The 42167-nt window shown below is 61.6% G+C and carries 40 protein-coding genes, 2 pseudogenes and 1 riboswitch; of the genes and pseudogenes, 27 read left to right on the top strand and 15 right to left on the bottom strand.

All coding sequences use genetic code 11. From position 1 onward, the window contains the following. On the top strand, nucleotides 1–916 hold a 916-nt coding region (locus NKJ32_RS27935; RefSeq protein WP_352829514.1), incomplete at its 5' end, for an S-adenosylmethionine:tRNA ribosyltransferase-isomerase. A 288-nt stretch (nucleotides 917–1204) separates the two neighbouring features. On the opposite strand, the gene NKJ32_RS27930 is transcribed toward NKJ32_RS27935, so the two are convergent. Beyond that, nucleotides 1205–1711, bottom strand: a complete 507-nt coding sequence (locus NKJ32_RS27930) for an alpha/beta fold hydrolase (protein WP_352568991.1) — start codon at nucleotides 1709–1711, stop codon at nucleotides 1205–1207. 615 nt (nucleotides 1712–2326) lie between these two features. Here NKJ32_RS27930 and NKJ32_RS27925 point away from each other — a divergent pair. Together NKJ32_RS27925 and NKJ32_RS27920 are read left to right on the top strand one after the other, a co-directional pair. After that, nucleotides 2327–2860, top strand: coding sequence for a hypothetical protein (locus tag NKJ32_RS27925; RefSeq protein ID WP_352617480.1), 534 nt, complete (start codon nucleotides 2327–2329; stop codon nucleotides 2858–2860). Nucleotides 2861–3175: 315 nt separating this feature from the next. Continuing rightward, nucleotides 3176–3508, top strand: coding sequence for a hypothetical protein (locus tag NKJ32_RS27920; RefSeq protein ID WP_352829512.1), 333 nt, complete (start codon nucleotides 3176–3178; stop codon nucleotides 3506–3508). A 352-nt stretch (nucleotides 3509–3860) separates the two neighbouring features. Here the strand turns inward: NKJ32_RS27920 and NKJ32_RS35580 are convergent, their stop codons facing one another. Further along, nucleotides 3861–4220: a DUF5996 family protein gene (locus NKJ32_RS35580; RefSeq protein ID WP_502899070.1), complete on the bottom strand. Its 360-nt coding sequence runs from the start codon at nucleotides 4218–4220 to the stop codon at nucleotides 3861–3863. A 163-nt stretch (nucleotides 4221–4383) separates the two neighbouring features. Between NKJ32_RS35580 and NKJ32_RS27910 the strand changes: the two genes are divergently transcribed. After that, entirely contained in the window at nucleotides 4384–5259 is an 876-nt protein-coding gene (locus NKJ32_RS27910) for a MurR/RpiR family transcriptional regulator (protein WP_245274693.1), read from the top strand. Between the two features lie 61 nt (nucleotides 5260–5320). Here NKJ32_RS27910 and NKJ32_RS27905 read toward each other — a convergent pair whose 3' ends face one another. The 3 genes from NKJ32_RS27905 to iolD all read right to left on the bottom strand — a co-directional run bounded on the left by NKJ32_RS27905 (nucleotide 5321) and on the right by iolD (nucleotide 9030). Next, nucleotides 5321–6154: an SDR family oxidoreductase gene (locus NKJ32_RS27905; RefSeq protein ID WP_023676598.1), complete on the bottom strand. Its 834-nt coding sequence runs from the start codon at nucleotides 6152–6154 to the stop codon at nucleotides 5321–5323. A gap of 3 nt (nucleotides 6155–6157) precedes the next feature. After that, nucleotides 6158–7057, bottom strand: a complete 900-nt coding sequence (iolE, locus tag NKJ32_RS27900) for a myo-inosose-2 dehydratase (protein ID WP_352568990.1) — start codon at nucleotides 7055–7057, stop codon at nucleotides 6158–6160. Nucleotides 7058–7182: 125 nt separating this feature from the next. After that, nucleotides 7183–9030, bottom strand: a complete 1848-nt coding sequence (iolD, locus tag NKJ32_RS27895) for a 3D-(3,5/4)-trihydroxycyclohexane-1,2-dione acylhydrolase (decyclizing) (RefSeq protein ID WP_352568989.1) — start codon at nucleotides 9028–9030, stop codon at nucleotides 7183–7185. Nucleotides 9031–9137: 107 nt separating this feature from the next. Here iolD and iolG point away from each other — a divergent pair, with 107 nt between their 5' ends. From iolG to NKJ32_RS35570, 11 genes and pseudogenes are all read left to right on the top strand, one after another. Next, nucleotides 9138–10145 (top strand): inositol 2-dehydrogenase, encoded by a 1008-nt coding sequence (gene iolG, locus NKJ32_RS27890; protein WP_352568988.1) that lies wholly within the window; start codon nucleotides 9138–9140, stop codon nucleotides 10143–10145. Between the two features lie 3 nt (nucleotides 10146–10148). Continuing rightward, nucleotides 10149–11585: an NAD-dependent succinate-semialdehyde dehydrogenase gene (locus tag NKJ32_RS27885; protein ID WP_352568987.1), complete on the top strand. Its 1437-nt coding sequence runs from the start codon at nucleotides 10149–10151 to the stop codon at nucleotides 11583–11585. A gap of 10 nt (nucleotides 11586–11595) precedes the next feature. Continuing rightward, complete coding sequence (locus tag NKJ32_RS27880; protein WP_023676593.1) at nucleotides 11596–12411, top strand: HpcH/HpaI aldolase family protein; 816 nt, start codon at nucleotides 11596–11598, stop codon at nucleotides 12409–12411. After that, nucleotides 12411–13376, top strand: a complete 966-nt coding sequence (locus tag NKJ32_RS27875) for a hydroxyacid dehydrogenase (protein ID WP_352568986.1) — start codon at nucleotides 12411–12413, stop codon at nucleotides 13374–13376. Before NKJ32_RS27880 ends, NKJ32_RS27875 begins: the two co-directional genes overlap by 1 nt. Beyond that, nucleotides 13366–14490, top strand: a complete 1125-nt coding sequence (locus NKJ32_RS27870; RefSeq protein WP_352568985.1) for a Gfo/Idh/MocA family protein — start codon at nucleotides 13366–13368, stop codon at nucleotides 14488–14490. Before NKJ32_RS27875 ends, NKJ32_RS27870 begins: the two co-directional genes overlap by 11 nt. A gap of 137 nt (nucleotides 14491–14627) precedes the next feature. Continuing rightward, the gene (locus NKJ32_RS27865; RefSeq protein ID WP_352449986.1) at nucleotides 14628–15368 is read left to right on the top strand and encodes an ATP-binding cassette domain-containing protein; all 741 of its coding nucleotides are present in this window, start codon (nucleotides 14628–14630) and stop codon (nucleotides 15366–15368) included. Further along, the gene (locus tag NKJ32_RS27860; RefSeq protein WP_156937342.1) at nucleotides 15361–16461 is read left to right on the top strand and encodes an ABC transporter permease; all 1101 of its coding nucleotides are present in this window, start codon (nucleotides 15361–15363) and stop codon (nucleotides 16459–16461) included. Before NKJ32_RS27865 ends, NKJ32_RS27860 begins: the two co-directional genes overlap by 8 nt. A gap of 58 nt (nucleotides 16462–16519) precedes the next feature. Next, the gene (locus NKJ32_RS27855) at nucleotides 16520–17524 is read left to right on the top strand and encodes a substrate-binding domain-containing protein (RefSeq protein ID WP_023676588.1); all 1005 of its coding nucleotides are present in this window, start codon (nucleotides 16520–16522) and stop codon (nucleotides 17522–17524) included. Nucleotides 17525–17734: 210 nt separating this feature from the next. After that, nucleotides 17735–18784, top strand: a complete 1050-nt coding sequence (locus tag NKJ32_RS27850; protein ID WP_245274692.1) for a Gfo/Idh/MocA family protein — start codon at nucleotides 17735–17737, stop codon at nucleotides 18782–18784. 306 nt (nucleotides 18785–19090) lie between these two features. Beyond that, nucleotides 19091–19586: pseudogene (locus NKJ32_RS35575) on the top strand (IS66 family transposase); the annotation flags it as partial. Between the two features lie 649 nt (nucleotides 19587–20235). Further along, nucleotides 20236–20577, top strand: a complete 342-nt coding sequence (locus NKJ32_RS35570; RefSeq protein WP_502894573.1) for a transposase domain-containing protein — start codon at nucleotides 20236–20238, stop codon at nucleotides 20575–20577. 682 nt (nucleotides 20578–21259) lie between these two features. Here the strand turns inward: NKJ32_RS35570 and NKJ32_RS27830 are convergent. The 6 genes from NKJ32_RS27830 to NKJ32_RS27805 form a co-directional block, all read right to left on the bottom strand. Continuing rightward, on the bottom strand, nucleotides 21260–21520 hold the full coding sequence (locus NKJ32_RS27830; RefSeq protein ID WP_023676583.1) for a pyocin activator PrtN family protein: 261 nt from the start codon (nucleotides 21518–21520) through the stop codon (nucleotides 21260–21262). 1079 nt (nucleotides 21521–22599) lie between these two features. Further along, on the bottom strand, nucleotides 22600–23655 hold the full coding sequence (locus NKJ32_RS27825) for a lipocalin-like domain-containing protein (protein WP_023676582.1): 1056 nt from the start codon (nucleotides 23653–23655) through the stop codon (nucleotides 22600–22602). Next, nucleotides 23645–26053, bottom strand: coding sequence for an ABC transporter permease (locus tag NKJ32_RS27820; RefSeq protein WP_023676581.1), 2409 nt, complete (start codon nucleotides 26051–26053; stop codon nucleotides 23645–23647). Before NKJ32_RS27820 ends, NKJ32_RS27825 begins: the two co-directional genes overlap by 11 nt. After that, nucleotides 26053–26709 carry an ABC transporter ATP-binding protein gene (locus NKJ32_RS27815; protein ID WP_031211739.1) on the bottom strand — a complete coding sequence of 219 codons (657 nt, stop codon included), beginning with the start codon at nucleotides 26707–26709 and terminating at the stop codon, nucleotides 26053–26055. Before NKJ32_RS27815 ends, NKJ32_RS27820 begins: the two co-directional genes overlap by 1 nt. 371 nt (nucleotides 26710–27080) lie before the next feature. After that, nucleotides 27081–27266, bottom strand: coding sequence for a DUF3606 domain-containing protein (locus NKJ32_RS27810; protein ID WP_023676578.1), 186 nt, complete (start codon nucleotides 27264–27266; stop codon nucleotides 27081–27083). A 50-nt stretch (nucleotides 27267–27316) separates the two neighbouring features. After that, nucleotides 27317–27691 (bottom strand): DUF1488 family protein, encoded by a 375-nt coding sequence (locus NKJ32_RS27805; RefSeq protein WP_023676577.1) that lies wholly within the window; start codon nucleotides 27689–27691, stop codon nucleotides 27317–27319. Between the two features lie 412 nt (nucleotides 27692–28103). On the opposite strand from NKJ32_RS27805, the gene NKJ32_RS27800 reads away from it, so the two are divergent. The 6 genes and pseudogenes from NKJ32_RS27800 (at nucleotide 28104) to NKJ32_RS27775 (ending at nucleotide 32979) form a co-directional block, all read left to right on the top strand. Then, a complete protein-coding gene (locus NKJ32_RS27800; protein ID WP_352458344.1) occupies nucleotides 28104–28541 on the top strand; it encodes a hypothetical protein in 438 nt (145 codons plus the stop codon). Between the two features lie 640 nt (nucleotides 28542–29181). Continuing rightward, a complete protein-coding gene (locus NKJ32_RS27795) occupies nucleotides 29182–29496 on the top strand; it encodes a co-chaperone GroES (RefSeq protein WP_023676575.1) in 315 nt (104 codons plus the stop codon). Between the two features lie 50 nt (nucleotides 29497–29546). Further along, on the top strand, nucleotides 29547–31190 hold the full coding sequence (gene groL / locus NKJ32_RS27790) for a chaperonin GroEL (RefSeq protein WP_352458343.1): 1644 nt from the start codon (nucleotides 29547–29549) through the stop codon (nucleotides 31188–31190). 42 nt (nucleotides 31191–31232) lie between these two features. Continuing rightward, nucleotides 31233–31307: pseudogene (locus tag NKJ32_RS27785) on the top strand (NADH-quinone oxidoreductase subunit D-related protein); the annotation flags it as partial. Between the two features lie 49 nt (nucleotides 31308–31356). Then, entirely contained in the window at nucleotides 31357–31722 is a 366-nt protein-coding gene (locus NKJ32_RS27780; RefSeq protein ID WP_352798296.1) for a 4a-hydroxytetrahydrobiopterin dehydratase, read from the top strand. A 189-nt stretch (nucleotides 31723–31911) separates the two neighbouring features. Beyond that, a complete protein-coding gene (locus tag NKJ32_RS27775; protein WP_352757428.1) occupies nucleotides 31912–32979 on the top strand; it encodes a cyclic nucleotide-gated potassium channel in 1068 nt (355 codons plus the stop codon). 405 nt (nucleotides 32980–33384) lie between these two features. On the opposite strand, the gene NKJ32_RS27770 is transcribed toward NKJ32_RS27775, so the two are convergent. After that, nucleotides 33385–34296 carry a phosphatase PAP2 family protein gene (locus tag NKJ32_RS27770; RefSeq protein ID WP_352757432.1) on the bottom strand — a complete coding sequence of 304 codons (912 nt, stop codon included), beginning with the start codon at nucleotides 34294–34296 and terminating at the stop codon, nucleotides 33385–33387. A 340-nt stretch (nucleotides 34297–34636) separates the two neighbouring features. Here NKJ32_RS27770 and NKJ32_RS27765 point away from each other — a divergent pair, with 340 nt between their 5' ends. The 4 genes from NKJ32_RS27765 (at nucleotide 34637) to NKJ32_RS27750 (ending at nucleotide 37705) form a co-directional block, all read left to right on the top strand. Beyond that, nucleotides 34637–34954, top strand: coding sequence for an ArsR/SmtB family transcription factor (locus NKJ32_RS27765; RefSeq protein WP_352757429.1), 318 nt, complete (start codon nucleotides 34637–34639; stop codon nucleotides 34952–34954). Further along, nucleotides 34951–35433, top strand: a complete 483-nt coding sequence (locus NKJ32_RS27760; protein WP_254818127.1) for an SRPBCC family protein — start codon at nucleotides 34951–34953, stop codon at nucleotides 35431–35433. Before NKJ32_RS27765 ends, NKJ32_RS27760 begins: the two co-directional genes overlap by 4 nt. A gap of 349 nt (nucleotides 35434–35782) precedes the next feature. Next, entirely contained in the window at nucleotides 35783–37180 is a 1398-nt protein-coding gene (gene mgtE, locus NKJ32_RS27755) for a magnesium transporter (protein ID WP_502894205.1), read from the top strand. A 138-nt stretch (nucleotides 37181–37318) separates the two neighbouring features. Beyond that, on the top strand, nucleotides 37319–37705 hold the full coding sequence (locus NKJ32_RS27750) for a MerR family transcriptional regulator (RefSeq protein WP_023676566.1): 387 nt from the start codon (nucleotides 37319–37321) through the stop codon (nucleotides 37703–37705). 19 nt (nucleotides 37706–37724) lie between these two features. On the opposite strand, the gene NKJ32_RS27745 is transcribed toward NKJ32_RS27750, so the two are convergent. The 3 genes from NKJ32_RS27745 to NKJ32_RS27735 all read right to left on the bottom strand — a co-directional run bounded on the left by NKJ32_RS27745 (nucleotide 37725) and on the right by NKJ32_RS27735 (nucleotide 40658). Continuing rightward, nucleotides 37725–38231 carry a methyltransferase family protein gene (locus tag NKJ32_RS27745; RefSeq protein WP_352587579.1) on the bottom strand — a complete coding sequence of 169 codons (507 nt, stop codon included), beginning with the start codon at nucleotides 38229–38231 and terminating at the stop codon, nucleotides 37725–37727. A gap of 16 nt (nucleotides 38232–38247) precedes the next feature. Next, nucleotides 38248–39246, bottom strand: coding sequence for a heparan-alpha-glucosaminide N-acetyltransferase (locus tag NKJ32_RS27740; protein ID WP_352724947.1), 999 nt, complete (start codon nucleotides 39244–39246; stop codon nucleotides 38248–38250). 218 nt (nucleotides 39247–39464) lie between these two features. Further along, the gene (locus tag NKJ32_RS27735) at nucleotides 39465–40658 is read right to left on the bottom strand and encodes an aromatic ring-hydroxylating oxygenase subunit alpha (protein ID WP_352798301.1); all 1194 of its coding nucleotides are present in this window, start codon (nucleotides 40656–40658) and stop codon (nucleotides 39465–39467) included. A 141-nt stretch (nucleotides 40659–40799) separates the two neighbouring features. Further along, nucleotides 40800–40996: riboswitch (cobalamin riboswitch) on the top strand. 36 nt (nucleotides 40997–41032) lie between these two features. Between NKJ32_RS27735 and NKJ32_RS27730 the strand changes: the two genes are divergently transcribed. Together NKJ32_RS27730 and NKJ32_RS27725 are read left to right on the top strand one after the other, a co-directional pair. Beyond that, nucleotides 41033–41212: a CbtB domain-containing protein gene (locus NKJ32_RS27730; RefSeq protein ID WP_023676561.1), complete on the top strand. Its 180-nt coding sequence runs from the start codon at nucleotides 41033–41035 to the stop codon at nucleotides 41210–41212. Between the two features lie 15 nt (nucleotides 41213–41227). Next, complete coding sequence (locus NKJ32_RS27725; RefSeq protein WP_023676560.1) at nucleotides 41228–42010, top strand: CbtA family protein; 783 nt, start codon at nucleotides 41228–41230, stop codon at nucleotides 42008–42010. Nucleotides 42011–42167 lie beyond the last annotated feature (157 nt).

The raw sequence follows: 42167 nt of genomic DNA, 5'->3' as shown, positions 1-42167 counted from the left end.
GGGCGATCACCGCACGCGCACGGAAGACCGGCTGCCTCCACCTCCGCTGTCACCAGGCGATCGCCTCCGGCTCGGCTCGCTTGACGCCGTCGTCGAGCGCCTTCTCGACCATCCACGCCTTCTCGAGTTGCACTTCCCAGGCAACCGCGCAGCGGTGCTTGCAGGACTGGCGCACTACGGCCGGCCGATCCAATACGCGCATGTTCCCGAGCCGTTGGCACTGTGGGATGTTTGGACGAAGATTGCCGCCGGGCCGGTCGCGTTCGAGGCGCCGTCGGCAGGCTTCGCGCTCGACTGGCGCACGCTCCAAGCCTGGCGTCGGCACGACGTTGGCTTTGCAACCCTCACGCATGCTGCGGGCGTCTCTTCCACCGGCGATCCCGCGCTCGACTCGCGCCTTCCCTTCGACGAGCCATACCGCATCCCTGGGCGCACCGCGGCGCAGGTCGCGCGGGCGAAGCTCCGCGGCAGCCGCATCATTGCGATCGGCACGAGCGTAGTGCGCGCACTTGAGGCAGCCGCCAATCCCGGCGGCAATGTGCGTGCCGGAAATGGCATTGCGACAGGGCGCATCGCGCGGGGCACGCGGCTTCGCGTGGTCGATGCGATTCTCACAGGCGTCCACCAGCCCGGCGAAAGCCATTTCGAGCTCCTGCGCGCCTTTGCCGACGATGCTCTGCTCGCCAAGGCCTCCACAGCCTTTGCCGCCTACCGCTACCGCGCGCATGAATTCGGCGATTCCATGCTGCTTAATCGCCAACCGCCGCTTCTATCGCGCGAACAAAATCGGGGCGAGGGGCTCGAGACGAAGGCTTTACTCGAGGTGTGCCATGATGTCGGCAGGATCGGTGGTATTTCGTGCTCGGCGCGCAAGGAAGTCGGAGCTATGTTACAGCGGACCAAATTCGGCATTTGACCCAAAGTCGAAGTTCCGAAGCCCTCACATTGGGTCCGCATTGCGGGCGAAGCGGACAACATGGCTTGCCGGGCGTCAATGCTTCGATACGTGCCACGGCAGGCAGAGCCTAGCAGGGTCCCAAGAATCGCAGGATTTCGGCCGCGAGCGCATCCGGTGCTTCCTCAGCCATGTGGTGACCACAGTCCAGGGCCTTCCCCTGCTGTCTCGCCGCCGTCCACGGTCGCCAAACTTCGAGAACATCGCCGTAAAGCTGCTCAAGGTCATCACGCAGCGACCACAGAACCATCATTCAATACGGCGGCCCGCCTCTCGGTCTTCCGCGTCGTGCAGACGGTCTATCGTGATACCTGCCCTATAATCTTCTATCATTCCGTGAATGACCCGCGGATCGTGAACGGCCGCGCTGTAATCGGCATAGGCCTCTGGGCCCATCTGTTCGGCGGAGCCACCATGCCAAGCATCGGGATCGGCATTGATAGCGCGCTCCGGCTTCTCTTGCTGGGCGAAGAAGAACCAATGCCACCACGCGGTTGCAAAGCGTGTATCACATCGTTCAAGCGCTTCGAGGATAGGAACGCCATCGAGCACGATGAGATGTGTCACCGCGGAGGGATGATCCATAGCAGTCCGAAAGGCGGTGTGGCTTCCCCGATCGTGCCCGGCGATTGCGAAGCGATCAAATCCAAGGTGCTGCATCAGGGCGATGTCAACGTTAGCATTGCTAATTGCCGTTGGTTCGGCGCATTTATCAAATGCACTGTCAATCGCCAATTGGCCTAATTGGTCAATCAAGTGTCTGCGCTAACCATATGACAGTTCGCGGTGCTTAGCGTCGTTCGACGCATTGAGTTCGTCATTGCGGACAATGCAGTGTTCGTTCGCTAGTGCGGCTAGCGCCATCGGCTAGTGTTTGTTCGTACGCGTCGTATTGGCCTGTCTAGCGTCAATGAAATTGGCGCGTAGTGTTTCTCGTATTCGCCGTTCAGTTGCCGCACGTACTGCGCGCCTGTGTTTGCGCTTGCCGTCGAATGACAGGAGCGTGTCACCATAAAACGCAACACGGTTTGCGGAGCGCTATAGAGTAAGCAGCAACAAAGGATGCCGCTTATGACACTTCTCCAGATCGCTTATCTCTGCCTCGCCGCGGGCGCGTTCATTGCCTTCGTTGGCTACCCCATCGCGTTCTTCGGTATGGGAGGGCACTGAACCGCAGCGCGATCTTTCCGGATTTCGGAAAAAGATTTGTCGTGCGTGACAAAGGATTTGTCACCCATGACAAAAAATCTTCGATAAATGGCTAGGTCATCGTCCAACGGAGCGACCTCGATGACCCTGCTTCAAATCGCTTACGCAATGCTCGCCGTCTTGTATATTGTGCCGTGGTGGCGTTGGCGGTAGGACATTCAGATGTCGCAAGATAACGAAGACGAAGCAATTCCCAAGTCTTCGTCGGCTACTGCCGCGATCGTGCAGTTCATTGAACGGGTAGGAAGGCCCTTCGTACCCGACGTCGTGAAGAGCTGGGCGTCGCGCCCGACTATCACCGAACGACCGAAAGAGAACAGGTGGCATCTGGCGAGACAGTCGGATGGTACATTCCTCCTTCAACTGCAAAACGATTGGTGGCTGACTAACAACAGCGACCGTCCTCTGCGTATGGTGGGGGTGGAAATCGACCGACCACGTGTCAAGGGCGATCTCATTGTGGATGGGCCGAGGGCGCACGATGGCGAACCTGTCATCCCGCCAAAGGCGACGGTCCCGATTTCCACGCACTTCATGGTCCCCACTAGGAAGCATCACCTGAAGGCCACGAAACGCTACGATTTCACATTCGTCGATCACAACGGGCATCGGACGCGAAAACGGGGCATCGAATACAAGCCCGAGCGCCAACGCGTCAAGACGACGAAACTCAACTCCGATTGCAGAGATCGCTGACCAAGACGAGAAGGCTCTGGCGTCGCTCCTGAAAGAGGAGATTGGGCGCTATGCGCGGCACGGTCGCCAGCATGGCGGGCTGGGGACCATTTCGGCAGTAAAGGGGAACGCGAAGATAAAGTCGATCTACCAGGATTGGTGGGCGTCCGACCGCGCTTCCGAGCGGCAGGACATCGTGGTCGAGAGCGGGCCGAAGATCGTCTCTGAGATTGGCGATGCGATCGTTGAGTACGCCTCAAAGCTTCCCGAAGATCGCTTGGCGAAGTTCCGTCACTTTTGCTGGACCGCCTCGATAGGGATCGCGAGTATTACGGCGTGTCTTACCTCATCGTATACGCGTTGTGGCGGCTCAACCGGCTCGAAGACGCGCTCCAAACGGTATACGAGCGCTATGAATTCAAGCCTGCTCTCGTCGACAACATATTCCGGCGCTCGTACATGAACCGGGTGCTCGAAAGGAACCAGCAGTACGGCTACAGCGACGTACTCGGGCTGCTGAATGGCATGCTGAGATACGAGCATCTGCATCTAGTAGAACGCGAGCTGGAGAAGATCGAATGGCTTGCTATGAATACGAGCGAGCACCCATTCCAGATCGCGCAAAAAATCACCTCGATTCGGGCGCTGCGAATAGCAAACCGTGAATGAAGGCTATGCGCGGTGAGCTCATTACGGTGGCGCTGTGGGGGCATTGAGCGATGACTGACGAGAGAGTTTTGCTGACCAAATGGTTCGGCTCTTTGAAGAGCCTGTTGCGGCGATTGGGATGCTGCTCTACGGCGCCTATCTTTACATGAGCAGGAGCAGTTTCCGCCAAGAGATGAACGCGGGCGTATCGAAACCGGACTAGGCTGCTACAACCATTCAAGTGGAAGCGAAGCGGATCGAGGGACAGAGAGAAGTCGCACGCTGGTGTGCAAAATCGCGCCTTAGCGTAGAAAAGGCTTTGGCCCCGGGCTGAGCGAAACTGCGAAGCATGAGCTGCCGATCCCTTTCCAATCTACAAATCTACGCCACAGCCTACCATCAAGATCCGCAAGCGTGACCGCGAGCGCGCGGAGCGCGTCCTCTTGGCCGGTGGGCCGAAACCGTCACATTCGAGACCGGCTGAATCCCAGTCCGCGAGGTCTGCGGCGGCGCGATATGTGCTCTCCAGGACGACCATGAGGCTTGGTTCCGGATCGGTAACTCTGCGGATCGCATACGGCAGCAGGAATTCTCCAAGTCGTAGTGGGCGGCGTCGGCAAAGATCTTCGCCGCCGCGAAGCCTTTTGGTCGGGCGGTGGAGCGGTCGACTTTCCGGCCTTCTATTCCTACGCCTGTCCGAAACCGCTGCTCCTCTGACGCTTCTCCTTCGCACGGAGCTGTCGCAGCCCTCTTGGTGCGCGGACGCGCGGTGCGCACACAACTTGTGGCCCGATAACAGACCCGATAACAGACCCGATAACAGAGTTGACAACTCTCTGCTGGTCAAAAACCTTCAAAGACGCCATCATGCAACAAAAATTGCAAGGATGTGCATCGTGGACGAGAAGGTCGAGGCTCCCAAGGACTATGAGGATCTCATCCGCGTGATACACGACCGGTATGATGGGATGAGCAAGTCGTACCAGAAGATTGCGTTGTACCTCACCCAAAATCCGAATGACGTCGCGGTGCGATCGGTGAACTCGATCGGGGAAGGCAGCGGCGTTCACGCGTCCAGCTTCGTCCGATTTGCCCAAGCATTGGGGTATGAAGGGTTCAAGGACCTGCAGAGCCTCTTCCAGAAACGATTGTCCACCGCGGCTCCCGGCTTCGAAGCCCGCGTCAAGGCGTTGGAGAAGGAACTGGGGGAGCGGACAGATCGCAGCGAGATGGGATTGATGCACGACCTGGTCGTCCGTGACATCGCGTCCCTGAAAGAGATGCTCACCGATCTTCAACCCGAGGATCTGGCAGAAGCCGTTAGCCTGCTCGAGAAGGCCGACGTCATCTATCTGATGGGACAACTTCGCTCGGCACCGGTCGTCGAACTCCTTCGCTATATACTGACCATGCTAGGTAAGCGCTGCGTGCTCCTGGATCCGGGCGGCGGACTGGCCACGCATATGGCCCGCGCGATGCGGAAGACGGACCTGCTGTTTGCGGTGTCGTTCCGCTTCTATGCGAACGAGGTCGTCAATGTTGTGGAAGAAGCCGTGGGGAGAGGTGTACCCATCGTGGCGATCTCGGACAGCACGCTGTCTCCATTGGCCAAGAGCGCGCGCGTTCTGTTCGCCGTACCGGAGCACGAATACACTTTCTCGCGCTCGCTGGCAGCTCCTATGTGTCTTGCGCAGGCTTTGACCGTGGCCTTGGCGGCCAGGCTTCAGAACAACGCAGTCGATCCCCGCATTCCAACGGTTACCGAGCGGTAGGGACTGCGAACCGCGAAACCTGGCCTCATTGTAGCAATTTCGGACCGCCGGCCGTCGATTCTCAATCAGTGTCGGAAGGCGAGAGCGCCATCGCCTTTTCAGGCACGGCCATGGGGCCGGATGCGGCACCGAGGACTGTCTGGTCGTAATCCACCACCGCACCTGTCATGAGCCCGGCATCGTCCGAAACGAGGAAGTTGACGGTGCGGGCGGCCTCGGCCGGATCGACCAGCCGGCCGAAGGGCAGGTTCGCAACGGCTTTCGCTTCCCAATTGGGATCGCCCGTCTCACTCGCCTGCAATTCTCGCTCGTTATCAGACGCCATCCAGCCGACATCCAGCTGGTTGACGCGGATGCGGTTCTTCATGACGGAAAACGCCGTGTTGCGGGTCAGCGTCGCCAGCGCCGCCTTAGTGGCACAGTAAACGTTGATGAAAGGCTGGCCGGCATGTTCCGAGATCGAGCCGATGTTGCAGATGGCGCCTTCAATGCCGTCGCGGATCATGCGGCGGATGGCCTCCTGCATCAGGAAGTAGGGTCCGCGCACGTTGACGGCGAACAGGGCGTCGAAAAGTTCGGGCGAGGTATCGAGGATGGTGCCACGGTCCGTGCGGGCACCGGCGTTCACCAGCACATGTATCTTGCCATAAACGCGCTCGGCCTCCGCCATCACGCTTCGGCAATCCTCGACTTTGCCGAGATCGGCCTTGACAAAGTGGACAGGCACGCCGGTGTCGTGCGTGATCGCCTCGGCCGCGGCACGGCCCTTCGCCTCGTTGCGGCCGAGAGTGACAAGACCGGCAGCGCCGGCTTCCGCCAGCCGGCGCGCAATGGCCGCTCCCAACCCCTGCGTTGAACCCGTGACAACGCAGACCTTTCCATCCATGCGATTCATACTTCAGCTCTCCACAGTGTAGCCAGCCGCGGCCATGACGCGCCGCAATTCCTTATGCCCGATCTTCGCCATTTCGAGTGGCGGACTTTTGACGGGATCCTGCTCGGCTTCAACGACGAACCAGCCTTCGTAACCGTAGGAGGCCAGCCGCTTCACGATCGCCTCGAAGTCGAGCGAGCCGTCACCGGGTACGGTGAAGGCCCCCTTTACCACTGCGTCGAGAAAACTTTCCCGGCTGCGGTCGAGCCCGTCCACGACCGCTTGGCGGATGTCCTTGGTGTGTACATGCGAAATCCGGGCGTGGTGCTTGTCCACCACCCGCAGCACGTCGCCGCCGGCAAAGGCCATATGGCCGGCATCGTAGAGCAGGGGCAGACCCTCGCCGGAATGCTTCATCAGCAGATCGACGTCCTGTTCGCTTTCGATCGGCGCGGCCATGTGGTGGTGGTAGCAAATCGGCATGCCCTGACCCGCGCACCATTCGCCGAAAGTGGTGAGCTTACGGCCGTAGGCCTTGATCTGATCGTCGTCGAGACGCGGGCGCATAGCCAGCGGCGTTCCGCGGTCGCCCTGAATGGTGCGACCCGTCTCGCCATAGACGATGCAGGGCGCGTTGGTCGCCTTGAACAACTCCATCTGCGCGGCGATGCGGTCCTTCTCTTCATCGATATTGCCGACCAGCAAGCGGCCGGAGAACCAGCCGCCACAGACGCTCATGGCATGCTGCCTCAGGATGGGCTCAAGCACCGCCGCGTCCATCGGGAAGCGGCGGCCAGTCTCCATGCCGGTGAAGCCGGCCTGACGGGCCTGCCGCAGGCACTCCTCCAGCGAGACGTCGTCGCTCAGTTCGGGAAGGTCGTCGTTCCACCAGGCGATCGGCGCGATGCCAAGCTTGGCTCTCATCGTCATCTCCAATCATGATTTTCGAATGCTGCTGGCTGCCTGCGCAGCGACAAAAAACTGCCGGAACAATGCTCAGGGAGTTTTGCATCGTTCCGGCAGGGGACGCCCCCGCGCGCCCGAACGGTTCAGACACCCACGCGCTGCTTCTTGCGACCTTCGGTTTGCGCGGCATGCGCGTCGCGGACCTGCTGGCGCCCGCTGATCTCGGGCACGCCGACGTCCCACCATGCATCCCCGGGCGTCCAGCTGAAGGCGTCGGAGACGATGGTAATGACGGTGGTTCGGTCGGTGGTCTTCGCCCATTCGATCGCTTGGCCGAGATCGGCAAGGCTTTCGACACGCCGCGCCAGCGCGCCCATGGCTTCCGCGTGCTTGGCGAAGTCGACCGAGAACGGCTCCTTGACCCGGCAGTCCTTGATAAGGTTATTGAAGGAGGCGCCGCCCTTGGCGTTCTGCAGCCGATTGATCACCGCATAGCCGCCATTGTCGCATACCACGAGAATCATCTTGTGGCCGGCGAGCACCGACGAATAGATGTCGGAGTTCATCATCATGTAGGTGCCGTCGCCGATCATGACGATCGGCGTGCGGGTAGGGTCGGCCATGGCCGCGCCCCAGCCGGCAGAGATTTCATAACCCATGCAGGAGAAGCCGAACTCGCAGTCGAAAGTGTTGGGTTCCTTCACCCGCCAGTTCTTCATCACCTCGCCGGGCAGTCCGCCGGCCGCGGTGATCAGCAGGTCACGCTCGCCCGCCTTGGCGTTCACCACGCCTACGACCTGCGCATAGGTCGGGACCGGCTCGTTGGTCGGCTTCTGGAAGCCGTCAAGCATCGTGTTCCACTTGGCGAACTCGATGCGACCCTTGTCTGTCCAGGCCCTCTCCGCTTTCCAGTCGCCGAGGGCACCTTCGAGTTCGCTCACCGTCTCCAGCGCGTCGCCGACGACGGCGAGCGCCCGGTGCTTGGTGGCATCCCAGCGTGCGGCATTGATCGAGACGAACTTTGCGTCGGCCGAGAAGGCGCTCCAGGATCCGGTGGTGAAGTCCATGAGCCGTGTGCCGACGGCGATGATCACGTCGGCTTCCGCCGCCAGCGCGTTGGCGGAGGTTGAGCCGACGATGCCGATCGGTCCGACATGCGCGGGGTGGTCGTGCGTAACCGTGCCTTTGCCGGCAATCGTCTCCGCGAGCGGGATCCCATGCCTTTTGGCGAAATCGCCAAGAACCTTCTCGGCACCCGAATAACGCACGCCACCACCCGAGATGATCAGCGGCCGCTTTGCGCCTTTGAGGAGGCGCGTCGCTTCGGCGAGCCGGCTGCGATCGGGCCGGGGGCGTGGCACCTCATTCACCGTCTGTTCGAAGAAGGCTTCGGGATAATCCCAGGCGATCTCCTGCACATCCTGCGGCAAAGCGATGAAGGCAGGCCCGCAATCGGCCGGATCAAGCAGCACCGCAACCGCCTGCGGCAACGACGAGATGATCTGCTCGGGATGGACGATGCGGTCCCAGTAGCGCGTGACCGCCTTAAAGGCGTCATTGACGTTGATGGTCGGGTCGCCGAAGTGCTCGACCTGCTGCATGACCGGATCGGGCCGGCGACTGACGAAGGTGTCGCCTGAGAGCATCAGCACCGGCAGCCGGTTCGAATGGGCGACACCCGCCGCCGTCACCATGTTCAGCGCACCCGGACCGATCGAGGTCGCCGCAACCATGATCTGGCGCCGGCGCTTCGCCTTTGCAAAGCCGATCGCTGCAAGCGCCATCGACTGCTCATTCTGGCCGCGCCAGGTCGGCAGCACGTGCTTCACCGCCTCGAGTGCTTCAGAAAGGCACGTCACGTTGCCGTGCCCGAAGATGGCGAAGACTCCCGGAAAAAGCGGAACTTTCTCGCCGTCGACGACCGTGAACTGGTTGCACAGATAGCGCACGAGCGCCTGTGCCATGGTCAGACGGACGGTGGCCCTGGTCATCTTTGTCTCCTCCCTAACGACGGTCTTTCCAAATCTATATGGAATGCCCATTGACAAATCAATATGTTTGCAACGATCATTGCAAAAATTCAAACCGGGAGGACTTCTTGCTCAGGATAGCTGTGCTCGGCTGCGGTCGGATTGGCAGGATGCATGCGGCAAACATCGCCGCACATCCTCGTGCGGAACTAGCCACCGTCTATGACATCGACGAATCGTCCGCGGAGACTGTCGCGGCGCGGCACGGCGTTCGCGCTTCGGGATCCGCGGACGAGGTATTTGCCTCGGCAGATGTAGATGCGGTCCTTGTCGCGACGGTGACTGACACGCATGCCGACTACATCGAAAAGGCGGTGGCCGCTGGCAAACCCGTGCTCTGCGAGAAGCCGATCGATCTCAGCCTGGAAAGGGTGAACCGTTGCGCCGAAGCAATTTTGTCCAAGGGCGTGCCGGTCCAGATCGGTTTCAACCGGCGTTTCGATCCCGGTCATCGTGCGGCGTGGAACGCCGTACGATCCGGCGAGATCGGCGAATTGCACCAGGTTATTATCACCTCGCGTGATCCTGGCATGCCGCCCCGTTCCTACTACGAGGTCGCGGGCGGGCTTTTTCGCGACATGACGATCCACGATTTCGACCTCGCCCGCTTCATGCTGGGAGAGGAGCCGGAGGAGGTGTTCGCCATCGGTGGCCGGCTGATCGACCCGGCCATGATGGCGGAGCTGAACGACTACGACAGCGTCATGGTCGTGATGCGGACCAAAAGCGGCAAGCAGTGCCACATCAACAACTCCCGAACCTCCACTTATGGCTACGACCAGCGCGTCGAGTTGCTGGGCAGCACCGGCATGGTGATCAGCGGCAACAGGAAGCCTCACGAACTGCGCCGCTACTCGGTCGCGCAAACCGAAGCCGCCGCGCCTTATCTCGACTTCTTCATCGAGCGATACCGCGAAGCGTTCGATGCCGAGATCGACGCCTTCGTCACCTGCGTCGAGAAGGCCGAGCCGCCGCTGGTCGGTTTCGAGGACGGGCGCCGCGCTCTGGTCTTGGCCGAAGCGGCGATGAAATCGGCGGTCGAAGGCCGCTTCGTGAAGGTCAGCGAGATCGGATAAGCCATGTACGCGAACTACGGACTGTTCATCGACGGGAAGTGGCGCAAGGCATCCGACGGCGGGACGGCGCCGGTGACGAGCCCGGTGACGGAAAAGCCGCTGGGCGAGGCTCCGGTCGCCACCCGCGCGGACACGGAAGAGGCGCTGGTTAGCGCCGCCCGTGGGTTTCCCGCATGGAAATCCAAGGGTGGTTTTGAGCGCGCGTCCGCCCTGCATGCTATCGCGGACGAGATGATCCGCCGCAAGGACGAAGCCGCGCGGATGATCTCCAGCGAGACCGGCAAACCTATTGCCCAGTCCGAGCGCGAATGGGGGCTGGCGGTCGATCAGTTCCGCTGGTACGCCGAGGAGGCCCGCCGGATCTATGGGCGCGTCATCGAATCGCGCGTGCCCGGCGGTCGTTTCGAAGTTCTGCACGAGCCTGTCGGGATCGCAGCCGCCTTCACCGCCTGGAACTTTCCGGCGGCACTGGTCGCCCGCAAGGTGGCGCCGGCGCTTGGCGCTGGCTGCTCGACCATCGTCCGGCCGTCAAGTCAGACGCCCGGGACGGCGATGCTGATGGTCGACTGCATCCGCGCCTGCAATCTTCCTGCCGGGACCGTCAGCCTGGTCGTTGGGCCCACGAGCACGACCTATGCGCCGATCATGGCTTCGCCGGCGGTGCGCAAGGTGTCCCTCACCGGCTCGACCCGCGTCGGCCAGCAGATGATCCGCGATGCTGCCGACACGGTGAAGAAGGTGTCTATGGAGCTTGGCGGCAACGCGCCCCTGATCGTCTTCGACGACGCCGATCTGGATGCCGCGCTCAACGTCTCCGTGCCGACCAAATACGCCAATTCCGGCCAGGTCTGCGTCACACCGGATCGTTTCTTCGTCCACGAAAGCCTGCACGACGCCTTCGTCGAGGGCTTTGTGCAACGCGCCAAAGCGTTGAAACTGGGCGACGGGCTCGACCCATCCGTGCAGATGGGCCCGCTCATCAATGCCGGCCGGCTTTCCGAGATCGAAGACATCGTGTCCGACGCTATGAAAGCCGGTGCGAAGCTCGTCGCGGGTGGCCATCGGGTTGCGGCGTTCAATGCCGGCCATTTTCATGAGCCCACGGTCCTGACCGATGTTGCCGACGACATGAGGGTCTTTGCCGAGGAGAATTTCGGGCCGATCGCGGCGATCACCCGGTTTTCCTCGGATGAGGAGGCGCTGGAGCGGGCGAATGCTTCGCCAATGGGATTGTCGGCCTATGCCTTCACGTCGAGCCCGAAGCGTGCGCGCCGCACGGTAGCCGAGCTGAAGGCAGGCATGGTGGGCATCAACAGCTTCGCTCTCGCCGCATCGGAAGCGCCGTTCGGCGGCACGAAATATTCCGGAATGGGTCGCGAAGGCGGCAGCGAAGGTATCGGTGACTACCTCGACACCAAGCTTGCGCAGATTGTGTTCTGAGGAGGCCGCCTTGATCAAGAACGAGCTCAAGCAGATCTGGGCCGAAGGGCGGCCCACGATCAATGGCTGGCTTTCGATCGGCAGTCCATTCACCGCCGAGATCATGGCCGCGCAGGGCTATGACAGCGTGAGCATCGATGTCCAGCACGGCGCGCTCGACTATTCGATGCTGCTTCCGATGTTCCAGGCGATGCGTGCATCCAGGGTGGTGCCCATGGCGCGCGTGCCGTGGCTGGAGCCGGGCATCATCATGAAGGTGCTGGATGCCGGCGCCTATGGCGTGATCTGTCCCATGATCAACACACCGGAACAGGCGGCTCAGCTCGTCAGCTACCTGCGCTATCCGCCGGCCGGCCAGCGCAGTTTTGGGCCGACGCGTGCCAACTTCTCGGCAGGTGCCAACTACGCGGCCGAAGCCAATGACGAGATCCTGGCTTTCGCCATGGTCGAGACCGCCGAGGCGATGCGCAATCTCGATGCGATCGCCGCAACGCCAGGGCTCGACGGCATCTATGTCGGTCCCGCAGACCTGACCTTCAGCCTGCACCAGGGGCGTCTCGCGCCGTCCTTCGATCGCGAGGAGCCTGACATGATCGCCGCTCTGCGGACGATCGTTGCAGCCTGCAAGAGGAACGGCAAACGCGCCGCGCTCCATTGCGGCACGGCCGACTACGCCGCACGTGCCATCGAATGGGGTTTCGACATGACCACCGTGTCAGGCGACTCCCGCCTGCTCGCAGCAGCGGCCCAGGCGTGTGTTGCCCGCTTTCGCGAATTGACCGGCGCGAAGCCCGCCTCTCTTGAAGCCGGCAAGGGAGGCTATTGATGCCGCACGTTCTGGTCGCCGGAAAACTTCATCCGAGCGGCATCGAACTTCTCGATGCGTCGCCCGGCGTCACCTACGACTATGTCGAAGATGTCTCCGAACCAAGCTACGCACCTCTGATCGGCAAGGCCGATGGCCTCGTCATTCGCACCCAGCCCTTGTCGGCTCCGACCGTCGCACGCGCCGAGAGGTTGAAGATCGTCTCGCGCCATGGCGTCGGCTACGACGCTGTGGATCTGCCTTCTCTCAACGAACGTGGTATCGCGCTGGCGATAGTCGGCGATGTGAACTCGGTGTCGGTGGCCGAGCACGCCATGATGCTGTTGCTGGCGGCAACCAAGCGGCTGATCCGAGCGGATCGTTCGGTGCGCGGTAACGAATGGGGTTGGCGCAACCGGCTGGAGCCAAGCGAACTCTCGGGCAAGCGGCTTCTGATCCTCGGGTTCGGCCGGATCGGCCGCCACCTGGCGCGCATGGCGGCGGCATTCGGCATGGACGTGCGTGCCTATGATCCATTCCTTGAGAGGCAAGGCTGGCCGGAGGGGCCGGTCGCGCCGGTGAGCGATTTGCAAACGGGACTCGCCTGGGCCGATGCGATCTCCGTCAACGTACCCAAGGCCGAGCGCCCGGTGATCGGCCCCGTGGAACTCTCGGCGATGAAACCGACTGCTGTTCTCATCAACACAGCGCGGGGCGGCATCGTCGACGAGGCGGCGCTGATCGCGGCGCTGCGAGCGGGGCGCATCGCAGCGGCCGGTATCGACGTCTTCGACGATGAACCACCCGCCGCGGACCATCCGCTCTTCGGCTTCGACCAGGTGATTCTGACGCCGCACATTGCCGGGCTCACCGCCGAGTGCGGCGAGCGCATGGCAATCTCGTCCGTGCAGAACGTGCTCGATTTTTTCGCCGGGCGGATCGACTCAGCGCTGGTGGTAAACGGAGCCGAGTTGAATGGCCGGTGAAAAACCTCAACTCAGAATCGGCCTGATCGGCACCGGCTTCATGGGCAAGACCCATGTGTTCGGCTTTGCTGCCGCACAACGTGTCTTCGATCTTCCCTACGAACTGGTGCTCCACACGGTTGCGGACAGAACCGAGGACCTCGCCGCGCAGGCGGCGCAGGCCTTGGGGTTCGCGCGGGCGAGCGGGGACTGGAGGCGTCTGGTCGAGGACCCGGAGATCGATATGATCGATATCACGGCGCCGAACGGCTTCCACAAGGAGATGGCGCTCGCCGCCATTGCCGCCGGCAAGCACGTCTATTGCGAGAAGCCGCTGGCGCCCCTTGCGGCGGATGCCCGACGGATGGCCGAGGCGGCGGAAGCGGCCGGCGTCAGGACGCAGGTCGGGTTCAATTATCTCTGCAACCCGCTGCTCGCGCTGGCGCGGCAGATGATCCGCGCGGGCGAGTTGGGCGAGATCCGCAGCTATCGCGGCATTCACGCCGAGGACTACATGGCGGATGCGGAAAGCCCATTTACCTTCCGGCACGATCCTGTCGGCGGTGGCGCATTGGCGGATCTGGGCAGCCATGCTCTGGCCACGGCGGAGTTTCTGCTTGGCTCGGTGGAACGGGTCCTCGGCGATTCCGTCACCGTCATAGCGAGCCGTCCGGATGGCCGAGGCGGGCGCCGGACCATCGAGGTCGACGACATCGGTCGCGCATTTCTGCGTTTTGCCAATGGTGCATCCGGCAGCATCGAAGCGAGCTGGGTCGCCACCGGCCGCAAGATGCAGCACGATTTCGAGGTTTATGGCACCAAGGGGGCGCTCGTCTTCAGCCAGGAGCGCTTCAACGAGCTGCATTTCTACAGCACGGCCGATCCCGGCGGCCGGCGTGGCTTTCGGCGCATCGAGGCCGGTCCGGATCACGATCCCTATGGACTCTTCTGCGTCGCATCAGGCCATCAGCTCGGCTTCAACGATCTGAAGGCTATCGAGATTGCGCGGTTCGTCGATGCGATCGCCGGGAAGCGAGACGAGTCTTTCGGCTTCCGGGCCGGCCAACGCATCCAGGAACTCGTGGAGGCAATTCAGGGCTCGGCCCGGGAGAGCAAGTGGCTGCGAACAGACTGATGCGAGGGAGAGTTGGTCGCCGCCCCGCATGCGTCTGAAATAAACATTGCATGTTTGTACATTTTGCAATATAGATTGCAGCCGGAGAGAGGTACGTCGGCTGAGTGCTCAAGTCGACGTCGCACAGGGAGGAGAATGTGTCTGTGCTGGACGTACGAAGCGTCTCGAAAAGCTTTGGTGCTATCCGCGCCTTGTCAGATGTTAGCTTCGCGGTTGCTGCCGGCGAGGTGGTTGGCCTGATGGGCGACAACGGTGCCGGCAAATCGACCATGGTGAAGCTGATTGCGGGGAACTTCCCACCCTCCGACGGCGAAATCGCGGTGGACGGCAAGGTTTGCCATTTCCACAAGCCGATCGAGGCACGGGGCGAAGGGATCGAGGTCGTCTATCAAGATCTGGCCTTGGCCGACAATCTGACGGCCGCCCAAAATGTCTTTCTCGGCCGCGAGATTAAGAAGGGGTTTTGGCCGCTCCGCGTGCTCGACAAGCAGGCGATGATCAACCGCTCGGCAAAACTGTTCGCGGAGCTGAAGTCGGAGACGCGGCCGCGCGATCTGGTCAAAAAAATGTCAGGCGGCCAGCGGCAGGCGGTCGCCATTGCCCGCACCCGGCTATCCAACTCCAAGCTCGTGCTGATGGATGAGCCGACCGCGGCGATTTCGGTCCGCCAGGTAGCCGAGGTGCTGGAGCTGATCCGGCGGCTCAAATCGCAAAATGTGTCGGTAATGCTGATCAGCCACCGCATGCCCGATGTGTTCGCGGTCTGCGACCGCATCATCGTGCTGAGACGCGGCTCGAAAGTGGCCGACAAGGCGACGGAGAAGACATCGCCGGAGGAGATCACCGGCCTAATTACGGGAGCGATCCGTGATGCATAGCCAGAGCGACATGCTGAAGGAAGGCCATGCGTCCATCGGTGATGTGGTCGGCATAATAGAGCAGAGCGTTTTCCAGAAGATGATCGCCAGCCAGGCCTTCTGGGTCGCGATCGCGCTTTTCGTGTTGGTGGTCTTCATGACGTGGCTGGAGCCCAGCTTCGGCACGGTCGACAACGTTACCAACACCACCCGCAATTTTGCACCTATCGCCATCATGGGGCTGGGCATGACGGTGGTGCTGATCACCGGCGGCATCGATCTGTCGGTCGGCTCGGTGATGGGGCTGGTCGCGATCGTCGCCGGCCTGCTGCTCACTTGGCACCAGCCTTGGTATGTGGCGTTTGGCGCGGGTCTGCTCGCAGGCATCGCCTGCGGAGCCTTTAACGGTTTCTTCGTGGCCTATATCGGCATGCCGTCCTTCGTGGTGACGCTAGGCATGCTGTCGATCGCGCGCTCGCTGGCGGTCGTGCTGTCCGGCAACCAGATGCTTTACCAGTTCGGACCCGATGCGCCGATCGTCAAGGCCATCGGCCAGGCCAAATGGCCGAGGCACACGCCTGACGGCTGGGTGCCTCATTGGATCCCGGAACTGTCCTCGCAGTTCTGGGTGATGGTGATCCTCGCGCTCATCGTCGGCTCCGTCTTCATTTTCACCGCCTGGGCGCGCCACCTCTTCGCGATCGGCGGCAACGAGAACGCCTCGCGGATGACCGGCGTCCCCGTCGACTGGATCAAATTCCAGGCCTATGTCTTCTGCGCATTTACCGCATCGATCGCGTCCCTGCTGCTGCTCGGCTACAGCGGCTCGGCCATCAACGCGATGGGAACCGGCTACGAGTTGAGGGTGATCGCCGGCACCGTCATCGGGGGGGCCAGCCTGATGGGCGGCTACGGAACCGCGTTTGGCGCTGTGATCGGTTCGGCCTTCCTCGAGGTCATCCGCAACGCGCTGCTGATGGCCGGGATCGATTCGAACTGGCAGGGCGCCTTTGTCGGGGCCTTCATCATTCTTGCCGTGCTTCTCGGCATGCAGACCTCGGGCAAGTCGCTGCGGGCGACGCTGGAGGGTATGTTTACCTGGAAGCGCAAATAGAATCCGGCGGCCGCAAGCCGTCGGGGATAGTGGACGTCAAAACAAAGTGGAGGAACAGGTGAAAAAATACATTCTGACGGCGGCCGTGGCGTTTTCCGCGCTGATGGCAGGGCAGGCCTATGCCCAGCAGAAATACGTCTTCGCCCTTGTGCCGAAGAACATGAACAATCCTTTCTTCGACCAGGCTCGTGACGGCTGCAAGAAGGCCGAAGCCGAATCCAGCGGCGCGATCGAATGCATGTATATCGGCCCCGGCGAGCATGGCGGCGGCGAGGAGCAGGTGCAGATCGTGCAGGACCTGGTGGCCAAGAAGGTCGACGGCATCGCCGTCGCCCCGTCGAACGCCGCGGCAATGGCCGTCGCGCTTCAGGCCGCCAAGGAAGCGGGCATTCCCGTGCTTACCTGGGACTCGGATGTGCTACCGGAGAACAAGGACCTGCGTGTCGCCTATATCGGCACGCACAATTACGAAATTGGCGTCAACCTCGCCAAGATCGTGCAGACCATCAAGCCGAAAGGCGGCACCATCTGTATCCAGTCGGGCGGAGCTGCCGCGGCCAACCACAATGAGCGCATGAAGGGTATACGCGATACGCTGGCCGGCAAGGAGTCGGCCGCCTCGCCAGGTGATGCCCTGACCGGCCAGAACGGCTGGACGGAAGCACCGGGCTGCCCTCTCTATACCAACGACGACTTCCCTCTGTCGGTTCAGCAGTTCCAGGACTTCATGGCGAAGACGCCAAACCTCGACGCCTTCGTGCCGACAGGCGGCTTTCCGCAATTCATACCGGATGCGAATCGCGCTGCGGTCGAGCCGTACAAGGATAAGATCGCCAAGAAGGAGCTGGCTCTGGTCGTCGCCGACACGCTGCCGGTGCAGATGGACCAGATGAAGGAAGGCCTGTCGCTCGGCCAGGTCGGACAGCGGCCGTTCGAAATGGGCTACAAGACCATGCTGGCGCTGAAGGACATCAAGGACGGCAAGCCCGCGCCGGCCGACCCGACCTACACCGGTCTCGACGTCTGCACCCCCGAAACCGCCGACACCTGCATCGGAAAGTAGGCGGGGGGCGCAACTCTGCGGCGGGCGAGGGATGACTCTTGCCCGCCTTTGCCCCTGAGAGGCGACAACAGACCCATCGAGCGACTGGCTCAAATCGACCGCTGCCGTCAGGCCTCAGAGACGCTCCGCTGGCCACGGCGTGACCATTTTTAGACGAGTGCCGGGAGTGATCCCATTCGGGAGGAGCAATTGAGAAAGATACGATATGCCGTGGTGGGCGCGGGCTGGATCACACAGGAAGCCTTTATGCCCGGTGTGTCCCAGACCGGAAACTCGACAATCACGGCGATCGTCAGCGGCTCGGCCAAAAACGCCGCCAAGCTCGCCGAATTCTACGGCGTGGAACACGTCTTCAGCTATGAGCAGTACGACCAGATGCTCGCATCGGACGTCGCCGATGCAGTTTACGTGGCATTGCCGAACTCCATGCATGCCGACTATGCGATCCGAGCCCTGAGAGCCGGCAAGCACGCGCTCGTTGAGAAGCCGCTGGCCACGACCGAGGCGGAATGCGAGGCGATGATCGCCGCCGCCAATGAGAGCGGAGCGTACCTGATGACGGCGTATCGGCTGCACAACGAGCCCGGCACTGTCGAGGTCCTGGAGCGCATCCGCAGCGGTGAGATCGGCGATCCCCGCATCTTTGCCGCGGTCTTCTCCTTCGTAGCGTCGTCCGACAATCACCGCCTCAAGGCCGCCTATTGGGGCGGTCCCTTGCAGGACATCGGCGTCTACTGCCTGAATGCCGCGCGCCATATCTTTGCCACTGAGCCGATCGAGGCAGTCGCGGTAAGGAGTTTCGGCAGCGCCTCAGTCGGGGAGGTAGAGGAAAGCATTGCCGTGACGTTGCGCTTCCCCGAGGGCCGGCTTGCGCAGTTCATTGCCAGCTTCGGCGCGGACAATTCGGATTTTTACCACGTGGCCGGAACGAAGGGGAGCGTAACGGCCGACCCTGGCTTCCGTTTCGAGACTGCCGTGCAAATGAAGCTTCGGCATGGCGACATCAGAACCGAAAAGGCGTTCCCGCAGACAGACCATTTCGCCGGACAGACCGCGTATTTCTCCGACTGCATCCTGAATGCACAACCGCCTGAAGCCGACGGTGGAGAAGGATTTGCCGACGTGCGCGCCCTGCTTGCCATTGAGCGCGCCGCCAGCACCGGTCAGCCTCAGAAGATAGACACGCCGGCACGGCAGGTTCATCCTACTGCGGATATGATCCGCATCTTGCCTACAACTGACCAGCGGCTGCTTCTCTGACGCGCTTTCGCCCGCGGAGCCGGCCAGGATTCATTGCGAGAAGCGTCTCACGAAACGGCATCGCGTACCGCGTTGTACGGTGCAACCGTTCATGCGGAGGCAGTCACGATCTTGTTTCCGAACGTGCTCGACGGGCTGCGCTGGGTGAAATTCATCCAGGCGGCCGCCGACTCGCACGAGGCCGGAAAAGCCCGGACAACCGGCTGGCTTGACTGAACGCATTGGAATAATACGGAGGTCAACTTGAGTATACGCGTTGGAATTATCGGCGTAGGGGTAATGGGTGCGGATCACGCGCGGATGCTCGCATCACCTCAAGCCCGGCTTGCCGCCCGACGGGAGCATTCCGCGCCCATCATCGCTGCCCTGAAACCATGGTTCGAAAAGCAGCTATCGATGATCTCCTCCGGCTCTGGCCTGGCCGAAGACATCCGGCATGGGCTCGGCCACTGGCAAGGCCTGACCCGCTTCCTGGACGATGGCCGCCTGGAACTCGACACCAACCCGGTTGAAAACGCGATCAGGCCAGTATGCCTGACCAGAAAAAAATGCCCTGTTTGCAGGTCACGAAGTCGGGGCCGAAAATTGGGCGCTGCTCGCCTCCATCGTGGCCACCTGCAGGCTCAACGACGTCAACCCGGTCGCCTACCTCGCCGAAACCCTCGACGCCATCATCAACGGCCATCCGCAAACCCAGATCGAGGAACTCATGCCCTGGCGATTCCGAAAAACGTCAAGCCCAAATCCACAGGCGATCCGCGAGGCGCTCACCCTAAGTTTTATCATTGACGGTCTGACTTGACGTCTGGCCCGAGGGCGGCGTTCGCTACTATTCCGAAACTTAAGGTTTCGCCCTACCGCGTAATTGGGGTCGGCTGTCTTAAGAGGGCCGCTGCCCACGGTGCCTACTTCTTAACGCATTGGCGGACTGGTGCGGCCGAGCAAACTTCGCCCACGCCGCAGTCCAGGTCGCGTGAACAAGGTTTCGGCATTTGCGGTGGCTCCAGCGTGACGAAGGGCGTCCTCGGCTCTTCCCCCGGTCTCGCCGTTCTCGGGAGGAAGGCGCCGGGATCACCGAGCGACTTCACATATCGATAGAATGACCGAATGTCGCTCTCCGGCATGACGCGAACGTTGTACCAAGGCATCGGCGGCAATGTGCGAAGTGTCTTGATGTAGGTTACATACCCGTCTTCGCTAAGGTCTTGCGCGCTCCATCTCAGATTGCTTGCATACGTTGTGCCCCACGGCCCCCGCCAACCTATTACTTTCCCTCTCAATGCCTTGGTGGGGTCGAGTGCGCCTTCGGCTTCCCTGTAGCCGTCAGTATGGCAGTCGTGACAGCTGCCGATGATGGAAACCAGCCGTCCTCTCTCGACAGACACCTCCTCTGCCGCAAACGCTGCCCCCGATGCTGTCAATATTGCTGAGCCAACCAGGAGCTTAATGAAGTGCATGGTAGCCTCCAGCGCCCTCACACCGCTCGCTCAAAGCCAATAACAACGTCGAGACTTTACCACAATTTTGAAAGTTGGGGTGGGGAAAGCAACGGATCGTTGGAGGCAATAGTCCCTAAGAGGCTCCTGGGACACTGTCGACAATCGCAGCACAGCACTACGTTCGACAACTGGGCGCTGCTCGCCTCCATCGTGGCCACCTGCAGGCTCAACGACGTCAACCCGGTCGCCTACCTCGCCGAAACCCTCGACGCCATCATCAACGGCCATCCGCAAACCCAGATCGAGGAACTCATGCCCTGGCGATTCCGGAAAACGTCAAGCCCAAATCCATAGGCGATCCGCGAGGCGCTTACGCTTCCACCGCAACGGTCTCGCTGCTTTCGCCCCTGCGCACCGAGATCAATTCGGGTCTGTCGCGAGGAACGGCCTATCCCGCGGACTGGCGTCCTCGCTTCACCGATGCCTATCGCCTGCAGGCCCAGGCCTGGATCCATTCAATACTCAGCGGAATTCCGGCCGGAGCAAGCTGCTGGACGGATACCGGGCTGCAATCGCCGCCGAGGCGGGTCTGCAATCACTATCAGAAGGGCGAAAGGCAGTTATTGGCGCAATGAGTAAGCCAGAACTGTACAAATAGCTGACGGCATTTGAATTCATAATGACCTCGGCAGCCGACTAATAATCTTCTTTTTCAGGCCCCTCCCGTCAGCGTGTTCCACGCAGCCGGTGCGCTGCTTCGGCTCGTCGCAGGGACACGTGCGTGTTCTGTAGGATCATTTCGCGAAACGCCTCGTTTGATACTGCAAAGTTGTACCATCGTGTCCAACATCAGATGGGACGCAGTCCCAACAAACATGCAGTTCAGACAGTCGATTACGCGTCTTTGTTGAAGTGGTGCTGTACCAAATGCAGTACCGGCCTTGAAACGGTTGATCCAGTTCGTCGCTCATCAGGCCATAAGCCGCGGGCGGCTGTGTACGGCAGGGCTGAACGAAACCTCATTCACGCTCCCTCGCTACTCCGTGAGACCCCTCATTTCCTTTCTCGCAGCCTCAGTCCGGTACTCAAGGTATTTGGCCAAATCGGCGAGATGGACGCCCTTGGCACACTTCTGACTGTCCTCGATCCGCACGAGCGGAAGGGCAATTTCCCCCATGGAAATCTTTCGGACCAACTTCGGCGGCGTCAGGTGGGAGAAATAGTCTCGGCAGACCTCATCGATCGGGATGATGGCCTTGCCACCATACTGAGCCATCAAAAGCAGTGCTGTGTTCATTCCAGGTTGCTATCCCTGTTAGGAGCTTGGCAGACTAGCAAGCCGCGTTCATTCCAGGTTGCTATCCCTGTTAGGAGCTTGGCAGACTAGCAAGCCGCCCAACGGGTTCAACGGCCGGGCAGGGGGGCGCGTGCAAAAGGGTGGGCGCGACCTAAGCAACGGCCGGGGCGTTCAAGTCGCTAGAGGGATACCGCCAATACAGTGCTGTGACCGAGTTCGTTTGCTGACGGGCTTCTTAATCGGCGCAAATCGGTCCGACTCCAACCTCCGCAACCAGTTCCAGCATAAATCACTAATAGTCGCGATCTGATCAAAGCCCCGCCGGAAAAAACGGCAAGGCTTTTCCCACGGCAGGTTTGGCGAAGCGCGGAAGGGCACTCTGCCGCCCAGAGTAAGCGGCCTGCACGGTGAAGACGAGAGGGACGCTTTTCCAAGCGCGGAGTTCGAATCCCTCCGAGCCCACCAAGTCGCCTCCCTGCAATGCTGGCCTGGACCTGTCAAATCGTCACGTCAATGATGTCGGTATCGGTGGTTGCGTGTCCCCGCAACCACTTCTGTCATAGTACGATAACCGTCTCGGTCTAACCGAGGCGGTTTTTTCGTGTGGCGAGTTTGAAAATGTCTGGATTGCGTGAGGCCGTGAGGCCGGGCATTAAGGCGCATATTTTGCGGGAAGGCCTTCATGAACCTCAATCATCGGCAGAATGCGCCGTGCAGCGTAACCATCCGGTGTGGACCGCGGCAGACGCCGTTTCGCGTGTTAGACTGCTTGGCATGGAGATCGACACCGACAAGATTGACGCGTGCAGCGGTGGTGCTTCGACGTAGAAATCGGAAAACACGCTCGCGGCAACTCTGCACTACGCAGATGCGCGCCCATCTCCGGCCACGCAACATCGATCCGCAATTCGGAGCCATGTAGTGGTAGGTGGCGGCGCAGGACCGCTACATCGCCAGAGCCATTACCTGAGATAGTGGGTTTGAGGTGGTGGTAGAGGGAAGGGCGCTGGAAACTAACCTTCTCCATTTTCGGCAATTCGCCAACCGTCGCGATCTCGCGATTGAGCAGTGTCCTCCAGTCACTCATAGCCTGTCATCTCGAGATAGCCGCGCCCGGCATGGGTTCCCTCAAATCGGATCGGGCCTTCCCAATAGGGAGAGCGTGTGTCCATCCAGGCTTCTGGGTTTAGCGTCCGGATGGTCACATCCACTCCGTTTTCCGGCAATTGCACCCTCCAGCGGATCGGCACGCTACGTCCCGCGACTGCCGCCGTTTCGAGCGGCGTCACCCTTAGCGCGCCGGGGGCCTGCGGCTGCGGCCTGCCGTCGGCCTTGATCCATGTGGCCGATGTAAAGCCCGCGCCTCCGTCGCGCAGGCGAAAGCCCATCATCTTTTCGCCGCTGTCGAAATGCAAGGAGAACCAGTCCCACCCGGTCTGATCCTCAGCCAGCGGCTGCGAGGACCATTCGTGGTCCAACCACGCCTGACCGGACACCGCGATCACGCCCGCCGGAAGGGTCAGTGTACCGGTCACGTGGTAGAATGGTTGCGAGTAGTAATAGCTCGCCTGCCCCTTCTCGGATTTCACCGAGTAGCCCTGCACTCCCTGCGGCACCAGAGGGCCTTTGGCGTCCAGTGCCAGTTCGTAGGAAAACGCCTGTCCCGCCGCGTGCAGGTCGAGCGCCGACAGCGCATCCGCCTCTGGCAGGGCCCGACCTGCCATCTGCCAATTGTCAATCCAGGCCGCAAAGGGTGCAGCCGAAACCCCCGCCTGGCCGATGCCGCCCCGTGCCAGCCGTTCGGCCACGAATTGGTGCGTTCGCGTCGTCAGCCCGGCATGGCCCATCCAAAGCTGCGGACTAGACCAGCCGGACCGCTCCACCGGGGCCAGGGCGGATCGGAAAAGAGTCCATTGCACGCCAAAGTCCGCTCCATCCGCAGCTTGCAGGTTGGCCGTCAAATACCACCATTCGATCCGGTAACCGGGGTGCGGGCCGTGGTCTGCCGGAAAGTTGAATGCAGTCCCCGGCTGCGGCACTGAAAACCCGTCAGCCTCTGTGCCAAGCCCAGCAAAACCCTGGCCAAAGGCAGGTGCGGCCAAGCTCATGTAGATCAGCAATGCTCTAACGCTCATGTGCAAATACCTTCAGCAAATCCGATGGCGAAAGACGCGCCAGCCGCCAGGCAGGCACGGCGGCTGCAAGTCCGGCCGCCAGCAACGCGAGCGCCGCCAGCCGCGCCCAGTCACCGGGAAAAAGGTGCATCGGCAGACGCCAGCCAAAAGCCTCCACATTCACCACCGCCAGTAGAACAAAGGCGAGCCCGATACCTACAGGCAGAGCGGCCAGCATGGTCAAGGCTGCCAACAACAAGCCGCGCCAAAGCTCCAGCCATACGAGGTGGCGGCGGGGCAGACCCATGGCCCAGACCGGCGCCAGTTGCGGTAGGCGCATCCCCGACAGGGTCATGAGGCTCGCAAACATCGCCAGCCCCGCGACTCCCAGCGTCAGCACATTCAGCGCGGCTGTCACTCTGAATGTGCGCTCAAACACTTTGAGCGAAAAGACCTTGATCCCGGCCTGGTCAATCACGTTCTGCGCGGGCAGCCCGAATTCCGCCCGCAAACCCGCAGCCAGTGCTTCGGCCTTGCCAGGGGCAATCCGAATGGCATAGCGCAGGCGGGAGACGTCAGGGTAGTGCCGGACCAGTGTGTCGATCCCGATGATCACTTGGCCGATCGGGTTGCCATAGTCGGCATAGACGCCGACGATGCTGGCCCGCCAGCCACCGGGCAGCGTGATCTGGTCCCCTAAGCCCAACTCCTGGCGCCGCGCCAGTTGTTCGTTGATCAGGGCGCCGTCGCCTGTGGCGATCCGGTCCCACACCCCCGGCACTGCAGAGAGGATCGGCCAGTTGTCGCGATAGGTGCCATGATCGGCCACGCCGTATATTGCCGCGGGCTGGCCTGCGACCCGGCCCTCAATGCTCCAGATCGGCAGGACCGCGTCGCTGCGCTGGGCCAGCCAGTCGCGTATCGCCGTGGCCTCTGCTTCGGTGCGGGCGGTCACGTAAAGCTCTGAGGCGAGACGCTGATCGAGCCAGCCGGTGAAGGTCAGCCGAAAGCTCGACACCATCGTGCTGACGCCCACATTGACGGCCAGCGCAAGCAGCAGTGCCATTAGCGCCAATGACAGGCCGGGAAGCTGTTGACGCGTGTCGGCCCAAAACCATTCAGCCAATGGTCCACGCGCCAAGCGGCCGCCAAGGTGCAATATCCCCGTCAGCACGAGCGGCAGCGCCAGTGCCGCCCCCAACAGCAGTGCCGCCAGAAGCGCAAAGCCCGCCTCGAGGCCGGATCCGAAGTGTGCAATTCCCGCCGCCGTCAACAGGAGCACCATCGCAGCCACGCCTTGCGCGCGCAGGGCCCGCTCCGAAGCCCGCGCCCAGGCCCGAGGCTGGGCCGGCGCAAGCAGCGGCAGGTGCCATAGCCGCCAGAGGCTTTGTGCGGCCGCTACCAGCGTGCCGATTACCGCGATCGCCAGCCCCGCTGCCCACACTGCGGGGCGGATCGACAGCGTTCCCGGCACATCGGCCCCGTAAAGTCCGCGCAGGGTGGCGGCGACGTCGGGCAAAAGGGCCGAGGCGACTACATAGCCAAGTGCCACGCCCACCAATCCCGCGAGGAGGGCGAAGATCAGCAGCTCGGCGATCAGCAAAAGGACCAGCACGCGGGCCGGCAAGCCCAGTGCGCGCAGCGTGCGAAACACCGGGCGGCGCTGTTCAAAAGCCAGACCGATGGCGGAATGCACGATGAAGAGCCCCACCGCAAAGGCAAGAAAACCGAAAGCCGTCAGGTTCAGGTGAAAACTGTCGGTCAGCCTGGCAAGATCCCCCGTTTCACTCGGCTCGCGCAGGGTCAGGCCGGGGGCTGTCACCTCTAGAGGGGCACGGCCAATCGGTTGGTCCGGCCAGAGCAAAAGACGAGAGATCTTGTCCTTTGCCCCAAGCAAGACCTGCGCCTGCCCGATGTCGGTGAGGACTGTGCCAGGCGGCAAACCCTCGGCCACGCGCACGGGAGGTGTTGCTTGCTCGGTTAGTCGTGCCGCGGTTTCCGGAGTTGCATAGAGCACCCCGGGCGCCGTGATGAACGGCAATAGCTCATCACCCACTGCAACATCCACCTGCTGCGCCTGCGGCGGCAAAGTCAGTGGGTCAATGCCGAGGACGCGCAACCGCACATCCCCAAACCGCATTTCACCTTCAATCACCGGCGAAGCCAGCCAGCCTGCTCGCCGCAGTCTCACAAACACCTGTTGATCCATCCGGGTCCCGTCCTCACGCACCAGTTGCGCGAGCCGGTCCTGCCCAAGGATCGCCGCTGCACGGTCATAGCTCGCCCGCGCCTCACCGTTGATCGCCTGAATCGCTGACCACAACGCCGTTGCCAGCGATAGCCCCAAAAGCAGCATCGCCAGTTGGACAGGCCGCCTGCGCCAATGCGACAAGAGCGCTGACAACCCGGTCCACACCATCAAGCCAGCCGTCCCGCGTGCAGGTGAACGTGGGCGTTCAGCCGGTTTGCCAGACGGTTGGAATGGGTAACCATTAACAGGGCGGCACCCGTTTCAGCCACCAGCGACAGCATAAGATCGAGTACAGCGTCCCCTGTTGCTTCATCGAGATTGCCCGTGGGCTCATCGGCCAAAACCAGCCGGGGCCGAACGGCTAGGGTCCGCCCAATCGCCACCCGCTGTTGTTGCCCACTCGACAGCTGTTCAGGGTAGCGCGTTAGGACCTTGGCCAGGCCCAGCCGTTCAGCAAGGACCTTCAGCCACGCCGGATCAGGACGGCCGGCAAGTCGAGCCTGAAAGGCAAGGTTGGCTGCCACATCAAGCGAAGGGATCAGGTTGAACTGCTGGAACACAAGTCCGACTGTTCCCCGCCGCAGGGCGGCAAGGGCCGTATCGTTCAGCCCCACAATATTGGTACCGCCAAGGTGGATTTCTCCCGCATCAGGGCTGTCGAGCCCTGCAACGAGGTGCAAAAGCGTGCTCTTGCCGCTGCCAGACTCGCCGGTCAGCGCAAGGCTCTTGCCCGCCTCCAGCGAAAGATCGATCCCGTGCAGAACATGCAACGGCCCTTCGCCAGTGGGGTAGAATTTGTCGATCTGGTCCAGCCTCAGCAGCATGTTACTCCCCGGAGGCCCGCGTGCTTCTGACACGGCATGCCAGTGAAATAGCGCCAAACAACGACCCCTTTCATACAGCCTCCAAACCCACTGCCTTAATTGGACAATGGTTTTCTTCAGAGGCTCGCGTTTTGCATCTAACGCGACCTCCACTTGGAATTCGATGTACAATTACGATCTAGAGCGGTTCTCAGCTAGGCGGGATAGGCGTTGACCGTGCCGTCGCAACTCACTCTCCAAACGGAACTGGAGCGCTGCCTTCAATTCCTCAGCAGTGCCGATGCCGTTGCTGAAAAGCGCCATGATTATGCCTGCAGCCTGGTCACACTCAGGCGTGCTTGGCTCTATGCCAGCCTCACGGGAATACGCGATCAAACCTTTCGGGCAAAGAGTTCCTCTTCGATCTTTGCGCGGTTGTTTCCATACTTTTTTACCAGCCTGAGGGCATCAGCCCGTTCGAGATGGTGCTTCTTCATGAGGTACCCGACTTCATAGTCTTCGCCACCGTCGACCCGTGCTCTGTCTTGCGGACCACGCTTTGACTTGTCGTCTGCCATGACAACCTCCATGGGCGATCGCCTCGCCCAAACGTGTCAAGGATAATCCTCTAATCGACGGGGACAAGGACGTAGTCGCCAACCATGTCGAAACCGCACAACTCCGCGGTCGCAGGGATAAGCCGATCCCTTACGGGGAACGCTTTGCTCGTCCGCCGTTCGAAGCGTCGAGGTCTTCTGGGCTGGTACACGTTCTTGCGGCCGTGGGAGGAAGCTTTCCGCGCGACATCACGAATGGAGTCCCTTGATGCATCGAAGGTCGCCAAATAACCCGCTTCGGCTGTGGCTGCTTCCGGTTTTGCGTTCGCGAGCGCTTCAATCTCAATCAAGAACGGCATTTCAAACATGCCATCGTAGCCGAGAAAATGGAGGTATTGTCCGGCCTCGTCGTAGCTGCGGCTTCGGTTCGGAAAAGTCAGCGCCAAGGTTGAACATACCTCAAGCCGTCAAGAACCGCGTAGCGAACGTCTGTTGCAGGCTCGCGGCCTTGCGTCTCTTCGCATTGTGCGCGTTCAGAATTACGGCGGTTTCGAAGCTAAACTGCCACTCGCTTGATCCCGCTGCCCGGCCAGCGATGGAGCCGGGCTACTCCAGCACAGACTCTGCCCGTCGATCACCTCGATCGGCACGGACTCCAGACCGACATCGTCGAACAGCCGCGCATTTGACCGCGTTCGCCAAATTAATGGCCGGATCTTTGCGAAGCCTCCGCATTTTTGTGGGGGGAAGCCCTCCCAGCATCATCGTGATTGGACTTCACGATCGGTCGGAGTCACGCTGGCCGCAGGTATAAGAAGGATATGGGTGGGCCAACTATCGTCCGAATAGGAGGCTAAAATGAAGCACCAGACGCTTGAGCAACTGCAGATCGTCGCCGAGATCGATCAGGACTACCTGCGCCAGGCCATGTCGCGCAGCGAACGTCTTGAACGCTGGGCGGAGCTCCTTGAACGGAACCCTGACCGGCGACTCTCGACGCTACACCAAACCGAGTATCAGCCGGTTAGATCACGCGGGGCCATGCGCGGCGACGGCTCGCCGATCTCAGTCGCTTTCGAGGATCCTGTCCTCCGCGCCGCCGGGTTGGAAAGCGACAACTACGGCGAAGCGAAGCGGTTCTTCGAACTGACCGACAGGCAATTGCATGAGATCATCTGCTATTGTCATTTCGGCGCGACGGTGAGCGCCGTAACGGCCGCCCGTCACATCCGTGCGGCAATTGCCGGGAGACAGCCCGGCATGTTCGCTCGGATGCGTGAGGCGTTCGTCGGATAAAGCCGGAGCCGTTTCGCAGCATCATTTTTGAAGCGGCTCGCATGGAAAGCCGCCGCCGTAGCGCGGGCAAGCGCTCCCCACGCGGGGAGGCTGCGTTGCATGAGGGGGTGCGGCTTTCCGCAGGAGCACGCCGACGCCCCTCCTGCATCTTTTCCATCCGAACCGGAAAGATCCCAATGCTGCCAGTACATCCGTGGTCAGCGCCGTGGTTCAAAGGCTCGAACAGAGCGACATGCGCGCCGGATAAGCGCTATACATTCGCTGTCGAAAATTCGGTGCTTCATGGTGGGTCGAAGGTCGCGGACCTATGTCGATCGGGACCGGGAAAGCCAAATCGTGCCAAATTTTCGCGAACTGTATATATCTCTCGATGCACATTCAATCAAGGCTCGATAGGTTTGTCTCGTAATTGCGGATTAATATAGTCTGTTGTCGGCAAAATTAAGAGGGATGAATTACAATAAAATTGCTTATGGCTCCGCCTTTCGGACGGCCAAAAGCGCCGGTAAAAACGACTGATTTCATTTCAAATATTTTCGGTTTGAGGAATTAAAAATTTGGCACTCCTATCATTCGAGTGCCAAAGGGGCTATGTTAAGTGTTGCAGTCGCTCTATGTGCGGCGGCAGAAAGAACCCCCAATGAAATTCCGGCCACTCCACGACCGCGTCGTCATTCGGCGCGCGGAAGGCGATACCAAATCCAAGGGCGGGATCATTATTCCCGACACCGCCAAGGAAAAGCCTCAGGAAGGCGAAGTGATCGCCGTGGGCCCGGGCTCGCGTGACGAGAGCGGCAAGCTGATCCCGCTCGACGTCAAGGCCGGCGATCTCATCCTGTTCGGCCAATGGTCCGGCACCGAGGTCAAGATCGACGGCGAGGACCTCCTGATCATGAAGGAGAGCGACATTTTGGGCATCGTCGAGAAGATCAAAGCGGCCAAGAAAGCCGCCTGACCGGGCGATTTCCGATCCCGCAATTTCAAGACTGAACTGGACGTAAAATCATGTCTGCCAAGGAAATCAAATTCGCTACCGATGCCCGCGACCGGATGCTTCGCGGCGTCGAAATTCTGAACAACGCCGTCAAGGTGACGCTCGGCCCCAAAGGCCGCAATGTCGTCATCGACAAGGCCTATGGCGCGCCGCGCATCACCAAGGATGGTGTCGCCGTCGCCAAGGAAATCGAGCTTGCCGACAAGTTCGAGAACATGGGCGCCCAGATGGTGCGCGAAGTGGCCTCGAAGACCAACGACCTCGCCGGCGACGGCACGACGACAGCCACGGTGCTGGCCGCTTCCATCCTGCGCGAAGGTGCCAAATTCGTTGCCGCGGGCATGAACCCGATGGATCTCAAGCGCGGCATCGATCTTGCTGTGGCTGCTGTGGTGAAGGACATTCAAGCCAGGGCCAGGAAAGTCAAATCTTCGGACGAGATCGCCCAGGTTGGTACGATCGCCGCCAATGGCGACGCGTCGGTCGGCGCCATGATCGCCAAGGCGATGAACAAGGTCGGCAATGAGGGCGTGATCACCGTCGAAGAAGCCAAGACAGCCGAAACCGAACTCGATGTCGTCGAAGGCATGCAGTTCGACCGTGGCTATCTCTCGCCCTATTTCGTCACCGATGCCGAGAAGATGCGCGCGGAGCTGGAGGACCCTTACGTTCTCATCCATGAGAAGAAGCTCGGCAATTTGCAGGCGTTGCTGCCGATCCTCGAAGCTGTGGTGCAAAGCGGTAAGCCGCTGCTGATCATCTCGGAAGACGTCGAAGGCGAGGCGCTAGCAACGCTGGTCGTCAACAAGCTGCGCGGCGGCCTCAAGGTCGCAGCCGTCAAGGCGCCAGGCTTCGGTGACCGGCGCAAGGCGATGCTGGAAGACATTGCCGTGCTCACCGCCGGCCAGATGATTTCCGAGGATCTCGGCATCAAACTCGAGAACGTCACGATCGACATGCTCGGGCGGGCTAAGCGCGTGCTCATCGAGAAGGATACGACGACGATCATCGACGGCGCCGGCGAGAAAGCCACCATCCAGGCGCGCGTCCAGCAGATCAAGTTGCAGATCGAGGAAACGTCCTCGGATTACGACAAGGAGAAACTCCAGGAACGTCTCGCCAAGCTGGCTGGCGGCGTTGCCGTCATTCGCGTCGGCGGCGCGACCGAGACGGAAGTCAAGGAAAAGAAGGACCGCATCGATGATGCGCTGAACGCCACTCGTGCAGCCGTGGAAGAAGGCATCGTTGCCGGCGGCGGTGTTGCGCTTTTGCGCGCCAAGGCAGCTTTGACTGAGCTTACTGGCGCGAATGCTGACATGACGGCAGGTATTTCGATTGTGCTGAGAGCACTTGAAGCGCCGATCCGCCAGATTGCCGAGAATTCCGGCGTTGAAGGTTCGATCGTCGTCGGCAAGCTCTCCGACAGCAAGGATCACAATCAGGGCTTCGACGCCCAGAACGAAGTCTATGTCGACATGATCAAGGCCGGTATCGTCGACCCCGCCAAGGTCGTTCGGACGGCCCTGCAGGATGCCGGCTCGATTGCCGCGCTCCTGATCACCGCTGAAGCAATGATCGCGGACATTCCGCAGAAGGTTTCGCCCGCTATGGGTGGCGCGGGAGGTATGGGCGGAATGGGCGGAATGGACTACTGAGCGGCGCCTGAAACTATAGCCAGGACGACGGAAGGCCAGCGACGCGGGCACATGCGAGCCGATATCTCGGCGATCATCGGTTCGCTCGACATCGTGTTCGGGGAGATCGATCGATAGGCTCGTCGCTGTCGTATTTGCTGCTAAAAATGGTCTTGGAGACAAGAACATGACCGACACTCTTGCCGAGAAAACATGTACGCCTTGTCGCGGCGGCGTCCCGCCGCTCACGCGTGATGAAGCCCAACGCTTCCAGGCACAGGCTCCTGATTGGGAGCTGGGCGACGATGCCGACCGCATCCAGCGGAGCTTTCGATGCCGCAATTTCCGGGATGCGCTCACCCTTGTTCAGGAGATCGGTGAGCTCGCCGAAACCGAGGGCCATCACCCCGACATCAGCTTCGGCTGGGGTTATGTGACGGTTTCCCTGAGCACCAAGAAGATCAAAGGACTGCACGAGAACGATTTCATCATGGCGAGCAAGATCGATCGGATGCTCGATCGCGCGGGGCGGCCCCTCGACCGCCAACGGTGACACGGCAAATCCATGCCAATCAAGTGAGGTCGTTTATGCCACACATCCGTCGAGGGGCAGCTCGATCTCGACCCTGATCGGATGGTTCATGGCCTTATGGTCCAGCGACGATCGCAGCGAAAATAAGCACCTTTGCGCTTGCCTTGAAGGCATCCTATTCTGGAGGGTAGTATCCGCTCGGGGCATAGAATGTCGGTACTGCCTTCCTTAAGAATTTGCGCGCCGCTCAACGCGGTGCTGGCTGCGACTGGGCTTGTGGCGGTGGCTACGCTCACGACACCGGACATATCCGGACGAAGCAGACTGGCTTTGGCTGCCGTGCTCGCGGTCATTTGGGGCGTCTATCTCCTGGAATTGGTCGAGAAACTGCTCAAGCGCCGGGCGGGAGACGTTCGGGACAGGACGCCGGCAATCGCCATTGATGTGCTCGCGGTTTTGGTTCCACTCGCCGCATTTCTGCTCGTCGGCACGCCCGACCGGAGCCTCTACTGTGCTGTCTGGCTGCTGAAACCGCTGCGCGATTCAACTTTCTTCCCGCTGCTGGGCAGAATCCTGACTAACGAAGCGCGCAACCTGATCGGCGTCGCCACCGTCTTCGGCATCGTTCTTTTCGGTTTTGCGCTCGCAGCCTATGTCATCGAGCGCGACGTCCAACCGCAACAGTTCGGCAGCATCCCCCAGGCAATGTGGTGGGCGGTGGTCACGCTGTCCACCACCGGCTATGGCGACGCTATTCCGGAAAGCTTCGCCGGCCGCGTCCTTGCCGGGGCGGTCATGATGAGTGGCATCGGCATCTTCGCGCTCTGGGCTGGCATTCTTGCCACCGGCTTTTATCAAGAAGTCCGTCGCGAGGATTTCGTCCGCAATTGGCAATTGGTCGCCGCCGTGCCGTTGTTTCAGAAGCTCGGCCCGGCCACACTAGTCGAGATCGTGCGTGCATTACGACCTCGCATCGTGCCGGCGGGCGCTGTGATCTGCCGCAATGGCGAGACCGGTGACCAGATGTTCTTCGTCGTGGAGGGGCGCGTCAGCGTCGCGACGCCGAACCCGGTGGATCTGGGCCCTGGCGCCTTCTTCGGCGAGATGGCGCTGATCACCGGCGAACCGCGCTCGGCGACCGTCAGCGCCACAACGGTGGTCTCACTCCTGTCGCTACACTCGGCGGATTTCCAGATGCTGTGCAGCAGCAGTCCGGAGATCGCAGAAATCATCCGCAAGACCGCGCTCGAGCGGCGCGGCGCGGCGCCTAACGGTTGACCGTGTTAGACTAGGTGTTCGTCAGGAGGAGGATGCGATGCCAAGGCGGCCAATTGCCTGCCGATGGTGGCTGGCTGGAACTACATGCTTTGCCGCTGCCGAACCACCCTCAATGCGAGCGCGACATTCGGTTCGTGATCTCTACCTCATCCCCATCCCGCGCAGCGGGTTCGTTCTTCGGCCCCAAACGCGACATGGGCTCGGCGAGAACAGCTCTTGGCGGTGCGGCGTTGCATCTCGACCGCACCATTACATTCGAAAGCGGAATCTCTTGCCCGTTGAATTCGAGCACGGCAGGGAGCGTCCTTGTCGGGGCACGTGCTGTTTGCCTGATTGCGGTCGCGAGTTTGGCTTATGCGAAGTGGCCATCGGCAGGCACGGCCATCTATCGACAAGCGCACATAACTATTCGCGCACCAGGCGTCCGGTCGCCCACCAGATCACCGATACAACAACGATCGATGCGTAGCCGTCCACGGCATAGTGCCAGCCAGTGAACACCGATCCGTACAGGATCAGGGCTGCAAAGGTCCAACCCGGAACGCCAAGCCAGCGATTGATCGATGACAGCAAATAGGCGTTCAATGCGGCAAAGGCGACATGCATGCTTGGCATGGCCGAGATGCCGCCGCCAAGACTTGGCCGGCCGCTTTGGTAAGCCATCAGGAGATATGCCGCGGGTTCCCGCACCATGTAACTATGGTCCAGCCTGTCCAGGGCCGCATTCAATCCGTGGAAGCGATCCACGCCGACAAAGTGGTGGTAGTAAACCGGTCCGACCGATGCCAGCGCCAGGGCCAAGACCGTTCCGAGGACGGACAACGTCAGCGCTGCTGCGCAGAGATAGCGGATGCGGGCAATCTCGTCCGACCAGAGCGACACGAAAAGGATGGTGCCGAACCACTGGTAAAACCAAATGACTTCATAGCTGTTGAAGACGACGAACGACCAATTGTTGCCGTCGAGCTTATGGACGATCTCCCATGGCGGCATCCCGTGCAGCCATTCATCAGCATCGGCCAACCAGTTGTCGGCATAGTATGGGACGACGGACGGGATGGCGATCTTGTAGGTAGAGAACGCGGTCAAGCTGGCAAAGCAGAACAGCAGCACCAGCAGACAACCGCGCCAGCGCCCTTGAACCAAATCCAGTGCGTAGCGAACCGGTTGCCGCCGGCCATGGATTAGCGCGGCACAGCAGACGCCACCGATAAACAACACCGGAATGCCAACAAGAAACTTGTGAGAATAGTTTGAGGCTGACGTATAGAATACTTCTGGATATAGTGCAGATGCGCCTAAAACGTATGTCGCCATGAACAAGGAGAGGCGCAATTGCCATATGGCGGAGGGCCTGTAGCGAGAGGCTTCCGTGGTTAGGGCCAAACCAATTTACCCGTTCTTAACGTTTCGCCGGAGAGACACATACACCGATAAGGTAAAAACCTTGCCGCCAGGTTTACTTTTCCCCGGTGGTCGACATTTGCCGGCTGGCCCGCATGCGGTGGATTGATTCCCTGAGCAATCTTGCATCCGCATTGCTGTCCATGCCCCCGCGTCAAGGAATTGCCCCAGAGCCTCGAGCCGGCCGGTTGCTTAAACACGGGCCCGCCACGCCCTCAGTTGACATATCATAAGTTTTAGCTTATCATAAGTCATGGTTTATGATTATGCAGGAATGGTGGCCTTGGCCGATCCGACGCGCCGCAAGGTGTTCGAGCTCATCGCCGATCGGCCACGCTCGGTCATCGATCTGACGCGAGTGCTTCCGGTCTCGCAGCCGGCGGTATCGCAGCACCTCAAGGTTTTGAAGCAAGCCCGGCTGGTCCGCGCAGAGCCGAAAGGTGCCAGCAACATCTATCATCTCGACCCGCATGGGCTCGGCGAGATGCGCGCCTGGCTCGACCGCATGTGGGGCGATGCGCTCGACGCCTTCAAACGGGAAGTCGACAACAGCAAGGAGAAGAGGAAATGACGACCATGATCAAGCCCGCGCCGGTCAGGAAGTCGGTGACGGTGGAGGTGCCGCTCGACAAGGCATTCGATGTGTTCACCACAGGATTCGGGCGCTGGTGGCCGGCTTCGCATTCGATCGGCAAATCCGCCCTGACGACCGCGGTGATCGAACCGAAAGCCGGCGGCCGCTGGTACGAGATCGGCGAGGATGGGTCACAATGCGATTGGGGCGAGGTTCTCGCCTGGGATCCGCCGTCGAGGCTGACGCTCGCCTGGCGGATTGGAGCCGGCTGGCGCTACGATCCGGCATTGCTGACCGAAGTCGAGATCCGCTTTGTCGCGCTCGGCGAGAACGCGACGCGTGTGGAACTCGAGCACAGGCTTCTGGAGAACATGGGCGAAACCGCAGAGGCGATGCGCGAGGCCTTCGAATCGGAGGGTGGCTGGAGCGGTCTCCTGGACCGCTATGCGGCTGAGGCCAAGCGCCACGCCGCCTGATCGGGAAGCTTTCCAGTCCAATACCAGCGGGGCCCTCGCACTGTCGGCCTCGCCGTTTTGAATCAGTGTCGATCTGCCCATCTGGTTGACCGGGGCGGGGAGATACGCTGCCCTTTACCTGCCGCCGCGAAGGTTTGCAGCGCCGCAGGTTTGTAGAACGTCCTCTCCCCCTACCATCCGGTATGCGCCGCGTCGTTTGGACGCGCGAACGGCGCTGTAGCAATTTGTCGTTGTGCATGGTCCTTTCGCAAAATCGATTCCGATTGCCAGGGTCATGCGTTAGACCTGACAGGCACCTTATCCGGAAATCCGATGGCGGGAGGCGCTGGTGGAAGGCCAGGACGAACAGATGACCGGCGCCAGGGCCGCCGAGGAGCGCCGCGCCGATATCTATGACGAGGACGGCGTCATCCTGTCGTCGTTCCTCGCCCAGATCGGTGCCGCGATCGCCGATCGCGATACGCTGACGCTGAAGCGTGAAGTCGACGATCTGCACCAGTCGGAACTCGGCCACCTGCTCGAGGCCCTGCACCCGGAACAGCGACGCGCGCTGGTCGAATTGCTGGGCAAGGATTTCGATTTTTCCGCGCTGACCGAAGTTGACGAGGCGATCCGCCGCGACATCGTCGACAGTCTGCCCAATGCGCAGATCGCCCAGGCGGTGCAGGATCTCGATTCCGACGACGCGGTCTACATTCTCGAAGACCTCGACCAGGAGGACCAGGACGAGATCCTGTCGCAGCTGCCGTTCACCGAGCGGATCAGGCTGCGGCGTTCGCTTGACTATCCCGAAGAGACCGCCGGCCGCCGCATGCAGACGGAGTTCGTCGCGGTGCCGCCCTTCTGGACGATCGGCCAGACCATCGACTACATGCGCGAGGACAACAATCTTCCGGACCGTTTCAGCCAGATCTTCGTCATCGATCCGAGCTTCAAGCTGCTCGGCGCCATCGACCTCGACCAGATCCTGCGTACCAAGCGCTCGGTCAAGGTCGAAGAGGTCATGCATGAGACCAGGCATGCCATCCCGGCCACCATGGACCAGGAGGAGGCGGCACGCGAATTCGAACAATACGATCTTCTGTCTGCCGCCGTCGTCGACGAGAACGAGCGGCTGGTCGGCGTGCTGACCATCGACGACGTCGTCGACGTCATCCAGCAGGAGGCCGAGGAAGATCTGCTGCGCATGGGCGGCGTCGGCGACGAAGAACTCTCGGACAGCATCTTTTCGACCTCGCGCTCGCGCGTGCCCTGGCTGCTGGTCAATCTTTTGACGGCTTTCCTGGCGGCCTCGGTGATCGGCCTGTTCGACCGCACCATCGAGCATATCGTGGCGCTGGCGGTGCTGATGCCGATCGTCGCCGGCATGGGCGGCAATGCCGGCTCGCAGACCATGACGGTCACGGTGCGGGCGCTGGCGACCAGGGACCTCGACATCTACAATGCCGGCCGCATCATCCGCCGCGAAATCGGGGTGGGCTTCATCAACGGCATCATCTTTGCCATCCTGATCGGCCTCGTCGCTGCTGCCTGGTTCCACGATCGCAATCTCGGCGGCATCATTGCGGCCGCGATGATCATCAATATGTTCGTGGCGGCTCTGGCGGGCATCCTTATCCCGCTGCTGCTCGACCGCTTCAAGATCGATCCGGCTGTGGCTTCGGCGGTTTTCGTCACCACGGTCACCGATGTCGTCGGTTTCTTTGCCTTTCTCGGGCTCGCCACATGGTGGTTCGGCGTGCGCTGAACGTCACCTCAATTGACTTTTACGTAAATGCCATGCGAGGCTTTGAAGGTGCCTTGTCCGCCGATTCTGGTACGCGCCTGGGCGCCGGCGGCGCCGGCCAGTTGGAACTCGCGGCGTGGCCGGGGCATTGGAGTGACGATGCGGGAATATTATTCAATCACGGAGCTGACCCGCGAATTCGACGTGTCGACGCGGACGTTGCGCTTCTATGAGGACGAAGGGCTGGTGCAGCCAGTAAGACGCGGCCGCACTCGGCTGTTTCGTCCGTCGGACCGGCATCTCATCCGCCAGATCATGCGCGGCAAGAGGCTCGGCTTCTCGATCAACGAGATCCGCGAAATCATCCAGATGTACAGGGAGCCGCCCGGCGAGGTCGGCCAACTCAAATTGATGATCAAGCGCATCGAGGAAAAGCGCGAGGATTTGCGCCAGAAACGCCGCGACCTCGAAGAGACGCTGGCCGAGCTCGATCAGGCAGAGGAATCCTGCGTCGAGCGGCTGGTGGAACTCGGCGTCACCACATGAGCGTGGCGTCAGCGCCGGCTCAAATCCAGCGCCGCACCCTTTTGGCGTAGTCCCGGTATTTCTTGCCGAATTTGGCCGTCAGCACCTTCTCCTCGCTCTCGATCGTCAGCTTCTGCGTCAGGAACGCCGCGATGACCGCCAGCGGCAGGAACCAGGCGATCCCAGTGACAAAGGCGAGGCTGACCAGCAGCAGCGTGTTGGCGAGGTAGATCGGGTTGCGGCTGACGGCGAAGGGTCCGGTAGTCACCAGATGGTCAGGCACGCCGTTCGGGTTGAGCGTCGTCTTGGCGCGGATCATGGTGCGGATTGCCGTGAACCAGAGCGCGGCAACCGCCACCAACCCCACAAGGCCGGCGGCGAACAGGATGTCGCCGAGAAGATCGCCGATCCACGGTAGCGGATAGAACAGCCCTAGCGCGACGCTGACGATGATGGCGGCGATATAGATCAGCGGCGGCCATGGGATGTGCCCCAGCCTCGGCTGCCCAGGATTTTGCTGCACGGGTTTCGGGTGACTGTCGCTCATTATTGTCCTCCCTCGATTAGCGCGTTCCCGGTTCCGCCGCCTCGGTTTGGGCGGTGCAGGTGCCGGCGAGCTCGCCAATATGCGCCTTCCACTCCGGGGACTGGTCGTTGCTGTAGAGCCGGTCAAGCGAGGCTTCGCCCTGGAGAGTGTCCAGCATGCAGGCACAATAGCTGGAGCAGAACTCGGTGTCGCGTGCCTGCTCGCAGGATATCTGGCAGGATTTCAGAAAACTCACCTCCCTGGTTTCGGCCTGCGCCGGCATGAATTGCGAAAACAGCCAGACCGAGCCGATCAGCACCGGCTGATGGATCAGATAGAAGGCAAGGCTGTGCCGGCCGATGAAGACCAGCGGATTTGCCCAGCGGCCGGGCGCCAAGGCCGACAGCCGCGTCAGCGCGCCGGAGGTGGCGGCGAGCTTGGTAACCGCGATGCCGGCAAGTACGGCGCCGAACCAGGGCAGCAGCGGAACGTAGTCGTTGGAGCGCGGGTTGGTCGCCGACAGGCCGACCCACCACAAAGCCGGATGATCGAAAAGCTCGGATCGCAGGTAGAAAGGCGCAGCGATAACGAGGGCCGCCACGGCAAGCGTCAGCAGCGCCGGGAGGCGCAGGAACGCCAGGCCGAGCAGGCTGGCGAGCGCGATCTCGTGCAATATGCCGAAGAAGATGAAGCCGTCGGGCGTGGCGATGCGGGTGACCAGCGATATTGCGAGCGCTGCCCCGGCAACCATGGCGAAGCGCTTCCAGAAGCCGGTCCAGCGGATTTTCTTGCCATGGGCGAGACAGAGGCTGATGCCGACCAGGAACAGGAAGCTCGAGGCGATGCAGCGCGCGTAGATTTTCCACCAGCCGAAGGCGGTGAGGCCGGGATCGGTGTAGCCGAAGAATTCGAGGTCCCAGGTGAAATGATAGCTCGCCATGGCAAGCAAAGCGATGCCGCGTGCAATGTCGATAGCGGCGATGCGCTTCGACTTCGGTTGATCCTGAACGGCTGCGGTCGGCGTGTCGATGCTCATGGTCTCGCTGTCTTGGTTCAGCCCCGGCAAGACGACTATCACGGTTGCCACCGTCAAAAGAAGCAGGGCCTTGCGTCGCGTTGGTACCGGTCGGCATCAGAGCTGCTTTAGGCCAAAGCCGGAAAGCCTTTGGCCGGCGTGCTGGCGTTTTTCGGACTGGGCGCGGTTTTCGCGACACTCGGCCTGCTGGCGGCGGCCTGAGGCTTCGTCACCTGGCGCTATCTGCCCAAATCGCTTTGATGTTCGAGCGCCGCATGGCGCTCGCGCACCCAGTTGTGGAAGCGGTGCAAGTCGTATTCCTCGGGCATCAGTACGCCGGCCTTGTGGCGCATCGAGCGCAGGCCCATCTGGTTGACCTCGCAGATATCAGCATCCTCCTCCAGCACCTGGGTACCGAAGGCGACGATGTTGTCGATATCCGCGGCCGGATCGGCGAGCGCTTCGGGCGAAAAAAGCCATTCGGCGGTAAGTTCGGTCTGCTCCGGCCCAAGCGGCACCAGCCGCACGGTCCTGACATAGTCGACATGGCCGACGACGAACATCGACGGCATGCTGGTGGCATAGGTCTGCCCGGCGGCACGCTCGCCCGGCGTCAGGCCGGAAAAGACCGAGCCGTGGACGCGCCCGTCGCGCGACCAAGTTTCGGCCCCGGCCCGCAAGCCGCCGGCAAATTCCGGCGCGTCATTGTCGGCGTGGCGCGCCCATTCGGGGTCGTCGTGCCGGCCCATCAGGCCGCGGCCATAGATCGGCACCAGCCGCGACAGGTCCTTGTGGACGCCGGGGCAGTGCAGGCACTCGTTGAAATTTTCCCAAAATACCTTCCAGTTGCAGTTTATCACCTTGCGCAGCACATGGCCGCTCAGCAGCGTTTCCAACGGCCAGTTGGCGAGGCTGCCGGATGCCGGATCGAAGGATGTTTCAGCCGAGCCGGCAGCGTCTTCCGCCAGATTGACGAAGACAAAACCGCGCCACACCGAAAGCGCGACCCGGTAGAGCGGATGATCGGCCTTGTCGAAGCCGTCCGGCAGCGATTTCGACGGCACGCGCACCAGATCGCCGTGCAGCGAATAGGACCAGGCATGGTATGGGCAGGTGATGAACCGCGCCTTCAGCCGTCCTTCGCTCTGCTGGCAAAGCTGCGAGCCGCGATGCCGGCAGGTGTTGTGGAAGGCGCGCAACTCGCCGGTCTCGTCGCGCAGCACGACGACCTCCTGCGTGCCTATGCGGAACGTCCTGAAAGCCAGCGGCTGGGCAAGGTCGGCCTCGCGGCAGACGAGCAGCCAGTTGCGATACCAGATGGCCTCGAGATCGCGCTGATAGGCCGCGATGTCCCAATAGGCTGATGACGGCAGCGTCGGCTCGGCCCGCGTCAGGCCGTTGTAGGGACCGCGCTCATTCGGGCTGGGTTGCATGCCGGCTTCCTCCCCATCCGCCAGCCGACACCCGGCTGCGAAAATTGTCAATCGCGGCGCCGGCCGACCGGGCTTGGCGAGGCGGCGCATTCGCCACACGATCCGGCGGAATTTGGTTTGCCGGGCGCGGCGATTCTGCCTATAGTCACTGATGTCGTCGGTTCCGTTTGGAACCAAGAGGGAATGCGGTGAGGGCAAGTTGTTTGCCCAATGCCGTGGCTGCCCCCGCAACTGTGTGCGGTAGTCCTCTCCATATGCCACTGAAGGTTCGCCTTCGGGAAGGTGGGGAAGGGCGCTGATCCGCGAGCCAGGAGACCTGCCGGCGACAGGAAACTGACTTCTATGCCCTCGGGTGGAGGGCGAAAGGACAAGACATGAATACCGCTTCCGTTTCGCTCGGCGCTTCCGCCTCCTCGCAGTCGCGTCTCATGCAGCTGGCGCTTGCTGCATTCCTCGGCATTTTCGTCATGGGCTTTGTCGGCTTCTCGCATATCGATGCGGTCCACAATGCCGCGCACGACTATCGCCATTCGATGGGCTTTCCCTGCCACTAACAAGGGGCTGACATCATGACACTGTTTCGCAACGTCGTGTTCATCGCGGCGATCGCAGGGCTTGTGGCCGGCGTGGCTCTCGCCTGCATGCAAGCCTATGCCACGGTGCCGCTCATCCTAAAGGCGGAAGTCTACGAACAGGCCGGCGGCGGCCATGACCATGCCGCGGCACCTGCGACACCGGCTGAAAACGCCGCGGGCATGACGGCTATGAGCAGCGCCGCGCCGGCACCGGCTGAAGCAATGGCTCCGGCGGAAGACGAAGGCTGGGCGCCGGCGGACGGTTTCGAACGCTTCGGCTTCAGCGTCGTTGCCAATATCGTCACCGGCATCGGCTTTGCGCTGGTCCTGGTTGCGGTTTCGGAATTCGCCGGCGGCATCGGCAATTGGCGCCAGGGCCTGTTCTGGGGGCTGGCCGGCTTTGCCGCATTCACGCTGGCGCCGGGCCTCGGCCTGCCGCCGGAACTGCCGGCGATGCCGGCGGCCGACCTTGTCCAACGCCAGTTATGGTGGTGGGCAACAGTGGTGGCGACAGCGGCCGGTCTCGGCCTTATCGTCTTCCGCAGATCGCTGCCGCTGGTGGCTCTTGCCGTGGCGTTGATCGTTGCGCCGCATATCGTCGGCGCGCCGCAGCCCGATAGCTTCGAGACGGCGATCCCGGAAGGCCTGCACCACCAGTTCGTGGTGGCGGTGACGCTGACCAATCTGGTGTTCTGGCTGGTGCTCGGCGCGGTCGTCGGCGTGGTGCGCGGACGCTTCACGGGCACGGCGACCAGCCTGCGCGACAGCTTTGCCTGACCGCGCTGCCGGGGCACTGACCCTGGTCATCGGCGGTGGGGGGGGGGGGGCCCGCCCGCCGGGGCGCCGGCCGGGGAGGGGGGGCGCGCCGGGCCGGGGCGCGAGATGACCCCCCCCCCCCGCTGCCTCCCCCCTGCGACCCCACCCACCCCGCCCA

It is taken from the genome of Mesorhizobium sp. M0159 (assembly GCF_040322295.1).
In the GTDB taxonomy this organism is placed as follows: Bacteria; Pseudomonadota; Alphaproteobacteria; order Rhizobiales; family Rhizobiaceae; genus Mesorhizobium.
Note: the sequence above shows the minus strand (reverse complement) of the source record. Positions and strands in the feature narration are given on the sequence as shown.

Excerpts from the sequence above, each read along its gene's own strand:
- NKJ32_RS27925 (WP_352617480.1), top strand. The coding sequence starts at position 2,327 with ATGTCGCAAGATAACGAAGACGAAGCAATTCCCAAGTCTTCGTCGGCT.
- NKJ32_RS27905 (WP_023676598.1), bottom strand. The coding sequence starts at position 6,154 with ATGAATCGCATGGATGGAAAGGTCTGCGTTGTCACGGGTTCAACGCAG.
- iolE (WP_352568990.1), bottom strand. The coding sequence starts at position 7,057 with ATGAGAGCCAAGCTTGGCATCGCGCCGATCGCCTGGTGGAACGACGAC.
- iolD (WP_352568989.1), bottom strand. The coding sequence starts at position 9,030 with ATGACCAGGGCCACCGTCCGTCTGACCATGGCACAGGCGCTCGTGCGC.
- NKJ32_RS27885 (WP_352568987.1), top strand. The coding sequence starts at position 10,149 with ATGTACGCGAACTACGGACTGTTCATCGACGGGAAGTGGCGCAAGGCA.
- NKJ32_RS27875 (WP_352568986.1), top strand. The coding sequence starts at position 12,411 with ATGCCGCACGTTCTGGTCGCCGGAAAACTTCATCCGAGCGGCATCGAA.
- NKJ32_RS27870 (WP_352568985.1), top strand. The coding sequence starts at position 13,366 with ATGGCCGGTGAAAAACCTCAACTCAGAATCGGCCTGATCGGCACCGGC.
- NKJ32_RS27860 (WP_156937342.1), top strand. The coding sequence starts at position 15,361 with ATGCATAGCCAGAGCGACATGCTGAAGGAAGGCCATGCGTCCATCGGT.
- NKJ32_RS27830 (WP_023676583.1), bottom strand. The coding sequence starts at position 21,520 with ATGAACACAGCACTGCTTTTGATGGCTCAGTATGGTGGCAAGGCCATC.
- NKJ32_RS27825 (WP_023676582.1), bottom strand. The coding sequence starts at position 23,655 with ATGAGCGTTAGAGCATTGCTGATCTACATGAGCTTGGCCGCACCTGCC.
- NKJ32_RS27820 (WP_023676581.1), bottom strand. The coding sequence starts at position 26,053 with ATGGTGTGGACCGGGTTGTCAGCGCTCTTGTCGCATTGGCGCAGGCGG.
- NKJ32_RS27815 (WP_031211739.1), bottom strand. The coding sequence starts at position 26,709 with ATGCTGCTGAGGCTGGACCAGATCGACAAATTCTACCCCACTGGCGAA.
- NKJ32_RS27810 (WP_023676578.1), bottom strand. The coding sequence starts at position 27,266 with ATGGCAGACGACAAGTCAAAGCGTGGTCCGCAAGACAGAGCACGGGTC.
- NKJ32_RS27800 (WP_352458344.1), top strand. The coding sequence starts at position 28,104 with ATGAAGCACCAGACGCTTGAGCAACTGCAGATCGTCGCCGAGATCGAT.
- NKJ32_RS27795 (WP_023676575.1), top strand. The coding sequence starts at position 29,182 with ATGAAATTCCGGCCACTCCACGACCGCGTCGTCATTCGGCGCGCGGAA.
- groL (WP_352458343.1), top strand. The coding sequence starts at position 29,547 with ATGTCTGCCAAGGAAATCAAATTCGCTACCGATGCCCGCGACCGGATG.
- NKJ32_RS27780 (WP_352798296.1), top strand. The coding sequence starts at position 31,357 with ATGACCGACACTCTTGCCGAGAAAACATGTACGCCTTGTCGCGGCGGC.
- NKJ32_RS27775 (WP_352757428.1), top strand. The coding sequence starts at position 31,912 with ATGTCGGTACTGCCTTCCTTAAGAATTTGCGCGCCGCTCAACGCGGTG.
- NKJ32_RS27770 (WP_352757432.1), bottom strand. The coding sequence starts at position 34,296 with ATGGCGACATACGTTTTAGGCGCATCTGCACTATATCCAGAAGTATTC.
- NKJ32_RS27765 (WP_352757429.1), top strand. The coding sequence starts at position 34,637 with ATGGTTTATGATTATGCAGGAATGGTGGCCTTGGCCGATCCGACGCGC.
- NKJ32_RS27760 (WP_254818127.1), top strand. The coding sequence starts at position 34,951 with ATGACGACCATGATCAAGCCCGCGCCGGTCAGGAAGTCGGTGACGGTG.
- mgtE (WP_502894205.1), top strand. The coding sequence starts at position 35,783 with ATGACCGGCGCCAGGGCCGCCGAGGAGCGCCGCGCCGATATCTATGAC.
- NKJ32_RS27750 (WP_023676566.1), top strand. The coding sequence starts at position 37,319 with ATGCGGGAATATTATTCAATCACGGAGCTGACCCGCGAATTCGACGTG.
- NKJ32_RS27745 (WP_352587579.1), bottom strand. The coding sequence starts at position 38,231 with ATGAGCGACAGTCACCCGAAACCCGTGCAGCAAAATCCTGGGCAGCCG.
- NKJ32_RS27740 (WP_352724947.1), bottom strand. The coding sequence starts at position 39,246 with ATGAGCATCGACACGCCGACCGCAGCCGTTCAGGATCAACCGAAGTCG.
- NKJ32_RS27735 (WP_352798301.1), bottom strand. The coding sequence starts at position 40,658 with ATGCAACCCAGCCCGAATGAGCGCGGTCCCTACAACGGCCTGACGCGG.
- NKJ32_RS27730 (WP_023676561.1), top strand. The coding sequence starts at position 41,033 with ATGAATACCGCTTCCGTTTCGCTCGGCGCTTCCGCCTCCTCGCAGTCG.
- NKJ32_RS27725 (WP_023676560.1), top strand. The coding sequence starts at position 41,228 with ATGACACTGTTTCGCAACGTCGTGTTCATCGCGGCGATCGCAGGGCTT.